The organism is Petroclostridium sp. X23, assembly GCF_030013905.1.
In the GTDB taxonomy this organism is placed as follows: domain Bacteria; phylum Bacillota; class Clostridia; order SK-Y3; family SK-Y3; genus X23.
This window is the reverse complement of record NZ_CP124862.1, coordinates 692,056-749,726: the sequence shown is the minus strand read 5'-3', so window position 1 is coordinate 749,726 and position 57,671 is coordinate 692,056. Positions and strand designations below refer to the sequence as shown.

Sequence of the window (57,671 nt, the reverse complement as noted above, 5' to 3'; positions counted from 1 at the left end):
CCTTGGTGTTGCGATGGGTGCAAAGTTAGAAAGTTTTGCCGGTCTTTCGGGCATTGGAGATTTGATCGTAACCTGTACCAGTATGCACAGCAGAAACCGCAGGGCAGGTATTTTGATCGGGCAGGGTAAGACTTTAGAACAAGCGTTAAAAGAAGTACATATGGTTGTAGAAGGAGTCAATACTACGCGGGCTGCATATAAATTGGCTTTAAAAAATAACGTTGAAATGCCCATTGTGAATGAAGCGTATTGTGTATTATTTGAAAATAAGAATCCTAAAGCCGCAGTTGTGGATTTGATGATGAGAAGTAAGACACATGAGATGGAAGAAGTCGTGATGAATAATTATAATTGGTAAAAATATTTTTAAACTTAGAAGTGGATGTTGCAATTGCAGCGTCCACTTTTTTATGATATATTATTATGATTTTGTTAACATTATTTTTTTTATTTTGTAATAAAGATAGACAAAGAGCAATATATATATATTGATAAACATGTACTAGTACAGTATTATATGTAAATAAATTGTCCACTACCAAAATTTTTTTAGACATTGTAAGAAAAGGGGGCATTCAAAAATGGAAAATTACAATATATATCAGGATATTGCCGAAAGGACAGAAGGTGATATATATATTGGTGTTGTTGGCCCTGTTCGTACGGGAAAATCAACCTTCATTAAAAAATTCATGGATCTTTTGGTGATACCTAATATTGAAAACAGCTACAGAAAAGAAAGAGCTAGAGATGAACTGCCTCAAAGCGCAGCCGGTAAGACCATTATGACTACCGAGCCCAAGTTCATTCCCAATGAAGCTGTTGAAATTGTTTTAGGAGACAATGCAACGTTTAATGTCCGGTTGATAGATTGTGTCGGATATATCGTAAATGGTGCATTAGGGCATATCGAGAATAATGCTCCTAGAATGGTAAGTACGCCGTGGTTTGAAGAACAGATTCCTTTCTACCAAGCCGCAGAAATAGGGACCCGGAAGGTAATTACCGAACATTCAACTATCGGGCTGGTAGTAACCACCGATGGAAGTATTACCGATATACCGAGAGCAGATTACATAGAAGCAGAAGCCAGAGTGGTGAAAGAATTAAAAGAGATCAACAAACCGTTTATCATGCTTCTTAACTCTACAAAGCCTCATGATGCAGAGGTTCAGAAACTGAGAGAAGACCTGGAAACCAAATATGCCGTACCTGTAATAGCTGTTAATTGTGCACAATTAAATATAGATGATATCAATACGGTGATGGAAAAAGCATTGTTCGAATTTCCGGTAAAAGAAATAGGTATCAATTTACCTAAATGGGTAGATGCACTGGACAGTGACCATTGGCTCAGAATGGGAATGATGGACTCAATCAAGCAAGCAGTCAGCAAAGTAACTAAGATTAGAGAAGTGAAGAACTCTATGGCCTCTCTAACTAATTATGAATATATCGAAAAAATCTATTTCGACAAGATTAGTCTTGGAGAAGGGACCGTATTGGTCGATATCGCCACACCCGAAGGATTATTCTATAAGATATTAGGAGAGACATCCGGTTTTGATATCGATGGTGAAGATAAGTTGATTACGCTGATGAAGGAATTGTCTTTTGTTAAAAAAGAGTATGATAAAATCTCTTTTGCATTGCATGAAGTCAAACAAAAAGGCTATGGAATGGTTACGCCTACCATAGACGAGTTAAGTCTTGACGAACCGGAGATTGTAAAACAAGGCGGACGATTTGGAGTAAGACTGCGGGCGAGCGCACCCTCTATACATATGATCAGAGCAGATATTGAGACGGAAGTTTCGCCCATCGTTGGTACTGAAAAGCAGAGTGAAGAACTGGTACATTATTTATTGAAAGAGTTCGAAGTAGACCCGAGAAAGATTTGGGAATCCAATATATTCGGAAAATCACTGCATGAGCTTGTAAATGAAGGATTGCACAACAAGCTGCATAGAATGCCTGAAGATGCGCAGCTTAAGCTGCAGGAAACATTGCAAAAAATTATTAATGAAGGTAGTGGAGGTTTAATCTGTATAATACTTTAGCTAAACCTTTTGAGTGCAATTTTTTATAAATTGCACTTTTTTCTGCCTTCTTTTAGCATCAATTAAAACAACATTCCATTGATAATTTTATAGTGATTTCATAATTGAGTTAATTTCATAATTTCTAATCCTTGAAAACACAAGGTTAGAAAAAAGCATAAAAAATAGTTTACCCCAATCCGATAAATAATTCGTCCAAACAATCCACAGAAAGGAGTAAACGTTGTACGAATTATGAATCGGCAAACAACATTATTTACTTTAGAGCAAATTATAGAAATTCAACCATTAACAAAATTACAAGCTGTTTTAACATTTATTGATTATTCAATTATGCTTGAAACTTTTAAAATTGATGTCAGCAAACGTGGTCCTAAAGGATTTGCGTATACCAGCTTGCTCAATGCTTTACTTGCAATGCAAATAGATCAAATACCTACTATTAAAGCATTAGTTAAAAGGTTGAAAACAGACCCCGTTTTAAGAGTAACCTGCGGGTTTGATACTATTGGCAAAACGCCTAGTGCTTCAACTTTCTCTAGGTTTATAGAAAAGCTCTCTAAAACCGATGTACTTGAAAAAACTTTTCAGAGAATGGTTCGTAGAGCCAAAACCTTGGGACTTATTAATGGTTCCCATGTCTCAATAGATGCATCGAAAATTGATGCCTTTGAGCATGCTGTACCAAAATCAAAAATACCAGAAAACAATCCAGAGTTTCCTCACTGGGGTGCCAAGCAAGATACCAATGGCAATATGATAAAATGGTTTGGTTGGAAGATGCATGCTGTAGTAGATACAACAAGCGGAATCCCATTAGGGTACATCATAACCCCTGCAAATGTTGCAGATATGGTAATGGCAATACCACTAATGAATAAGCTTAAGGCAGATTATGAAGACTTATTCAAACCATCTTACTACATTATGGATACAGGCTATGATATACCATCTATCTATCAACATGCTGTATCATTTGGTGCTCAAGCTATTATGCCAATTAACTGGAGAAATACGAAAACTCCACCTGAAGGCATTAACTGGGAAGGTCAACTTGTTTGCACCATGAATTATCCGTATGTGAATGGTGGAAATGATAATGGAACCATTCGGTTATTATGTCCCCACGCTTGCGGAAAAGCCAATTGTCCTATGGGTTCAAGTTGGTGTACGAGTACAAAATCAGGATACATTGGCAAAGTTAAAATTAAGGATAATCCACGGTTTATATCTTATCCATTACGAGGAACAGAAGCATGGGACAATCTATATGATGAAAGAACATCCGTTGAACGCTTTTTTGGTGATGGAAAAGAAAACTATGCTTTAAACAATCTGCGTGTAGCAGGGCTAAAAAAAGCAAAAGTATTCATGGATTTAGCCTGCATTGCAATTATTGCTACAAGAATTACAAAAGCAGAACAATCAAAAAATATTGCAGCTTAGTATTTTAATTATCAAGGAACAGGAGATGATATTTCTTAATTTCAAAACTATATAGTTGTGGATAACTATCTATTGTAAGGATAGTCTAACCTTTTTTTGCACAATTTCAAAAATATCAGTAGGAATTATCCACATTCTTGATTTTTGAATTATGAAATATCCTCAATTACAATTCGTTTACATTATTCTAAATATGAGTTATAATAAATGGTAGGATTTGTAATATGTAAAATTTTTAATGTACTAAGATAAGAACAAATATACAACGAAATAACCTTAAAAGAGGAAGTGAAAAGTAAATATGGGACAAAAGAACTTTTTAAAGCCAATAGGAAATAAATCCATTGTGGATACGGTGGTTCAGAGAATTACAGACGCTATTACTGGAGGGGAATTAAAGCCGGGAGACAAAATACCTACTGAAATAGAGATGAGTGAAAGCTTTGGCGTTGGCAGAAACTCAATCAGAGAAGCCATCAAAATCCTAACTGCATTAGGTGTGTTGGAAATCATACGGCCTAACGGTACATACGTATCTAGTAAATTTTCAGAAAAAATGATTGATCCATTGGTATATTATCTTATTCTGGAGAAAGATTCGTCGGCTGCCGTAATCGAATTGAGAAGGTTCTTTGAAGTAGGCATATTGGAATTGGCAATACAAAAAGTCGGTGTAGAGGATATAAAAAGACTAGAAGATATTGTTTCAGAATTAATAAAGGAAGTATCCCAAGAAAACAAGGATTATGAAAAAATAGCGGATATTGATCTTGCTTTTCATAAGGAGGTTATTCAAATTACGCGCAATCCTTTAATGAATAAGATCGGTGATATTATTATCAGATTGACAACACCTTCACAGGTAAAGACCGTCAAGCATATTTTAGAGTCGGATAATCCGGGATTTCTTGTTGAAACACATGAGAAAATATTATCCCTTATTAAGCAAAAAGATTATGACAACATAAGAAATGTAATCGAAATGAGTTATACAGTTTGGAAACAAAATGTAGAATGACATGTTAGCTATAATTGTCCTACATTGGATATTGGTTATTATGAATAAATGCTTCCAGCGCTGAAAAGCATTTATTCAAATGAAATGAAGATCAAATCAAATTATTATTGGGGATTTATGATTATTTATTGACATATAATTGAAATTATGTTATATTTTATAAAGGAATAAAAGTACATTGCAGTAATAATTAGGTCTTTTCTAGCATACATATCTTACATAATACATTTTTATAGGATGTATTATATTTTTACCAAGGGATTTACTTCTTTATATTAAAAGATTATATTTTATCAACTTTCTAACTTGATCAAAAAAATATAAACTAAATGATTGTTTAGAAATCAACATCCTACATTGAACATTGGCTGTATCCGTCACTACTTGATTAAGTGGATAGCTTATCATATTTAATAAAAATTACGCTGTAAGTAAGGAGGTTATAAAAGTGTTGAGCAACATAGGAGGTGTTAGCAACAAAGAAGAATATATTTGCAGTAACAGATTGTAATATTAAAAAAGTGAGGTAATGAATAATGAGAGCCGCTGTTATTGAAAGACCATACTTAATAAAGTACATAGAAGATGCGCAAATGCCTGAGATAAAAAAAGAGAATGAAGTATTAATTAAAGTTGGGGTAACAGGCATATGCGGTTCGGAGATACATGCGTATCATGGCACACATCCATTTCGAATCCCTCCTGTGATATCCGGTCATGAATTGGCGGGAACTGTTGTGAAAGTAGGTAAAAGTGTAACGAAAATTGATAATGGGGATAGGGTAACAGTAGAACCTCATTACGGCTGTGGATCTTGCAGAAATTGTGCTGAAGGGCATTACAATATCTGTGTATCTAAAAAAGTATTGGGTACGCCAGAATGGCCGGGTTCTTTTGGGGAATATATTGTCGTACCTGAGAGAACTGTGATAAAGCTGCCGGATAATGTAACTTTCGAGCAAGGGGCATTGATAGAACCGCTAGCCGTAGGTGTTCACGCAGTCAGAAAGGCAAAAGTGGGATTAGGAGATTCTGTGGCGATTATGGGAGCAGGCCCCATCGGTCTTAGTCTTTTATTGGCAGCTAAAGCCGCAGGTGCTGCAAAAATATTTATGAGCGATATTTCTGAATATAATTTGGAGATCGCTAAAAAGCTTGGATGTACATTTGTAATGAACCCAATGAAAATAAACATCACTGATTTTGTTTCAAGTAAAACAGACAAAGAAGGAGTGGATATCGTTTTTACAGCGATCGGGGTAGAATCTGTATTAAATGACTCTTTTAAAATTGCAAAGCGAGGAGGAAAAATATCGCAAATCGCCATTTTCGGAAAAAATCCTCAAACGGAAGTATCATATGTTCAAAGTAAAGAACTTGATATAATTGGTTCCAATATGTATACGAGGTATGATTTTGAAATAGCTGCAAATGCGATAGCTGCAAATATGTTTGACACATCTTTATTTATCTCTAAGATCATTCCAATAAAGGACATAAGCCAAGGTATAGAAACGGTAGATAAAAAGACGGAAAATGTTATCAAAGTACTTATTCGCTACTGATTTTCATTTAATCATCTAAAAAATAAAAAGGTGTATAATTAAAAATTTGATTATACAAAAAATATTTAAGACCAGCTAATTGTTGTCAATAGGTTTTAAGAAATTTTCTTTAAAAATATTTTAAAGCAAGTGCCTTGAATATAGGCATGACAACAAAACCACCTACTTTTGGTAAACATAAAATAGCCGGTCTCTGGACATTGAAAACTAAACATTGAGCATGTATGTATTAAGCCGCTGAATTCTTTGCTATAAGCATTTTTGCATGTTCTTCAGGCATTCTTAAAACAAATGGTTTTCTATCTCTGAGAACAGCAAAGATGATTGAAACCAGCTTATGCATTACTGCACCTAGTGCTACTTTTTTAGGCTTACTTAGGCATTTTTTTCGGTAGTATTCATACAATACCGGATTGTGTTCCTGGCCATTACGTTTCTTACGTACATTAGCCAGAGCGGTCGTGAAAACTACTCGTCTAAGCAATCTAGGACCCCGTTTGGACATCTTGTTTTCAGTACCTTCAAATTGACCTGATTGAGTAACAGAGGGGTCTACACCGAAGTAAGCAACCAGCTTGTCCGGCTTGGAGAAAGCACTAAAATCTCCGATTTCAGCTATAATAGTAGCTGCAGTCAGTAGTCCGATACCGGGGATGGAGCACAGTAGTTCGATCGTCAAAGATAGAACCGGCATATCCTTTGAAGCATCCTTGTCCAAAAGCTCGTGGATAGCTTCAACGGCTGCATCCAGAGATTGCATCAAGGTTTTAATCATGACAATATTGGCTTTAAGCATTGCAGCATTGGCAATGGAATTAATGCTCAAAGGCTTGAAGTTGCTGGCCTTGGAACAAAGTGATTCGTATTTACCTGTAGCCCATTTAATGTTTTTCCTGGCGGTCTTTTGTATAAGAGAAATCAATTTCTGTCTATCGGCTTTGAGGATATCCTCAGGTGTAGGATATTTTTCAAGAATCGCTAGTGCAGTGCAGGAGGAAACATCCTTGAAGACTTCGGTAAAGCTTAAGAAAAGCTGGTCAACAATACCCAAGAGCCTGTTCTTATAGGCAGTAAGCTGGTCAGAAAGCTTGTAGTAGTGGCGGCAAAGGCTTCTTAGGCAATCTATGTCTTCGTGAGGAATATTGGTGGTTTTAAGCTGTCCGAAACGGTACAGTAAGGCAATCCTCTTAGCATCCACTTTATCATTTTTTACTTTCCTAACCCGAATATTTTTGATAGAATCAGATTGGATGGGGTTTATGACGCAAACCTCATATCCATTCTTCGTGAGGGTTTGGAAAAGGATTTTGTGGTAATGGCCGGTGGATTCCATGATGACGACAGGCTTTGCTTCAAACTCCTTTTCTGCTTTTCTAAGGAGCTCAAAGGCTCTGTCAAAGTTGGAATAGGCATCATGGTTAATCCGGATGCGGGCATACACCTGATTTGAAGGTGAGAGAATTGCCATCTCTGAGAACCGCTTACCCACATCGATCCCGGTAACAGGAACCTGGTTCATAAAAAAGCCTCCTTCATTTTTTTGTATTGTGGACAATGGAGCATCCATTCCTACTCCTGTAAGTATGCAACCTAGCATGTGACACGAGGAACCAGCTAAAAAGCCGGCCTCAACCAGCCAAATCATGTAAACTTACCGGAATGGATAGACAGTCTTAATTACGGGTAGTCGTCTCCATGAGGAGCCGTCCCAGGAGGAATTCCATCAACCCTCCGAGTCCGAAAAGCATTATACATGATTGTCAAGGTACAGGCCAGCCAAATACTGGCAGTAGGCTAAGGTGAGAAGCCTATTGATTTGCTTAAGGTTTAGATACGATATGTTCAAAGTTATGTTAAGTATTAAGATTTGGTAATTCCAGCAACTAAAGTGTTGCTGATTGATTACAACTATATTGTACTAGGAGGAATATTTATGAAAAAAATGCTATGCATGGTTTTAGTGCTGGTGTTGGCACTAAGTATGGTGGCTTGCAGCGGAGGCCAAAAAGCAAGCAATGAATCAGGAGATACTAAAAGCGAGGCAGAACAATCCGATAATAAAACGGATGAAAAACCAGAACCGGCTAAAAAAGTAACTATCAAAGTCGGGCATGTTTTGGCGAAAGATCATCCTTATCAATTAGGGTTGGAAAAGTTTGCGGAGTTAGCGAAACAGTATTCAAACGATACGATTGAAGTGAAAGTTTTCCCTTCATCACAATTAGGAAATGAAAGAGACATGTTGGAAGGCTTAAAAATGGGAACACTTGATATGGCTTTAACCGGCACAGGGGTTACGCAAAATTATCAGAAAAAACTGTCTGTTTTTAGTTTCCCATATATTTTTAGGGATGCAGAACATGCATATAAAGTTTTAGATGGAGAAATCGGAAAAGAGCTATTTGGATTGCTGGAAGAAAACGGTATAAAATATCTTGCCGCTTATGAAAACGGCTTTAGACAGGTAACCAATAATAAAAGAGAAATTAATAAACCCGAAGATTTAAAAGGATTAAAGATAAGAACGCCAGAAGCTGAAATCTATCTTGATACGCTAAAAGCGATGGGGGCAGATTCATTCCCGATGGCATGGGGTGAAGTTATCACCGCATTAAAGCAGGATGTAATGGATGGGCAAGAAAATGCGTTAATACATATTTGGTCTGCAAAAACCTATGAAGTTCAGAAATATATCAATTTAACAAGTCACATCTATGATCCGGCTCCGTTGATGATTAGTAAAAAACTGTGGGATAAACTTCCCAAAGAACAGCAAGATGCTATTCAGAAAGCAGCGGAAGAATCAAGAGATTTCCAAAGAAAGACTTTCCAAGAACAAAGTGAAGATGTCAAGCAAAAGTTGAAAGACAATGGCAATATCGTAGTCGAACCGGACTTAACTCCATTTAAAGAAGCCGTTAAACCTGTATGGGAAAAATTTGAGCCTATTGTAGGAAAAGATCTGATTGATAAAGTTGTAAATACAAAGTAACATCATACCTTCTTTATTGCTAAGGAGACGATGGCATTATCGTCTCCTTTCATAAAATACAGGAGCAGGGGGTAGTATCATCTATGAAGAAACTTCAAAAGATTAATGAGATTCTAGTCATTATCTCTATTTTTATTATGGTTGTTGTAGTATTGGCGCAAGTCATAGGCCGGTATGTCTTTAGTCATTCATTAACTTGGGCGGAAGAATTGACAAGATTTTTACTCGTATGGATTTCATTCTTAGGTGCGGCACTTGCGGCAAAAAGAGGAGAGCATATTGGGATAGATGCATTTGTAAATTTATTTCATGGGAAAGCAAAGCTCATTTTAACAATTATTGATGATGTATTAATTTTAGTTTTTTGGATTTATGTTGCGGTCAGCGGTATAAGTATGGTGATACAAAATGGTGATCAGTTTTCACCTGCTATTCAAATTCCTATGAATATTGTCTATCTGGCTATCCCGGCAGGCGGATTTCTATTGGCTATTTATGTCCTGGATGAATACCGCAAGAGATATTTTACAACACATAAGAAAGATAAGGGGGAATAATCATGGTTGCAACATTATTTTTAGTATGGATAGCTCTTGTAATTATAGGGGTTCCCATTGTTGTTGCTTTAGGGTTATCCTCTGTTATTGCACTGGTAACACAAGGTGATATCCCTATCGCACTTATATCCCAAAGAATGTTTACTGCAATGGACTCATTTCCTTTATTAGCGTTACCATTATTTTTGCTTGCCGGTAAATTGATGGAAACAGGAGGGATTTCCATCCGGTTGGTTAATTTCGCAAGTACACTTGTTGGGCATATTCGTGCAGGTTTTGCGATGATCTCGGTTGTAACAAGTATGTTTTTCGCGGGAATTTCAGGCTCTGCCGTTGCGGATACTGCTGCAATAGGGTCTATATTGATTCCAAGTATGGTGAAAGAAGGATATGATAGAGACTATGCCGCCTCTGTTCAAGCTACAGCAGGATCAATAGGGGTTATTATACCGCCTAGTGTACCAATGGTTGTATATAGCCTGGTAGGAGGAGTTTCGGTCAGTAAAATGTTTCTGGGCGGATTTATTCCCGGATTGCTTTCAGGATTATCTCTTATGGTTGTTTCATATATCATAGGTAAGAAAAAAGGGTATGAAGGCGGGCAAAGAGCGACCCTAAAGCAGCAATGGGTTTCTTTTAAAGAAGCATTGCTCGCTTTAATGATGCCTGTAATTATATTAGGTGGAGTTATGTTCGGAATATTTACTCCCACTGAAGCAGCGGTTATAGCGGTTGCATACGCATTTCTTATTGGTGTATTCGTATATAAAGATTTAAAGATAATGGATATTCCTCATATTCTGTTGGACTCGGTAAGGGATTCGGCCGTAATTATGGTAATCATCGGAACAGCTTCTCTTTTTGGCTGGCTGCTGACCAGCGAAGGATTCCCACAAATGCTGGGTGAAATGCTATTCTCTATTTCTAAGAATCCTACTATTATACTATTAATAATTAATGTTATGTTGTTAATAGTCGGTACTTTTATGGAAACAAACGCCGCAATCATCATGTTGGCACCAATCTTTTTGCCGATAATACAAGAGGCAGGGATCGATCCTGTCTTCTTTGGAATTGTGATGGTAGTTAATCTGGCAATCGGTATGTGTACCCCACCGGTTGGCGTGTGTCTATTTGTAACTTCCAAGATCGCACAAAGGTCTATCAAGGATGTAACTAAAACGGTCCTGCCATTCCTGTTGGCGATGATTATTGTTTTGATATTGATTACGGTGTTCCCGCAACTGGTCATGTACTTTCCTAATGCTTTTATGAAATAAAAATTTTTAAAACCACTTGATTTTTTTGTGCGGCTGCTTTATAATAGTTGATGTTCTCAAAAATTATAAAGTAGTCGCATAGACGTTATGAAGTATTTATAATTGGTAGAACGATATATTTATTATATCTGGGTGTGGCGCAGTTTGGTAGCGTGCTTGAATGGGGTTCAAGAGGCCGGGAGTTCAAGTCTCCCCACTCAGACCAAATAAGAACTTAAATTTTAATACAATGCAAAGTCCTTGGTATCAAGGGCTTTTGTTGTATTCTTCGTAAAAATCGTCTCTGAGATTCCAAAGGATATTGGTATAAAAATGGATAAATATTACAGAAATGCACCCAAGGGGTGCATGATGGGGTTGGGGTGTGCACAATTTCGCAAAAATGAACGAGATTTAATTAATTGAAAAAAAGGAGTGTATCAGTGTATGATTAATGGGAAAATGAAAAAAGTATCACCATCCATGGATGAATGGCTCAAAGAAGCGAAGGCTGATCCAACCGCTTTAAAGGTAGGTATGTTTTTGGTCCATAACGGCGTTGTGCGCCAAACGCCTAAAGCCAAGGTCCGTCAAGGACTTGATGACGGTTCATTGGTGAAGGGAATGGAATTTGCTTATGATGCGGCAAAGGTGGATGCAGCAATTGCTCAAACCTATAAGATGGAGGGCATCTTTTATATCAAGGTTTGGCTCAATGAAGGCCGGCTCGAGCTAGGTGATGACATCATGTATGTGCTTATAGGAGGCGATATCAGACCACATGTTGTTGATGCCTTGCAATTCCTTGTTGAGAAGATTAAAAGCGAATGTGTTACCGAAATAGAACAAAAGCAGTAATTAACTTCAGACTGTCAGGCAGAAGGACCACATCGTCCAAATCATGCGTTGCAAGGACGGTGGCACGACTTGAACCAAGCATGAGTATGTGGAGTATGTTTAATCTTATGTACGCCAATAGAAATATGTATTTTTTAGCAACTGCTGTGATATCTGTTATAAGGGTATCACAGCAGTTTATAAGTAATTCTTTTACAATTGAAATGGACATGGGTATGGCTTCTGTGGACGGTGCATGTGGGAGTGTGTGGTACTGCTGGAGCGAAATTAGGGCGTCATGCTTTTTATTATTAGTTTATTAAAACATGAAAAGGAGCTTAATAATCAAAATGACAAATCATAAACATTTTTGTACCTGCAAGGATACAAACTGCAAATTACATCCTTTTAATCATAATTTGGGATGTGATCCATGCATACGAAAAAATTTAAATGCGGGAGAAATTCCAAGTTGCTTTTTCCATTTAATTGATGACGATATATCTCACCTAAGCGAATTTACTATTGAAAGTTTTGTTAAGTTCTACTTAGAAAACAAAAAAACGTGAATCACTTTTCTACGTAGTACATACTCCGTTCAAAAGTGAATGTAAGAAATATAGACTATTATAGCCGACAAGCAACCATCAAGTCCTGACGAAATCATTATTGTCTACTCAAGGCACATGGAGACGGTTTGTTTGCTTGAACGGAAATAGTGATGGTGTAAAAAAGATTTCTAACTGAAAGGCAATTCAAAACTACTTAGGAAGGGAATGTAAATGAAAACAAAACAAAAAACAATATTCTTCAAAATAATAGTCGTTTTTATTCTAATCATTTCCTTTTTTCTTCCCTCAATTAAATCGTTCATAAACCAAGAGATGAATAGAGAATTTATAGAAAAGGTTAACAAATATGCACTCTCAGCAAATATAAAGATTGTTCAACTAAAATACAGGAACGATGGAAGCAGCAGTTCCACATCGGTTTCAGCAGGCGCTAGTGGAGTAATTATCCGTAAGGAAAATAATAAGTACTATGCGCTTACAGCTGAGCATGTAGTTACAGAATATGATAATATTGATAAAACTCAGATTATTGTTATGGGATATGATGATCTAGATTTTAAAGATTATCTAAGCAAAGGAGGAGAATTTCAGGGAATAGTCAATTATTATCAGCAATTTCCCGAAGCGGTAGTCGAATACTCAAATGATAAATATGATTTAGCCATAATTAGTTTTATTACCGATGAAGTCTATACAGTTCTACCAGTTGCAGATGAAATACCTAAGTATGGCGACATAGTCGCATCTATGAGTAATCCGTATGGCAAAAGAAATATTGTTACTGCTGGAAAAATTAGTAGCAGAAAACCAAGACCCTTTGGTGATGAAGCAGGAAAAATGCAATATCCAATTATTAAGCATACATCTGTATTATCAGAAGGAAGCAGTGGCAGTGCTTTACTTAACGAAAGCCTGGAGATCGTGGGGATAAATTTGGGTGGTAGCGAGAACATATTTCGTCAGTATATTTCTGGAATGGCGATGCCAAGCGATCGAATCCGCGCTTTTTTAGAGGAATGGGAAAATTGGTAGTTTCGATTAAAAGGCAACATTCTTCAAATTTAAGTATATAAACAAAAAGGCTTTAGTCATATGATATTGCATCAGTTGAAGGTGGCTGAAACCTTATTTTATGTGGCTTACAGTAGTTTGTGGGAACATATCACGGGGTTTGGCGAGTGGATCCGGTTCCCCTCGCCTCTACCAAATAAGAACTATAATTTTAATACAAAGGGAAATCCTTGATATAAGGGTTTCCCTTTGTATTTGGGGGTAAAATATAAGTTTAAATTCATGGTTTCAGCATTGACCAAATGTAAAAATGAGGGAAAAGTGCAACCGGGGGTGCAAAAGGGTGCATTTTCTTTGAGGCGTGTGCACCTTTTGGCAGTATTAAAACGGTCACAGAGATAAAAATAGCCTACTCATCATTGTTTTTCAAATTTGACTTCTTCATGCTATAATGCGTGTTTTTTCTCCTTACTGTATTGCCATCATTTTGAATATTGCTGCGTCTTAATTTTTCTCTTTGAACTTGCTCAAATTGATCTTTGGTAATGATTGGAGGGTGACTGTCAGTTACTAAATATTTCTGGCGCTCACCTTTATTAATTTTTCGTTGATTGTTAGGGAAATCATTGCTGAAAGTTTTACCGACAATTACATTTCCGATATATTTTTCGTTGCTTAGCATAGTATCAACTGTTCTTTTAGCCCAGTGTTCCTTACCGGTAGGGGATTTGATTCCTTCTTTTTCAAGCTGCCGAATGATGGTAAGGATACTGTAGCCATTCAGATATAAATTAAATATCTTCCTTACAATGTTTGCTTCATATTCGTTTATAATTATATTGCCTTCGCGGTCATGACCGTAACCAAAGCATTTGCGATTAAAAAGTTTGGAAGTTCCGGATTTTAAGCCATGTTGGATTCCCCATTTAATATTTTCACTTCGGGATTCACTTTCAGCCTGCGCTACGGCTTCAATTATTGACAGCAAGAAGGCTTTATTTGTTTCAAAGATCTGTATTTTTTCAACTTCGAATATAATATCAATATTAATTGAGCGCAACTTATTAATAACATCAAGGGTATCAGCAGTATTACGACCAAAACGGCTTATTGATTTTGTAATAATCAAGTCGATTTTCTTATTCCAACAATCTTCCAACATTCTTTGAAACTCGGGTCGGCCGGATGAGTTTTTGCCTGATTGAATATCGGCATAAATATCAATGAGCTCCCAATCCAGATGTTTTCGAACCATTGCCCTATAGTATTCAATTTGATTTGCAAGGCTCACCAGTTGTTCATCATGTGAAGTACTGACCCTGCAATATACTGCAACATTTGTTTTCCACTTTGTATTGTAGTGTTGAACTCTAGAAATTTTTCTTGTTTTGTCCATTTAGCTATGCGCATCCTTTTTAATGGAGTTTTAAGTTGCATTTTAGCCTACATATCTTTGCTCTAAACATATTATAGTTTCTTACGGTATTTAGCGCAAGATTACATTTAATAATATTTGTTTTTATTAATTATGGGCATGAAGTTTAAATAATATTACTAAATATTATAAGTATACTTTAATATATTGTTGATTATAATGAAGATATGGAGTATAATGTTGCTATGGAGGTGTAAAAAATGGCTATAACAACTAAGGAAAGCATTCTTAAGGTGTTAACAGCATTTAATCCATGGTGGAAAACAGGAGCTGTTCATCCGGATTTTACTAAGCAATATCGTAGATTTGCTTATTATGAAGGTATGAAGCGTTTACAGCAAACCGATTTAAGAAGAGCCATTGTTTTGACAGGTGCACGTCGGGTCGGGAAAACTACAATACAATATCAGATGATTGAAACTCTTCTCAAGAATGGTGTTTCTCCACAGAGAATTGTTTTTATATCAATGGACCATCCAATGCTAAAACTAAGTGGATTGAATGAAATACTTGAATGTTATCATGAAAATATATATGCAAATCAAGATGCTTATTACTTTTTTGATGAAATCCAATATGCCGCAGATTGGGACCGTTGGTTAAAAACTATTTATGATATGCAGCCTAAAACTATTATGGTTGCTACAGGCTCTGCCAGTCCTGCTCTAATGAAAGGGAGCTCCGAAAGTGGTGCCGGTCGTTGGAGTGTAATTCAAGTTCCGACGTTATCTTTTTACGAATATTGTGCTTTGATGGGAATTGAAGAATTGAAGTTAGATGCTTCCATTAGGCCTACTGCTTTTGGTTCTATGACTCAGCAAGAACGAGCAGAGATCATGATAAAGCTTTCAGTTGTTCAAAACCATTTTGTTCGTTATCTTCAGGTGGGGGGGTTTCCTGAATTGGCCTTGTCGCATAATGACTTGATGGCTCAGCAAGTAATGCGTGAGGACGTTGTAGATAAAGTGCTGAAAAGAGATTTACCTTCACTTTATAGCATAAGAAATGCCACAGAACTTGAACGAATATTTTTATATCTCTGTAATGTTTCTTCAGATATTATATCTATTGAAGCTATTGCAAAGGAACTCAATGGTGTTTCAAGGCCAACTGTTGAGAATTATATTCAATATCTTGAAAGTGCCAATCTGATATATATTAGTCAACCTGTAGAAATGATAGGACGTAAGGTGCTCAAGGCAAGGCCCAAAATTTATATTGCTGATGCAGCCATTAGAAATGCAGTACTTATGGATGATTCTGTTTTGACTGATCCGACCGAAATGGGTAAGATGGTAGAGACAGCAGTATATAAACATGTGGCGGCATTCTATTATCAGAAGGCGACTCGTGTTGGGTATTATCGTGGAGGTAAAAAAAACAAGGAAATTGACATAGTTGTTGATTATCCAAACACAAATAACATTTTAATAGAAGTAAAATATCGTGAGCATGCGCCCATTGCAGATGATGATGCAATATGCGAACTTGCCGGTGAAGCATCTGCTGCAATAGTTGTCACAAAACGCGCAGATGATTATGGGGTTCATAATGCACCAAACGGTGAGATACTTTTGCGTATACCTGCATATGCATTTCTTTATTTGCTAGGTCACGCAGAGCGCAATGGGTATAAAGGGGCGGAATAGAGATACCTAAACAAGTCGGCGTTAATCTAATACTGTTAAATTGTATCAAAATATTTAGCCTAATCATCTCAAATAAGAACTATAATTTTAATACAAAGGGAAGTCCTTGATATCAAGGGCTTTTGTTGTTTCTAGGGGTAAAAATGAGGCTGGAAATCAGGTTGGATCACCTGCTAAAATGGAAGGAAGATACAAAAATGCACCCGGGGTGTGCAAAGGGTGTGCACATTTACGCAAAATTATAATGGGTGTGCACTTTTTGGCGGTTAATATAATTTTATTAAACTCATTTAAAAGCGAACTTGTAGAAAGGAATGCTTGTAATGAAATATAGTATCAGAACGATTCAGTTACATGAATTTAATGGAAATTTTCAACGAATAGAGCAAGACTTTGTTCCAGGTGAATATGCTCCATACGATATTTTATATCAGCATCTTCAGACAGGTACTCAAAAAGGTCTGATTTTACTTGAAGATGAATGTGAGGTTGCTTATTGTATTTGTGCAGAAGGGTCTGCAAATGACTACGTGCTTATCAGTCTATTTGCAGTTTACAGGGAGTATAGGGGAAGGGGACTTGGGTCAATATTTCTTCAAGAATTAAAAAAGGTCTATTCAGAAAAGAAAGGTATTATCGTGGAAGTTGAAAAGCCTGAAAACGCGAAAACAGATAAAGAGAAAGCCATACGAGAAAAAAGAATTCAATTCTATCAAAAAGCTGGATTTAACTTGATACCTAACATTGATTATTCAATCTGGGATATATCGATGCATCTTATGGCATTACCTCAGAAGGCTTCAACTCAGATCATTAATGAGCAAATTGAACAGATTATGTATGCAATCTATTTCACGCTAATAGGGGAACGGTGTTTCTACCGAAAGAAATCTTCCGAAAGCTACCGGACTTGCCTGTCCATGAATTGACGAGTATAATGACCATAAAAAGAGAAAGAAAAAGCATCCCCTTTAAATGATAACTGTGTTACCAGCACAGCTATCAGGGAATGCCACCAAAAACACTATGGTTATTATACATAATTATTCTTTAGATTACAATAGATCAAATGGTTTTTTTATGTAAGGAGTAAAGAATTTCATGTATGTCCGGTGTGTGAGCATTCTATGGATGTCATTGGTAGTCGCAAGCGTGGCGTAATAGAAAGTGCTGGAGAGAAAAAACATCTTGTGATTAGGCGCTTATGCTGTTCTCACTGCGGGCGTGTACACCATGAACTTCCAGATATTCTTGTACCATATAAAAGGTATTCTTCACAAACAATTGAAGCAGGAATTGGTGATACAAGAAATGATCTGCCTTGTGAAAGAAGTACCATACGGATATGGCAGATATGGTTTGCATTGTTGGAAAAATATTTTGATGCATGCTTGATAGCAATTAAAATGCTGTATCATCATAATGAAATTACCTTTATATATTCTTTACTCCATCCATTAAAGAACAGAAAAAAATATCCTGCTGGCTGGCTATCCTTGTCCGCCTAATTGTAAATTCAAACCGATGGGTACATACCCGTTCTGCATTTATGTCCGTTTCCTAGTCTGTTAGAATCATAAGAAACAGACAAAGGGGGATATTTTTTGTGATGGATGTAAAACGAAGTGAGGAAATAGCGGCCAATCGGCTCAAACTGATTACCCCGCTGCTGGATACTGCCCTTGATAAGGATAAACGGCAGCAGATGAAGGAAGAGTTATGCTTTCAGACAGGATTTTCGGAGAGGACCATACGGCGCTATCTGCAAGATTATAATGAAAAAGGTTTTGAAGGATTAAAGCCAAAGAATGCCGGACGTTCGGGACAGTCTATCATCCCGGAAGAAGTGATCCAAGAGGCTGTTCAGTTAAGGCGAGAAGTTCCTAAACGGAGTATTTCCGAGATCATAAAGATCTTAGAATGGGAAGGCAAAGCAGAACCTGGCATGCTTAAACGAAGTACATTACAGGACCAGCTTACTTACCGTGGATACTCAAGCCGCCAGATGAGAACCTATCATGAAGGTACTACCGGTGCAAGAAGATTTCAAAAACCATGGAGAAACTATCTATGGCAATCTGACATCAAATATGGTGTTTTCATTGATGGTAAACCCACTTATATGGTTTGCTTTTTAGATGATGCAACACGCATGATATTGCACTCGGAATTCTATATGACGTTAGACCAGAAAATCGTACAGGATTGTTTCCGTAAGGCATTGATGAAATATGGAGCGCCAGATTCCGTATACTTTGATAATGGAAAGCAATACCGTACCAACTGGATGCAGCGGGCTTGCGGGAAACTTGGAATCCGTCTGCTCTACTGCCGTCCCTATGCCGCATCGTCAAAGGGCAAGGTAGAACGCTATAACCAGACGGTAGATTCTTTCCTTAGAGAAGTGCAGGTTGCCAAACCAAAATCTTTAGAGGAACTCAATCGTCTTTACAACGTATGGATGGAAGAGTGTTATCTGCATAAAGCGCATTCGGCATTGGATAAGGGTATGAGTCCTTATGAAGATTATCAAAGTGACAGTAAAAAGATACGGCTGCTATCACCGGAAGAAATCGCAGACGCCTTTTTAGACTATGAAAAACGCAAGGTAGATAAATCCGGCTGTATTAATTTCATGGGAATGAAGTATGAAGTGGAATTAGGTATCCATATGGTTGGAAAGACCGTAGATGTCATATTCGATGCTGCTGATGTATCAGCAGTTAGTATAGAATGTCCGGGAATTGCATCCTGTAGTGCAAAACCATTAAAGATCCAAAGCCATTCAGGTCCAAGACCACGGATGCCGGAGCATCTGCAGCCAATAGAAGTAGAAACCTCAAGAATGCTTAATGCCGCACAAAAAAGAAACGTTCAGCGGGAAAAGAACCATAAGATGGCACTTTCCTTTAAAGGCTTGCAGGAACCTTTCTCAAACTCCAACCCCATAGAAAAGACAGGTGATGGTAATGTATGAAGCGTTCTATGAATTTATCTCTACACCATTTACCCGGAGTTTGCCGACAGAATCCCTGTATATGACAGAAGAACTTGAAGAAATCCTGATGCGTCTAAAATATGTAGCAGAACGACAGTTGTTTGCCGTAGTAACCGGTGACTGTGGAACCGGAAAGACAACCCTGTTAAGAAAGTTCAGTGATAGTGTTGATCCTAAACTATACAAATTCTTGTATATATCGGATTCAAAGCTTACGCCCCGGAACTTCTATCGCCACATTTTAGAACAGCTCGGCTTCGAAGCAAAATATTACAGAGGAGAAGCAAAGCGTCAGCTGCACCGCGAAATCGAAATTATGAAAGGTGTACACCATATAGATCCTATTTGTATCTGTGATGAAAGCCATCTATTGAATCGGGAAATGCTGGAGGAAATACGGTTTTTATTAAACGTAAAGCTTGACTCAGTAAGTCCAATGGGATTAATACTTGTAGGTCAGAGTGAACTATGGGAAAAGCTGCAGCTACAATCCTATGCTGCAATTCGTCAAAGAATAGATATACAGAGTAAACTGAATCATTATGATCGCTCACAAACCGGTGCATATATCCGCCATCAATTAAAAAGTGCGGGATGTGAAAGAGAAATATTTACAGACGCAGCAATAGATGAAATCTTTCGTTTCTCCGGCGGCTCAGCCAGATTAATTAACAAAGCATGCACAAGCAGCCTTCTATATGGAAGCCAGTCGAAAAAACGCATCATTGATGATCATGCCGTTAAGCTGATAATTGACTGTGAACTATCCTAGGAGGTGCGGCTTATGGAATTTAAATGCCAGTGCAAACTAGATATGAAGCTGGAAACATGGAAAGGAAAGATCAACCACTTCGTAGATCATGGCGGTTTTTATGAAATGGAAGTCACAGGCCGTGGAAGTTCTCTGAAGGTACTGTTTGGGAAAACGGACTATTATCATTGGATTTGTATTCCTAATTATGATATTGGTTGCGACATGGCAGAATGGAGTAATCATTTCTGGAACTATGAGAAACTATTAGGTCTGATCGGCACAATTGATGCAGTAACTGTAACAGAAGCATTGAAAACGGCACAATATTTAATATGAAAAAATGAAACCATATCGATCACAAGATATGGTTTCATCATACGAAAAAATGGTCTTGATAGTCGGCAAATTTTTGACATTTGAAGCCGTCAGTTTTTGGACAATAGATGCCAGCAATAACAGAACGGTTTATTGATAAAATCAAACTTACAAGGTAATATCATTCATATGCTTTGCCAAGAGTTTAGTTTATTTATAATAAGATGGTATGCTTATGAGAAAAAAATTTTAATAGTAAGAGGCTTAATATATGTTAAAACGTGAACTTTATCAAAAGGCCTATAGTATTTTGGAACAATTGACACCTTTGCAGACAGACTGTGGAGAATTATGTAACCAAGCTTGCTGTGATTCAGATGATGAAGATGCAGGGATGTATCTTTTTCCGGGAGAAGAGTTAATGTATATAGAGAAGCCTGATTGGCTGCGAATTGAAGAGTCGGCTTTTACCTACGGCAATGAAGAAAAACCGGCATTAATTGCTATGTGTACACAACGATGTGATCGTGAATTAAGGCCTTTATCCTGCAGGATTTTCCCGCTGACACCATACATCGGACACGACGGGGTAATAAACATTAAGATAGATCCACGGGCTGTTCCCATGTGCCCTTTAGCAAAACCATATGCGGATAAAAGCTTGGATAAGGAATTTATACTTGCAGTTACTGAAGTTTATAAAATATTGGGTAGAGATAAAGAAATATATTCTTTTATTTTTGATCTGTCTAGATTAATTGATGAGCAATAGAGTCTTTTACTTCGTCTTGCTGCCAGACAAAAGAAGAAAAAACGCTGCAGGGTTGTTCGCAGGTGATAAGTACTTCGTTTATATGTTATTTCAAAGTAAAAGCATTTAATTTCTTACATTCAGCATGAATAAATTACCACTACCCTTTTATGTTGCGTAGCGATATATCAACTTGCTAATGAGCATGATTACGGTCAGAATTAGTGGATTTACCATAGCTTACGTAAAAAAAGCGCACTGAACCAAGGTATACCACTAACTCCGGCAACCCAATATATCCCTTTTATTAATAATACATTTTCGAGATTACTATGGATGTCGTGTTAACTGTCATTCTAAGAATTCTTCAATGTCTATATCTAGCAGTTCCAGCACTGTTGTTACAGTTAATTGTTGGTGTTCGCTATAAAACCCATAACTGTAGGTATCTTCTTGTTCTTTCACAAAGTATGCTTTTTCTAAAGCTTCAAGCACATATTTGATGGTAGGGTTTTCAAGCTTCTTGTTATTCCAGCCAATACGTGGAAGCTCCTCTTCTGATTCATTGATACTTTTACGAATCTTGTACTGAACAATTGCACGAATCAGAAGTGAGATGTTCATGAGCATGACCAAGGCATTAATTCGCTCTGGCGTTTTTAAAAAGATTGAAGCTGCAAGTGCAGGTTCTTTCAACAGTCTAAACTGCGCCTCAACAACAGTTTGTTCTTTGTACTGACGGAGGATCTCCTTGCCATCAAATTCTGTCTCATGAATACTTGTGATCAGCACGAAGCATTCTTCTTCGTGTTTTAGTTTCTCCACAGCTGTAGCATTTTCTGCTTGTATGTGTACAGTTACACGCCAAGATATTACGATAACTGGAGGTTTAGGATTTTTTCCCGGATTACCACGTGGTCTTTTTTCTGTTTTTTCTTCCTTGAAACAGACGTCAAATAGAAAAAGACTCTTCTTGTGAGCTTTTTCAAAGCGAGCCCACTCTTCACGGGCATCCGCTTCACAAACAAATACTTTGCCCGATAATGTCAGGATATCTTTTTTAAGCTCCATACGTTGCTTCTCCAGCTTATGCTCAAAACGATCTTTTCCCGCACTACTGCGGACAACAATAAACCGGGTATCACAATTTTCAACAGCCTCCATAAACTCCTGCATTTCATAGGTACATGCGTTCTTGCCAGAACCTATCTGACCGATATCAGTCCATTGATCAAATTTATAAGCTTTCTCGATCAGTCTTCCGGCAACCTTGCCGTAAAAATTTGCAGGACACCGCGATATGAACCGTATCCTGTTGTCTGGATCGGTAAGCTGCTTGAACGTTGGCAGATTAATAAGCTTAGAGTCAGCAATATAAGTTACTTCATTCAAACAATCTCCGAATATTTGCTTTGTAAGGGCTAAGGCTTTTTGATTCCATTCAATATCGGAAGTATTTCCATCCATAGTTGAACTGGCTACGGCAATACCATGTTCATTGACAATCTTACCTACTACGGCCTGTTTGCAATGCGGAAGGTGATCCTTGTTATATCCTTTGGTGATGTTCAAAGCACCCTCCGGCGCATCGTCGCACATATATTGCCCATAAAAGGACAATGTTGTTGTATCAGAATGCAGCCGATTGAAAGCAATATGAAACACGCTGTACATAGACAAACAGATAGATGAAAACAATCCTTCAGGTTTAGCTTCACTGATTCGGTCTAATGCACGTGCGATGGAATAGTCATTTAAGTGTTCTGGCATAACCCCTTTGCCAAACAATGCTTCAGTATCATAACCGGCAAATGCCCGCTTGATCCTGTAAAGTGGGGCTCGTACCTGCATAAATGTTGCCAATATCACGGCCTTAGCTAAATTACCGGGAGACACTTTCCAATGACTTTCATCCCATTCAACACTACCATCTATGAATTCAACAAAACCAATGAGTTTTAAAAACTTGTTTGCAAGCAGTAAAGCAAAAGGAAGGATCAAAGGTTGCTCTACTTTTGCCGGATGCAGTATAGTAATTTTACGCTTTTTATTTCTTTTGTGTTTATGTGACTTCTTTGAAGCTTTTGCCATACGAATCACTCCTATAATTTTGTATATAAAAGAGATTCGCCAAAAGTTCTAAATTCCATTCAAGTTTACATAAATAATGCATGGTAATTTATTCATGCTGAATGTGAGTTAATTTATTGATGGTATGTTTCAGCATACGGCGCACGTTGAGACGGTAGTATTGCTATCAAGGGTTAAGGTAAATACGATGTTTTAGGGATAAAAAACTTTATAAATAAAGGGTTTCCGTGATTTGAGATCTGGTTTCAAGCCGGCAGGATGATCACGGATATTTGTTTTGCGGAAACTTATCCAAGATAGGCAGGCTAGATGATTAAGAAGATGATATGGATATTGATGTGGTGAGTTGACACGATTGCTGGCAAAAACGTGGTGAGTTGACAAGTTTACTATAAAAATTCAATTAGCAAACAAATGTTTGAAAAAGTATTCGAAATTAGGCGTCAAATACTTGACGCCTAAAATGGAAATGTGGTATACTTAGAAAACACTATCTTTTTGATGAAATGGGGATGTAATATGATTGATTTAAGCAATTTTAAGCTGTGGCTTACAGAAAATAAAGATTATTCTAGCAGAACTATTAGCAACTATGTTTCAAGATTTAAGAGAGCTGATCATATACTTCCTTGGTTCAATGATACGGTATACCAATTCCGTTTAGAGCAGACTAAGGCCTACCAAGAACTCTCTGGCGATATCCGTTCTCAAATAAAGAAAGCTGTAAAGTTATATTTTGAGTTTATAAATTCCGATGAAACACTTCCCAACAGAATTGGAAGCGGAATGAATGTATTGTCTCTATTCGCCAATATAGGGGTTGCTGAAGCTTACCTGAAAGAAATAGGAGTTAATATTGTTATAGCCAATGAACTTATAGAAAGACGAGCTATATTATATTCGAAGATTTACCCTGAAACTCATATGATTTGCGGCGATATTACAAACAAGGAAATATTTCAGAAAATTGTCAGTGAATCTATCGACAAAGGTGTAAATGTTATTATGGCTACACCACCCTGCCAAGGGATGAGTACCGTAGGTCAAAAGCTTGTAGATGATGAAAGAAATAGACTTGTCTGTCAAGTTATTGATGCTATAAAGGCAATTGAGCCGAAATATGCACTGATTGAAAATGTGCCCATGTTTTTTAACACTAAAATTATGGTTGATGACAAGGGAATTCTAATACCTGATCTTTTGGAAAAAGAGCTAGGCAACAAATACACAATCAATAATTATGTTATAGATACTAAAGACTATTCCGTTCCGCAATCAAGAGAACGTGCAATTGTGTTAATAACACGGAAAGGTCAAAAGAAAGAATGGGTTATCCCTCAAAGAGATGCAACAGTAAAGACGATGAGAGATGCGATAGGAGATTTACCCAAATTAGATCCCTATATTACAGATATCGATGAAAAAGAGCTTTTGGAGATATTTCCACATTTTTATGAGCGTAAAGAGAGAGCATTGCAAATTTCTAAATGGCACAACCCACCACATCATGTAAAACGTCAAGTCGTAGCAATGCAGCATACACCTACTGGAAAGACAGCGTTTGACAATTCTAAATATTATCCAGTGAAAGAAAATGGAGAGGCAGTAAAAGGTTTTCGCAATACATATAAGCGTCAAAACTGGGATACACCTGCCTATACCGTGACTATGGATAATAGGAAGATTTCTTCTCAAGACAACGTTCATCCTGGAAGAAAAGAATACATTGATGAAAATGGTGAAGAAATCTATTCTGATGCAAGAGCATTAACATTGTATGAACTTATGAAAATAATGAGCATTCCACAGGATTGGCCTGTGCCAGAAAATACTTCGGAAGCCTTTTTAAGAAGGATTATCGGAGAAGGAATACCTCCATTATTCGTTAAAAAAGTCTTTGAAAAATTACTATAGGAGGTTGTTTATGGGAGAATTAAAAGGGCTTTCTCTTTTTGCCAATGTAGGTATTGCTGAAGCATATTTTGAAGATTTAGGGATAGATATTTGTGTGGCAAATGAGATAGATATTGACAGGGCCCGTTTTTACCAAGAAATCTATAAAAACACAAACATGATTTGTGGGGATATAACTGTCGATACCATACGAGATACAATTGTAAAAGAATCAATCAAGCAAAACGTGGATTTTATTATCGCCACCCCTCCATGCCAAGGTATGAGTGAAGCGGGATTGAGATTAGAATTTGATCCGAGAAATCAGCTTATTTCATATGCTATTGATGTAATCAAACGCATAAAACCAAAATTTGTATTATTAGAAAATGTACCTAAACAACTTACAACTAAAATACAATATGGAGACAAGATTGTTTTAATCCCTGAGTACATCAAGTCAGAATTAGGTAATGATTATAACTTTAACAAAGAAGATCTTGTAATGGCTAAAGACTATGGTGTCCCACAATTAAGGGAGCGTAACATATTTCTTTTAGTACGAAAAGATCAACCTTATGTATGGGAGTTCCCAGAGAAACAACAAGAAATAACATTAAAAGAAGCAATAGGTGATTTGCCTCCAGTAGATCCGTATTTAAGAGAAGGTTTAACAGAAACACTTACTAGATTTCCTCAATACGAAGAAAAAAGGATAAAAGCGTTGGCTGTATCAAAGTGGCATTATCCGCCAACCCATTCTTGGAAACAGGTTGAATGGATGATGCATACACCTTCTGGAAAATCGGCTATTTATAATGAAAAGTTCTATCCACAGAAGGCTGATGGAACTCCTGTAAAGGCACATCATAATCACTATAGGCGTCTGAAGTGGGATATGCCATGTAGAACAATAACACAAAACAATGGTGTTATTTCCTCTTTGGCTTGTGTTCATCCAGGTAAACCATACAAGGATGATAATGGAGAAGTTATTTACTCAGATGCTAGAGTATTGACAATATACGAATTGCTAATTGTAATGTCGCTGCCATTGAACTGGCCTATACCGGAATGGGCGAAAGAAACTTTTATACGTAAGGTTATTGGCGAAGGTATTCCTTCTCGACTTGTTCGAGAAATCATGAAAGCCTTACTTGTACAAATATAAGGAGGAGAGCAATATGGGAAAGATAGTAATGCCTAAAAATAGTGCCTTGTTAAACGAAATAGAATCAGTACTACAAATATATTATGAGGCAGATGGATGGTTAAGTAATGACATCTATAAGGCAAGATTAAAGGATATGATAGGAGATGACCAGTACTCTTCTTCCTATACAAAGAAAGCGCAAATAACATCTTATTTCGGATTTACTGAGTGGGAAGATATCAACAACACTCAATCTATGAGACGAATCACGGATTCAGGCAAAGAGATGTATATAGCGATAAAATCAGAGGATACTGATAAAATTCAATCAGTTTTAATGAATGCGCTTGAAACTACTAAGTTTGGTAGAAATAATTTCGGGTGTCCCGAAAGCAATTCTGATGTAGAGCCACCGGCACTTTTTATTAGAGCCAGTATGGATCTAGGATATTTAACTTATAAAGAGTTCGCCTATCTGTTATGGAAACTTGAAGATATAGGTGGAAATTATACAGACTCATTATCTGAATTAAAGCAATTTAGAAGTAGTGGTAGCCTTACTCTCGGTGAAGAAGCAAATAAATATGTAGATTGTAAACCGATTATGATTTTGGTACGATGGGGATTTTTGGCTGAGAATGGTGACACAACAGGTGGTAAACATATAGTTGTTGCACCTGAGGTGCTTCATAAGTATGAGTCTCGTCTGAGAAATTTAAAAATATATAATATCGATATGGATTATGATGAACCTATTATAGACAATGATAAAAAGGAAATTATAGATTTTGACAAGATAGAGCGTGTAGGAGGCGGGACAAATACATTATTGTATGGTGTTCCTGGTTCTGGTAAAAGTTGGACGATTGATAAGGAATACTGTGACGATGAAAGCAGAATGGAGCGTCTCGTATTTCATCCAGACTACACATACTCAGATTTTATTGGTCAGATTCTTCCCAATGTATCTGATGGTATTGTTAGTTATAAGTTTACTGAAGGACCGTTTACAAGCTTACTGAAAAAAGCATATACTCATCCTGATAAGATGTTCTTCCTTGTAATTGAAGAAATTAATAGAGGTAATGCCCCGGCAATTTTCGGTGAAGTATTTCAGTTGTTAGATAGAAATGAAGAAGGCACAAGTGAATATGGAATCTCAAACGTAGATATTGCAAGGATTGTTTATGGTAATACAAATCACAAGGTGCGGATACCTTCTAATATGTCTATTATTGGGACAATGAATACATCTGATCAGAATGTATTTACTCTTGATACTGCTTTTCAACGTCGCTGGAATATGCGTATGATAGAGAATACATTTGAGGGGCATGATTATGCAACAGCTACTATCCTGGACACTGATGTTACTTGGCAACGGTTCTGTGAAGTTATAAATAATGAAATTGTCACAAAGAATATTCGCATGACATCATCTGAAGATAAGAGACTCGGTACATATTTTGTTCGTGCTGCAGACTTGGAATATCATGAAGAAGCAGACAATCTAGATCTTCCGGAAAGAGAGCGCATTTCAGCAAAGTTACTTAACTATAGATTTGCAGAGAAAGTTCTCAAATATCTATGGGATGACGCTTTTAAATTTTCTCGTGAAGATATTTTCAAGAATACAATATACAAAAGTCTAGAAGAAGTTGTTAATCATTTTAATTCCAGGAGTTCTGCAAAAGCAGTAGGCAATGCTAGACTTGATGTTTTTAAAGAAGAGGTAATTGATGCTTTTCTAGCTCAGGATGTTAGTAATAATACTGTTGAGTAAGGTGGTGATAATCTATGGAAATGAGCGCTGAATTGCTGAAGAGCAAGTGCCATGTTAATACAAATGAAGAAGGCGATCGATTTGTGGGTATTAAGGCTGATTCTGAAAATGCGATGGTCTATTTTCCCATGGGTTATCAATTGCCAGATACAGAGCATGAACGAAGAAGAGATATTTTACATTTGATATCCGTACTTTCAGAATTCACGGCTAGAAAAGATAGAGTTTTACATATGAAGAAGTTTGAGGCTCCTCAATCAGTTGACTTTCCTGTTAATGCATATATGGAAGTGATAAATTACTATCTGGAGCAGCGTTCTTACTATACGGAAAAAGAACCTATCTATAAGACTAGTGACCGTGGCAACACCGACTGGGCAAAAACAATTCGCCAGCAAAAACCTTTGTTGCAAGCTAATAATTCCCCAATTTATTTGAAACAGACTGTAAGGGACTCAACACCTAATGATCGTAATTTGATTACACAAATTCATAAGTATTGTGTATATGAAAGTTTTCAAAAATTAGGGTGGTTGTTCACTCCGAATCTTCCACCAAAGCCAGATTTTCCAGTTGACATAAAGCGTTTTCTTATTGAATTAAATGATAAGTTAGGTAAAACGAATAACGATAAGGATAAACGTCTTTTTGCATCTATGATTGCAATGCTCAAATATATCGATGAAGAGACGAATAAACGCCAATTCTATTTTGGGACAGATAGTTTTGAATATGTATGGGAAAAGCTCATAGATAGGGTATTCGGGGTTCGCAATAAAGATGCTTATTTTCCGAAGGCAACATGGCATCTTAAAAAGGGTAAGACAAGATCATTCGAAGCTCTTAGACCAGATACAATCATGGTTCACAATAACAAGATTTTTGTTTTAGATGCCAAGTACTATAGATATGGAATAACAGGCGAACCACTTCATTTGCCAGAAGGTAGATCCATTCACAAGCAGATAACGTATGGTGAGTATATTAGTACCAATGATAAATTCAAAAATGAAAATGGTAATAATCCTATGGTTTATAATGCGTTTTTGATGCCATATAATTCGCGGGATAATATTTTTGATTTATCCGGCATATTTGAGAACTGCGGAGAGAGTACTGGTGAGTGGAAAGGTCAAGACTATACTTACGAACACGTTCAAGGAATTTTAGTTGATATTAATTACTTGATGCACCATTATACTGGCAATCACTTAAAAAAGATTATGGCTTTAGCCGAATCAATAGAGAATGCTCTAGCTGAAAATGGTGGTCATTTGCCGAATGAATCTGGTACTAGTGTATCTGTAAGCTAATTATCCTGCAATTAATAATTTTATACCGCAAAAGAACTGGAATGATTAGAAGACTAATAACAAAAACATAAAATCACCGCTACCATAATAGGCACTGACCTAACCCATGAGTAGTAGCGGTGATTTTTTATTTTATTGACATTTTCTTTATTTTTTTCCGGTGGTTGCGTTGTGCTGTTGCATTTCTGCAACTAGGACAACAGTACCTTTTACGCCCATTAGAAGTCTTAACTAAAAAGTGATTGTTGCAAGCTGGATTAGCGCATTCCCGGTATATTTCGGAACCAGGTCTCATATAGAAAATTGAAAAATACATCGCTGAGAGCAGGTTTGATGCTTTCCATGATGGTTCCATTTTACTTGCTATAAAACGAGGTACAATCCCAGAAAGATTAGAATTAATTTCCTCATTCAAAACAATTTTTGCAACAGTTATAAGAGCTTGCTTTAAATTATCATCAAATTTCTCTAATGCTGGTTTATCATAAAACTCGATACCATCTTCAAAGGATACTTTATTTACTATACCAATTTCCTTCATAAGATGAAAAAGGAAATCGATGGTGATTCGTGCAGCAGGTGTTTCATTTGGTGCATTGCGATAAAGATAAACAATATCCTTATATCGAAGGTCGCTCATCCCAGGGTAATTGTGAGTTAGAGAACTCCCAGATATTATATCCTGGCACTCTTCAATGTTCAGTGCATAGTTAGGTTTATACACTAAATCCTTAATTAAATATGTATCACTTTCAAAGCCTTCTTTGGTGCCATCAATTGCTGGTACAGAGGAGGCTTTTTCTAATATCTTAATAAATCCGTGATGACAAGTTGAATAAGCCTTATTCATCGAACTTAGCTTAATGCTGACTTGTTCTGAAAGAAGAAGATAAAGAGTCAAATATAGAATTTTTTCATAATTGCGTTGCGGCTCTTCAATTTCACTCATTAGAAGAACAGTGGCTTTGATGTGATTGACAATTTCTGTTAAAGAATAGATATCAATTTCTTCGTATTCGGTCTCGCTTATTGGGAACAGAAATCCATTTTCCTCAAAAAAGCATCTTAAACTATCTATATCATTTGGTAAAGATATCAGCTCACTCAATAAATTTTCTTTACGAACTGACCCCATAGGTGTAGTGCGACAGAGCCCATTTGAACCACTGAAGGCATAATGCAATTCATTTTGCTTATCTGCCTGTATTTTTAAAGTTTGTCTCATTTCACCAGGAGTAAGGTTAACAACATCAACACCGGTAAAACACCTATATCCTTTCAGAGAAAAATAATCATTCCCTAAATTAAAAAAATTCTCGTTTTCTAATGCAATATTTTCTATCTCCGACATAAATATTTCTCCTTTCTTTAATGAAACAGCTTAAAAATCAACAGCCTAAGTAATCAAAAACATAATTATAAATAAATAATACACTATTTTTGTAACTAAAACAATAATCTCATATACAGATATTTCGAAAATAGTAAGCGATAAATACAGAAATTTACTTACTATTTTAGGTTGATTACAATTATTCATATAGAGGGACAACCTCTAAATATATCAATCTCAAAGTCCTAGTGCGCATACGGACGGCGGGATGCATAAGAGTTCAGAACACAGTGATAAAGACTGTGTTTGGAATGAAGATGCACCCACCGTAATTTCGTGTGCCCTTTTTTAGGACAAGCGGAGTCTGTGGTCATCTTCATCACAGGCTCTTTTTGTATTCCGCCGCCCAATGTCAGGACGGAAAGGAATACTTTATGAAGATTCGAGTTTTATATGAAGACAACATCAAAAACGGTCACAAGAACTACACCACAATTGAAATTCCAGATGGAGATTACAGCGTTATGCTGGACATCGACTATGAGCAGCGTCTTGCAGAGGCAAAGCCTGAAAAGAAAGCAGAAGTTAAGCGTTGTGAGACTTTGCAGGAAATGTTCGATCTTATGAATGCCAAAGAATACAACCACTGGCGCCGCTATCATAGGCATCTTGGCAATCCGAAGACTCCATATCGTAAAGATGATCAGGCTGAAGATGAAACAGATGTTATGGATACATTTGCAGATAACTCTCAAGAAATAGAGCGTTCTAACCAATACGAGTACGAGGATGTTTGTAAATGGATACGCAAGGTACTTGGTAAAAAAGAAGATTGGGCGGATATGTTTATCGCCGTTCGCATAGACGGTATGTCAATCCGTGAATATGCCAGCTCCATAGGTGCTGATGAAAACAACATTACTCAGAAGTTAAAACGAGCAACAAAAAAATTGGAACAAGAATATAAAAATCGTCAGATTTGACCTTCTCCCAAGGCTACCAGGTAGGAGGTCAAGACCTCCAAAAAAATTTAAGGAGGTAATTCTGATGAGAGAATTAATACCTAAAGATCAATATGGTGTGTTTGCCGACACCAAAGATACGGCAAGAGTGGATAGTTTGTTTGTAGCAGAGTTCTTTGAGAAGGAACATAAAAATGTTCTGCGTGACATTGCTAAAATCACTGACCCCAAATCTGGGTTAAGCACAGAATTTGCTCAGCTCAATTTTGAGCCGACCTCATACACGGATGGTTGGAACAGAAAGCAAAAGGCTTATGCCATGACTCGTGATGGATTCACTATGTTGGTTATGGGATATACAGGGCAGAAAGCAATGAAGTTCAAAGAGTTATACATCAAACGCTTTAATGAAATGGAGCAGTTCATTAAAACCCTTGTTTCGGCTCGTAAGGAGTTCCCTTTGCTGACAGACAACATTAAGTTACTTCATGAAAATCCAAAGCCATACCACTTCAGTAATGAATGCGATATGTTAAATCGCATCGTTATTGGAATGACGGCAAAGCAGTTTAGATTAGCAAATGGAATTGCAAAAGGAAAAAGCATTCGACCTTACTTATCTGATGAGCAGATTACGATGCTAGACACATTACAAAAAGTAGATGTTGGTTTGTTAGTAGCTGTCCCAGATTATGGGCAGCGCAAGCGTTACTTGGAATGGTACAAAGCCAAGATAGAAAAAAATTAAGGAGGTCCATAACTATGTTTTATGTGAAAGAAAGATTGAATGATTCCTTGGAGATATCCATTGAAATAACAGATGAGAATGTATTTTGCCATTGCCCGATGTGTGGTGTTGAAGTAATGGTGGATATTGCAGAAATCCTAGGTGATGGTGAAAGTGATTTATTTGGTACTGCAATATATTGTAGCGAATGTAGTAAAAAAATTAGAGCCGGAGGTAGCTGTGATGAGCATAAATAAATTCAATGCTGAAGGATACTATGACCCTACTCCCCATGAAGCACTAACCAATATAGTAAAAAAGGAAAAGGTAGCGTCAAAACCTGCCTTTCGTCCTTTGGTATATATATGCGCCCCTTTTCACGGGGCTGTTAAGGAAAATGTATTAAAAGCCACTCAGTTTGCAGAATTTGCTTTCAATCGTGGATGTATCCCACTGACCCCGCACCTTCTATTCCCTTTCATGGATGACAGTAATGAGAAAGAACGTGATCTCGCTATTTTCATGGACATCATCCTTATGGGCAAATGTCAGGAAGTATGGGTACTCGGTGATGTTATCTCAAAAGGCATGAGTATTGAAATAGAAAAGGCAAAGAAACGTAGACAACCGGTCAGATATTTCAATAAGGATTTTGAGGAGGTAGAGACTTTATGAAAAAAATAAAGGCAATACAGGCAAGATTTGAACATGGACAAAGACCTCGTTTGAAAGGAGGTTATTAAGTTGAGAAAACTAGCCATTGCCTATGGGAACAGCCGACAGGCAAAGAAGTGGGTCAACAAAGAAATCACATTTGATGCGCTAAAAGATAGATTGAAGACTCCAATCAGAACCACGGAATCAGCTGAAGAATACGCCAAGTTCAGTAAAGGTCAAAAGGATAATGCAAAAGACCATGGTGGCTTTGTTGCAGGTGTATTAAAAGGTGGTCGCAGAAAAAATGATACTGTGGAACTTCGATCAATGATTGCTTTAGATGGTGACAGAATTACTAAAGAATTTCTTGAAAACTATGAATCCAATGCTGCATATACCTCTGTTCTTTATTCAACCCATAGTAGCACAGAAGAAAATCCACGGGTGCGTCTTATTTTTCCCCTAACAAGAGATGTAACCTCAGAGGAATTTGTAGCAGTTTCAAGATATTTAGCACAGATGCTTGGCATGGATTATTTCGATGAATGCTCCTATCTACCAAACCAGCTGATGTACTGGCCAAGCACTCCATCTAACGGAAAATTTGTATATAAGGAAGTAGACAAAACTTGGCTTAATCCAGATGATATTTTAATAGCCCATCCCGAATGGACTGATCCTACAAGACTTCCGACTTCATCTAGGGAGAGCAAGGCAAATACAGTTTCGCATGAGAAGGTACAGGACCCTCTTGAAAAGGAGGGTGTTGTGGGTCTTTTCAATAGAGTTTATTTCCCTGTTACAAAAGCAATCGATGCATTTTTATCAGACGTCTACGAGCCTACAGAAAATGAGGACCGCTACCATTTTATAGAGTCAAGCAGTATGGCCGGAGTTGAAATCAAAGAAGGTGGCAAGTTCGTGTATAGCCATCATGCCAAGGACCCGGCATACCTTAAATTATGTAATGCCTTTGATATCGTTCGTATCCATAAGTTTGGTGATGACGATGCGAAGAAGTCCTTTAAGAATATGTGTGATTTTGTCATGAAAATTGATGAGGTAAAAGTCTTTGCTACCAATGAAAAACTTGCAGAAGCTGAAGTGGATTTCACTGACAGTGGAGATGATTGGAAGTCAAGACTTAGGTATCAGCCTCGAAGTCAAGTGCTCGAAAACAGCGTATACAACTTAAACCTTATTCTTAATCATGACCCCGATTTCAAGAACTTTGCATATAACGAGCTGTCGAACCGTATCCAGGTCACGGGATCACTACCATGGGAAAGACCAGAAGGTAACGTATTTTGGAGAGATGCCGACACAGCCCAGCTTAAGTCCATTATGGATATTCGCTACCTTCCGTTCTCAAGCAGAAACCACGATGTTGCATTTACTAAGGTTGCTGATGATAGAAGATTCCATCCTATAAGGGATTATCTTGATTCCCTTCCTGCGTGGGATGGAGTAAAACGTGTAGAAGATATTTTTATCAAATATCTCCAGGCAGATGATACCGAGTATATACGCACAGTGACCAGAAAGACCTTTGTAGCGGCTGTTGCACGTATATATGTTCCTGGAATTAAGTTTGACTGTGTTCCTGTGCTTGATGGTGATCAGGGTATTGGGAAAAGCACCATCATTAAAGACCTTGTAACAGCAGAATTCTACTCTGAAACATTATCTCTTACTGATATGGATGATAAGTCTGGTGCTGAAAAACTGCAGGGATTCTGGGTGGTTGAAATCGGTGAACTTGCTGGAATGAAGAAAGCTGATATTGAAAAAGTAAAAGCGTTCCTCTCTACATCAGATGATAAATACAGACCGTCCTATGGAAGAGTTGTAGAAAGTCATCCTAGACAGTGCATCGTCATTGCAACGGTAAATGGAGAGCGAGGATATTTACGTGACATCACAGGAAACCGCCGCTTTTGGATTATTAAGGTACATCAGAAAAAGCAGAAGAAGACCTGGAATTTTACTGAAGCATATAGGCAGCAGTTCTGGGCCGAAGCTAAAGAAATATGGAAATCGGGTGAAAAACTGTACCTCGAGGGTGATGTTTTAGAGGAGGCTGAAAAAGCACAGAAAGGTGCGATGGAGGCTGATGAGCGTGTTGGCATGGTTGAAGAATACCTAAATACTCTACTTCCAGATGATTGGGATAGTATGGACTTATTTGCCCGTAGGAATTACCTAAGCGGTAGCGAATTTGGTGGAGCCAAGCATACAGGTACTGTTGCACGAACATCTGTAAGCAATGCGGAAATTTGGTGTGAATGCTTTAATCGTAGTCTCCCAGAATTAAAGACTACCGACAGTTATCAGATTGCAGCACTTATGTCTCAGATTGCCGGTTGGGAACGAACCAGTAGTATTAAGCGTTTGCCGATTTATGGTAGGCAGCGACTATATCATTATGGTGGATAGAGAACACAAGAATGCGACACAACACAACTTTTTACCTTATATTCAAAATGCTTTTTCTTAAAAGTAGATAGAAAATAACTGTGAGCGTATACGCGCGTTAGTAAATATAGGGGAATGGTTGTGATTTTGTGTTTCTTGTGTCAGATGGGAGGAAAAAATGACTGAAAAATATATAGAGAAAAAACTTGTAGCAGCAGTTAAAGACATGGGAGGTATTGCACTAAAGTTTGTAAGTCCTGGAGTTGATGGTGTGCCAGACCGCATTGTACTACTTCCTATGGGGAAAATGGCATTTGTTGAGTGCAAAGCAACGGGAAAAAAGATGCGCCCTATACAAGAAAAAAGAAAGAAACAACTGGAGGCATTAGGTTTTTCGGTTTATTGCTTGGACAGTGTAGGGCAGATTGGAGGGATACTGTATGCCATTGAAAATCAACTGTGATTGGTGTGGGAAAACAATCAAAAGAAAGCCTTCAACTGTAAAAGAGCACAACTATTGTTCAAGAATATGCTTAGGAAAAGCAAATGCAGAACGATTCAGATTAAAAAGGTTAAAAATTTGTGATTATTGTGGTAGTGAATTTGAATACCTGGGGCATCACAAGAAACGAAATACCCACTTCTTCTGTTCAACAGGATGTGCCAACAAATATAAAACAAAACGCATGACGGTAAGGTGTGACTGGTGTGATAAAAAATTTGAGAAAAAACGATCTGATGTTAATCGATCAAACCGTAATTTTTGCAGACCAGAATGTGGACAAAACTTTAAGCGATGGACAGGAGTTTGTGGCTATAGTCCACTTGTTGAAGGTGTTCCTATTCATAGAAGAATTATGGAAGAGACTTTAGGGCGAGTATTAACTATGGATGAAGAAGTTCATCATATTGATTTTAATCATCATAATAATCGCATTGAAAATTTGGTAGTTCTCAGCAAATCAGAGCATTCAAAAATTCATGCGGCAAAAAAGGAGCGTGACAACTATGGAAAGTTTATTAAATCGAAGTAAGTTACATCATTATCAAACATACTGTATTGATTTTATCAAAAATAAACCAGTATCAGCCGTTTTTTTAGATTGCGGTTTAGGAAAAACAATTATTTCTCTTACAGCGATATATGATCTTGCTCTTGATAAGTTTGAAGTTGGAAGAATACTTGTTGTTGCTCCTTTAAGAGTAACTATGGTTTGGCCTTCTGAAATTAAAAAGTGGGAGCATCTGAAAGGTCTATCCTATTCTGTAGCCGTTGGAACAGAAAGAGAAAGAATCGATGCTCTTATGACAAGATCAACAATGTATATCATCAATCGTGAAAATGTAGATTGGCTTGTTAACAAAAGCGGCATTCCCTTTGATTTTGATATGGTGGTCATTGATGAGTTGTCATCATTTAAATCCTATGGAGCAAAGCGGTTTAAAAGTCTGCTAAAAGTAAGACCATCTGTTAATAGAATTGTAGGTCTTACAGGAACTCCATCGAGTAATGGCTTAATGGACTTATGGGCAGAGTTTCGCATTCTAGACTTAGGTCAAAGACTTGGCAGATATATCACTCACTACCGCAATACTTACTTCACTCCGGATAAACGTAATGCACAGGTTATATTTTCATATAAACCACTGCCTGGTGCTGAGGACAAAATTTATAAGCAGATATCTGATATTACGATTTCCATGAAATCCATAGACTATCTTAAAATGCCTGAATGCATCGTAAATGAAGTGTCTGTTTATCTGAATGAAAAAGAATGGAACATATACTCTAAATTTAAAAATGATATGGTCACGAAATTAGGTGATGAGGAGATTGATGCAGTTAATGCTGCTGTGCTTTCAGGAAAACTTCTACAGATGGCAAACGGTGCTGTCTATGATAGTGAAAACAAGACACATATCATCCATGACAAAAAACTTGATGCACTGGAAGATTTAATTGAAGGCGCAAATGGCAAACCTGTCCTTGTTGCATATTGGTTCAAACACGATTTAGAGAGAATTAAGAATAGATTTTCGGTGAGGCAAATAAAAGCATCGAAGGATATTGAAGATTGGAACGACGGAAATATCCCTATCGCTGTGATCCATCCAGCAAGTGCAGGACATGGTCTTAATCTTCAAAGCGGTGGTTCGACACTTATTTGGTTCGGACTTACCTGGTCTTTAGAATTATATCAGCAAACCAATGCCAGACTTTACAGGCAAGGTCAAAATGAGACAGTTATTATCCATCACATAATTACCAAGGGTACTATTGATGAAGATGTAATGACTGCTCTTACAAAAAAAGAAGAAACACAAGCCTCTCTTATTGATGCTGTAAAGGCAAAGTTGGAGGTGATGCGATGACCACACCTTATGAAAACTTAGCCAATGCTATCATTTTAATGGCAGTTAAGGATTATAGGTCTGCGTTAAAGAAACTTAAAAAGCGTCCAAACTATGAGCCGGCTAAAATAATGAAAAACGAGGTGGAGAGGTTCTTCCGCTCTGATTGGTATAGAGAACTTACCTCTGTTGATGGGAACATCCTAATCAAAAAATTAAAATCGGAGGTAAGAGAGATATGAAAGTAAAGGAATATTTACACCAAGCTTACAGGCTTGATAAAAGAATACAATCAGACATCGAAGAAATGGAATCCTTAAGAGAAATGGCAACAAGTGTATCATCACCAAGTTGGGATGAAAAAGTTCAAACCTCACAAAATGCCGATGCCAGGTTTGTAAGGTGTTTGGAGCGGATTATGGATTTGGAAAGAAAAATAAACACGGAAGTAGATAATCTTGTAGCACTCAAGGAGCAGATAAGGCGTGTTATAAACGAAGTTCCAGACACTGATGAGCGCATGGTATTACGGTATCGGTATGTTCATAACCTAACCTGGGAGCAAATTGGCGATGAACTTAATGCCGATAGAACAACAGTCTACAGATGGCATAATGCAGCTCTTAACCATGTAACTCTTCCTAAAGATCCTATTAAAATATAGCTTGCACAACTTGCAACACTTTGCAACAAGATACCACTATTGCATTTGTGTTAGTATATAATCAGCAAAATAGAATATTTACCAAGCCTTGTGGGAATTCCTCGCAGGGCTTTTTCTATGCCCGGAAAGCGAGGTGAAATGATGCCCAAAAGACCAAAGCGACCGTGCAGTACCCCAGGTTGTCCTAACCTAACCGATGGAAGGTACTGTGAGGAACATAGAGTAGTAGAGCGCAGGCGCTACGATAAATTTGAACGTTCACCGGATGTCAATAAAAAGTACGGTAGAGCCTGGAAGAGAATCCGTGACAGATATGCCAGGGAACATCCTTTGTGTGAGATGTGCGAGGAAAACGGACGGCTTACCTCAGCTGAAGAAGTACATCACATCCTCCCCATTTCTTTAGGCGGTACGCATGACAAAAGTAATTTGATGTCTTTATGTAAGTCCTGCCACAACAAGATACATTTAGAACTTGGTGATAGACAGATTCGTAAGTGAGCCAGGGGCGGGTCAAATCTCTACACCTTTTATAGCGGACAACGGCCTGGGGTCTTGCGTGTAAAAATCAGAAATCAAAGGGGGTATTAAAGACTTTTAGAAAAGTGAGGTGGAAAAATGGCAAAGGACGGTACAGCAAGAGGCGGCCAGCGTGTTGGCGCAGGAAGAAAATCAAAAGCTCTAACAGACAAAATTGCTGATGGCAGATTAAACGGGGCGGGGGTACTGCCGGAGCCAGCAGAAATGGAAGGCACGGATGTTCCTGCTGTAAAAGATTATCTAAAGGCAGCTCAGAAAAACGGTAAAGACCTCTGTGCAGAAGATATTTATATAGAAACCTATAAATGGTTAAAGGATCGTAGCTGCGAAATGTTAGTAAACAACCAGCTGATCGAGCAATATGCCATGAGTGTTTCTCGTTGGATTCAGTGCGAGGAGTGTATTTCAGAATATGGATTTCTTGCAAAGCATCCTACTACATCAGCAGCCATAGCATCACCGTATGTTGCTATGAGCCGTGAATACATGAAACAAGTAAATCAGTGTTGGTATCAGATATACCAGATTGTAAAAGAAAACTGCTCTGTAGAGTTTGGCGGCAGAAGTCCACAAGATGATCTAATGGAGCGGTTACTATCTGCTAGGAAAGGAAAATGATAATGGAAAAATATAGAACTTGTGAAAGTGTATGTAAAGGTCATCCCGATAAATTGTGTGACCTAATCTCTGACAGCATCTTAGATGCGTGTTTGAGAAAAGATAAATCCTCTCGTGTGGCCTGCGAGGTGTTGGCAACCAAAGGACGTATCATTGTTGCCGGTGAGATTACCTGTTCAAAGAAAATTGATATCAAACGAGTAGTTCGTAATGTACTGGCTGATGTAGGCTACAATCCAAGAAAGTTTCTCGTGTTTGTCCATGTTCATCAGCAAAGCAAAGATATCGCAGGTGGTGTTGATAGAGCCTTGGAATCCCGTGAAGGCGATACTTCCTGGTATTCCATGCTAGGTGCAGGAGATCAAGGAACAGTTTATGGTTATGCCACCAATGAAACAAGTGAGAAGTTGCCGTTACCCCTTATTCTATCTCATGCTATCTGTGAAAAGCTGGATAAAGTTATGAAGAGCGGTGTTATTAAAAACATCGGTCCAGATGGTAAGGCACAAGTTACAGTAGAGTATAAAGATGATAAGCCAAAGCGAATCAAGACCATTGTTGTTTCCGTTCAGCACGGTGCTGATAAAGACTTAAATGATTTAAGAAATGAAATCATCTCTCAGGTGCTTTGGCCTGTCTTTGAAAAATATCCATTTGATGATGAAACGGAGATACTCATTAATCCAAGCGGGCGCTTTGTGGAAGGTGGACCTGCCGCTGATACGGGGTTAACCGGAAGAAAAATAATGGTGGACACATACGGCGGCATTGCATCCCACGGTGGTGGTGCTTTTTCCGGTAAAGACCCGACAAAAGTGGATCGCAGTGGTGCTTATATGGCAAGAGCCATCGCAAAGAACATTATTTGGTGTGGGTATGCAGAACGATGCCAGGTTGCCATTTCTTATGCGATTGGAAAAGCAGATCCAGTTGCTGTGGAGATTGATACATTTGGAACAGGCAAAGTTGCTGAAAGTATCCTTTGTAGTGCGGTTCAAGAAGTATTTAATCTTAGACCTGCAGCAATTATCGAAAAGTTAAGGTTGACTGATGTCATTTATGCGGATACTGCTACCTACGGTCATTTCAGATATGGATTGCATTCTTGGGAGTTTTTAGATTGCTATAAAGAGCTAAGGGAGGCGGTAAAAAGGTATGTTGATTGAAAAAAAGAATACAAAAGACCTGCTTCCTGCTAAATACAATCCTCGTAAAGATTTAAAGCCAGGTGATGCAGAGTATGAAAAGCTGAAACGCTCGATTGAGCAGTTTGGATATGTGGAGCCGGTTATCTGGAATAAGGCGACAGGCAATGTTGTAGGTGGCCATCAAAGACTTAAGGTACTCATTGATATGGGTATATCAGAAGTCGAATGCGTCATCATTGAGATGGATGAGGAAAAGGAAAAAGCCCTCAATATCGCTCTAAATAAAATTAGCGGTGATTGGGATAAGGATAAGCTTGCCCTCTTGATTGCTGATTTACAAGGTGCAGATTTTGATGTCTCGCTTACTGGATTTGATCCTAAAGAACTGGATGACTTATTTAAAGATACCATTAAGGATGGAATTCACGATGATGACTTTGATGTGGATGAAGAATTAAAAAAGCCCTCAATCAGCAAGTTTGGTGACATATGGACATTAGGTAGGCACAGGCTGGTATGTGGTGACTCCACAAAAAAAGAAACCTATGATGTGCTGATGAATAAAAACAAGGCAAATTTGTGTGTAACAGACCCTCCCTACAACGTAAATTATGAAGGCTCTGCAGGGAAAATCAAAAATGATCATATGGCAAATGATGCCTTTTATCAATTCCTCTTAGATGCCTTTATCAATATTGAAGAAGCATTAGCAGACGATGCCTCCATCTATGTATTTCATGCCGACACCGAAGGGTTTAATTTTAGAAAAGCCTTCTCGGATGCCGGTTTTTATTTATCCGGTTGCTGTATATGGAAAAAGGACTCCCTTGTACTTGGACGTTCACCATATCAATGGCAACACGAACCAGTGCTTTATGGTTGGAAGAAGAAAGGAAGACATCAGTGGTATACGGGAAGAAAAGAAACTACTATATGGGAGTTTGATAAACCAAAGAGAAATGGTGATCATCCTACGATGAAGCCGATTCCTCTTCTTGCCTATCCTATTTTGAATTCCTCTATGAGTAACACAATTGTACTCGATCCCTTTGGTGGAAGTGGAAGTACATTAATTGCTTGTGAGCAGTCAGAGCGTATTTGCTACACAGTGGAACTGGATGAGAAATTCTGTGATGTTATTGTAAAACGCTATATTGAGCAAGTCGGTACTTCAAAAGAAGTAAGTGTTCAAAGGGATGGACTCAGTTATAAATACGATGAATTGGAGGTAGCCAATGAATAAACTGACCCTAGGTAGTCTTTTTGACGGCTCGGGCGGTTTTCCTTTAGGCGGTTTAATTTCCGGTATTACCCCAGTATGGGCATCGGAGATTGAACCGTTTCCTATTAGGGTGACAACCAAAAGGCTGCCTTTTATCAAACATTATGGAGATATTTCTTGCATGGATGGCAGCAAGATAGAACCAGTAGATATTATTACCTTTGGCTCCCCTTGCCAAGATTTATCCATAGCAGGTAAGCGTGATGGCTTGGATGGGAAACGTTCAAGTCTTTTTTATGAAGCCATCCGAATTGTAAAAGAAATGAGGTGTGCTACAGATGGCAAAAAGCCAAGATATATCGTCTGGGAAAACGTGCCTGGAGCGTTCTCATCAAACAAAGGGGAAGATTTCAGATGTGTCCTTGAAGGCATCTGCCACATCGAAGATGAAACCATATCAATTCCTAAAACTGATAAATGGAAACAAGCAGGAGGTATCGTGGGAGATCATTTCTCCCTTGCCTGGCGAGTGCTGGATGCTCAATACTGGGGAGTTCCCCAACGAAGAAAACGAATCTTCCTTGTCGCAGATTTTGCAGGTGGGAGTGCCGGAGAAATACTATTTAAGTCAGAAGGCTTGTCTGGGTATTCTAAGGAGAGCATCCGCTCGTGGCAAGGTACTGCCAGCTATATTGCAGACAGCGCTGGAGAGACAGGCACAATCTGCTTAAATGACCAGGGCGGTAATCGTATGGATGTGACAAAGGATATCACTTGTACTCTTCGTGCTAAGTCAAATCATCCACCTTGTGTTATGGACACAGCTGTTTTTGATAATCACGGAAAGGATACTCGTTTTAGTGGACCGATTGATGTTGCACCAACTATTTCTGCTACTTATGGAACAGGCGGCAACAATCAGCCATTTGTTGTGGAAAATCCTAAGACCTACGATGTGCGATTTACCTCAGAAGGAACAATCAATGCACGTTCAAATGTCTATGAAAGTGATACGGCAAGAACCATTGATACGTCCGGCAATGCTCCGGATAGCAATCAAGGTGGTATTGCTGTGGTAGAAAGTTATGCCTTGCAAGGATCTATGATAGGCAGAGATGACAAGAATGGACCACGAGGTGATGGTGTTAATGAGGAAGTCAGCTTTACTCTAAATACGGTGGATAAGCACGCTGTCGTTTATGCGATTGATAGGGAGTCTTTCAACTGTGGTCAAAATTATGCTAGAAATCTTGGAATTACAGAAGATGGCATAAATTCAACACTAAATGCACAGGGTCCTAGTGCGGTGGCAACCCCTACCTACTCATCAAGTAAGGCATCATTTTTTACAAATGCCGAGAAAGAACTTGCTAATACTTTAGTTGCCACAGATTACAAAGACCCTCCACTTATTAATGGTAATGACGGTATAGAATACACAGTCAGAAGGCTGACACCAACAGAGTGTGCAAGGCTGCAGGGTTTCCCCGATTGGTGGTGTAGTGGCTTAGGGATAGAAAACCCTACGATGGATGACCTTCGCACCTGGTATGACATATTTGAAACACACCGTAAAGTGACCGGCAGTTATTCAAAAGCCAAGACACTAAAGCAAATATCTAAGTGGCTAAAGAATCCGCATTCTGATTCTGCTGAATATAAGATGTGGGGTAATGGAGTAGCCCTTCCAAATGTATGTTTTGTGCTGTCTGGCATTGTCTGGTATACACAATTAGAAGGAAATACTTAATCCATATTTCTATTCTAAATTAGCGATAAAAAGCTTGATAAATAAGTGTTTTAGAGTGATATATGTACATACCAAAACAAAGGAGGTTTTGTACATGATCATTAATTATAACGTAACAGGGTCAGAGCGAAAGAGGTTAGTCACAGCACTTAGCGACATCACAGGTGTTAAAGCAAAGTACCTTGGAATGCCAAGCATGGCTTATGAGGTGGATGCCATTATCATCGACAAAAATGGGAGCCTTGAATTTAGTGATAAGGCAGACAGCGAAGAAATCGAAAACGTGGCCCAGTGTTTGGCAAGGGAGGGTTTTATCGCAGAGGAGCAAATTGATGCCACTGAGGGCAAACAAACCGCAGACAGTGAGGCTTTAAGCCTTTGCGTATCAATGCCAAAGAGTAGCTTTACAGAAAAGGCACTTGAAAACCTAAAAGCGATTGTTGAGGCAAAAGGCGATCTTATCCGTCATGCACTTGAGGCAGAAGACTTGCCGATTGAAATTTCTGAAGATGAAGTTTCATTCCCATGGTTTAAAGAAATACCAACACCAGAAGAGGTTAAGGCTTACAACCATTTTATTTCTGCACTTTGCGAGATGGCGCAAAACCAGAAACGCATTACTGTAAAAGAAAAGGAAACCCCAAATGAAAAGTACGCATTTAGATGCTTTTTGCTCCGCCTTGGCTTTATTGGCAAAGCGTATAAAGAAGAACGAAAAATATTGCTCAGAAATCTAACCGGTTCTGCGGCATTCAAAGGAGGAGTAAAAAATGAGGAAAATCAGTAAAGAACAACTGCTAAACCTTCGTGAGAAGTACCCTGCTGGATGTCGAGTAGAACTATTAAAGATGGATGATATTCAAGCACCAAAGATTGGCACAAAAGGAACAGTTGTAGGAGTTGACGATATTGGTTCTATTATGGTGCGTTGGGATTCAGGCTCCAGCCTCTCAGTAGCTTTTGGCGAAGACCTGTGCAGGAGGATTCACGATGACAGATAAGATAAAACAACAGATTCTTGCTATTCGTGACACAGGTGAAACCAATATGTTTGATGTGCGAAAAGTACAGGAAATCGCTCTAAAGGAAGGATATGACGAGTTGATTCTTTACCTTGCAGATAACATTGGGGCTTATTCCCGTTTCATTCTGACCGGTAAGGAGGAATAAAGCCATGTGGAGAGAAGGTAGCATCAAAGTTCATGACAGTATCATCCGGTATTGGGTAAAGTGCTATGAGAAAGGCTCGGTATTTGGAATTGACCAAGGACGCATCTCTAAGCTGATGCTTAAGCGTAAAGGAAAGATTATTGCAAATTATGACCGAGGCTGGGACATTGAACCTGTGGATGAGGATGCAGAAATTGCGCTTGCAATCCTATTGCTAGAACACAACTAAATAGTAACAGAGGACAGTGCCAAAATTGGCTCTGTTTCTCGTATGGATAGAATGATAAGGCTTGCTTGATGCAGGTCTATTTTTATGCTTGTTGGGAGGTGACCGCATATTAGAAAGTTGAAGAAATATAAACCGACAGCGTTTATGGCAAAGGACTCTTATTACGATAAAGATGCTGCAGACTATGCGGTCAACTTTATTGAGTGCTTAAGCCATACCAAAGGTAAATGGTCAGGAAAGCCTTTTGAACTCATAGATTGGCAAGAGCAAATCATCAGAGATATTTTTGGAACACTTAAACCAAATGGATATAGACAGTTTAATACAGCTTATATTGAGATACCAAAGAAAATGGGTAAATCAGAACTTGCGGCTGCTGTTGCCCTACTTCTTTGTTGTGGCGATGGTGAAGAAAGAGCGGAAGTTTATGGTTGTGCTGCAGATCGTCAGCAAGCATCGATAGTATTTGAAGTTGCAGCTGATATGGTGCGTATGAGCCAAGCACTTAGTAAACGAGTTAAGATCCTGTCGGCAACAAAGCGTATTGTTTTTCAGCCGACAAATAGTTTTTATCAAGTGCTTTCAGCTGAAGCCTATTCAAAACATGGTTTTAATATACACGGTGTTGTTTTTGATGAACTTCATACCCAGCCCAATAGAAAACTCTTTGATGTTATGACCAAGGGTTCTGGTGATGCAAGAACCCAACCGCTGTATTTTCTTATTACCACTGCAGGGTCAGACACCAAATCTATCTGCTATGAGACACATCAAAAAGCGAAAGACCTCTTGGAAGGGCGAAAGGTTGACCCTACATTTTATCCAGTTATTTATGGAGCAGACGAATCTGATGATTGGACTGATCCAAAAGTATGGAAAAAAGCAAATCCAAGCCTAGGGATTACAGTGGGAATCGACAAGGTAAAAGCCGCTTGTGAATCTGCAAAGCAAAATCCTGCAGAAGAGAATACATTTAGGCAGTTAAGACTTAATCAATGGGTCAAACAAGCAGTTAGATGGATGCCAATGGATAAGTGGGATAAATGTGCTTTTGCCGTAAATGAAGAAGACTTACTTGGAAGAGTTTGCTATGGCGGTCTAGACCTTTCAAGTTCCATAGATATAACAGCCTTTGTACTCGTGTTTCCACCGGAAGATGAAGATGACAAATATGTTGTTCTTCCCTATTTTTGGTTACCGGAAGAAACCCTTAATCTCAGAGTAAATCGTGACCATGTTCCCTATGATGTATGGGAAAAGCAAGAACATCTTAAGACTACAGAAGGCAATGTGGTGCATTATGGTTTCATTGAGAAGTTTATTGAAAGTCTTGGTGAAAAGTACAACATTCGAGAAATTGCCTTTGACCGCTGGGGTGCAGTCCAGATGGTACAAAACCTTGAAGGCATGGGATTTACCGTTGTTCCATTTGGACAGGGATTTAAAGATATGAGTCCACCAACCAAGGAACTTATGAAACTAACCTTGGAGGAAAAGGTCGCACATGGTGGACATCCTGTTCTTAGATGGATGATGGATAATATTTTTATTCGTACTGATCCGGCGGGCAACATTAAACCGGATAAAGAGAAGTCAACAGAAAAAATAGATGGTGCTGTAGCCACTATTATGGCTCTAGATAGAGCAATTCGCTGTGGCAATGATACGAGTGCTTCGGTTTATGACGGTCGGGGATTACTCGTGTTTTAGGAGAGGAGAGTGATGCAGATGGGGCTATTTACAAATATTTTTAAAGCACGTGACAAACCACAAAATCGAACTGCAGGGAGCAACTATAGTTTCCTTTTTGGCGGCTCGACAAGCGGCAAGCCTGTTAATGAGCATACAGCCATGCAAATGACTGCAGTGTATTCCTGCGTGAGGATATTAGCAGAGGCTGTGGCAGGGCTTCCCCTTCATCTATATAAATACACCGATAGCGGTGGTAAGGAGAAAGCACTTTCTCATCCGCTATATTTTTTATTACATGATGAGCCAAATCCAGAGATGAGTTCTTTCGTTTTCCGCGAGACGATGATGACTCATCTTTTATTATGGGGCAATGCCTATGCTCAGATTATTCGAAACGGCAAAGGTGAAGTCATAGCACTGTATCCACTAATGCCAAATCGAATGTCTGTGGATAGAGATTCCAGTGGCAATCTCTATTATTCCTACACCAGGTATTCCGATGATGCACCAACGATGAACGGTGTGGCGGTTACATTAAGACCAAGCGATGTACTTCATATTCCAGGTTTAGGCTTTGATGGTCTTGTGGGTTACTCGCCGATTGCTATGGCTAAGAATGCTATAGGTATGGCAATAGCATGTGAGGAATATGGAGCTAAGTTCTTTGCTAATGGGGCAGCACCAGGAGGGGTACTTGAACATCCTGGCACCATTAAAGACCCTCAGAAAGTAAGGGAAAGTTGGAATGCAGCCTATCAAGGGAGTAGCAACTCTCATCGCGTAGCAGTACTTGAAGAAGGCATGAAATACCAGCCAATTGGTATCTCGCCGGAGCAAGCTCAGTTTTTAGAAACAAGGAAATTTCAAATCAATGAAATCGCTCGAATTTTCCGCGTACCTCCACATATGGTTGGGGACTTGGAAAAGTCGAGTTTTTCTAATATTGAACAGCAATCACTGGAGTTTGTGAAATACACTTTGGACCCTTGGGTTATTCGCTGGGAACAGGCCATAAGCAGGGCGCTTTTAAGATCAGATGAAAAGAAACAGTATTTTTCCAAGTTTAACGTAGATGGTTTACTTCGTGGAGATTATGTTTCTCGAATGAGCGGCTATGCAACCGCCAGACAAAACGGATGGATGAGCGCCAATGATATTAGGGAGCTTGAGAACCTAGACCGAATTCCACCTGAGCTTGGAGGAGATTTATACCTAATTAACGGCAATATGACCAAACTTGCGGATGCGGGCATATTTGCAAATAAAGAAGGATTGGAGGAAATAGCCAAATGAAAAAGTTTTGGAACTGGGTGCGTGATTCAGATACACAAACACGAACCCTCTACCTTAACGGTGCAATTGCAGAGGAGAGTTGGTTTGAAGATGATGTTACTCCTGCAGCTTTTAAAGCAGAGCTTATGAGTGGCGAAGGAGACATTGTTGTTTGGATCAACTCTCCCGGTGGCGATTGTATCGCAGCATCACAGATTTACAACATGCTGATGGATTACAAAGGCAATGTCACTGTAAAGATTGACGGTATTGCAGCTTCAGCCGCATCGGTCATTGCAATGGCAGGAACAGAAGTCTTAATGTCACCAACCTCACTCATGATGATCCATAACCCATTCACCATAGCCATTGGTGATAGTGAGGAGATGCAAAAGGCAATGCAAATGTTAGATGAAGTAAAGGAAAGTATCATCAATGCTTATGAACTGAAAACCGGTTTATCACGAACAAGGCTATCTCATCTTATGGATGCAGAAACATGGCTTAATGCCAATAAAGCGATTGAGCTTGGTTTTGCTGATGACATCATGTTTAGGACTGGAGAAAGTACTGTACAAGACAGTTTTGTGTTTAGCCGAAGAGCAGTGACCAATTCATTAATGAATAAGCTTAAAAAACCAGTTGTTAAACAATCAACCGAGCCGCTTTACGAGCGGCTTAATTTATTAAAATATTAGGAGGAAATCAAAATGAGTAAAATTCTTGAACTGCGTGAAAAACGCGCAAAAGCATGGGAAGCGGCAAAGACATTTCTTGATTCAAAACGTGGCAGTGACGGGCTTGTTTCTGCAGAGGATGCGGTAACCTACGACAGGATGGAAGAGGACATTGTTAATCTTGGTAAGGAAATCGCAAGACTGGAACGCCAAGAGGCACTTGAAGCAGAACTTAACAAACCTGTGAATATGCCTCTTACTGGAAAACCAAATATTCCAGGGATGGAAACAAAGACTGGAAGAGCAAGTGATGATTATAAGAAGGCATTCTGGAATGTCATGCGAAGCAAAAATCCTAGACATGATGTACTCAATTCCCTCTCTGTAGGAACTGATTCTGAGGGTGGATATCTTGTTCCAGATGAATTTGAACGTACCCTAATTCAAACCCTTGAGGAAGAAAATGTGTTCCGAAAGCTGGCAAAAATTATTCAGACTTCAAGCGGTGACAGAAAAATTCCTGTTGTAGTGACTAAAGGTACTGCGGCTTGGCTTGATGAAGGCGAGGAATTTGATGAGAGTGATTCTGTATTTGGTCAGACTTCCATTGGTGCATATAAGTTGGGTACGATGATTAAAGTCTCGGATGAACTTTTAAACGATAGTGTATTTAATCTTGAAAGCTATATTTCCACTGAGTTTGCCAGAAGAATTGGAGCAAAGGAAGAGGAAGCATTTCTTGTTGGAGATGCTGATGGAAAACCTACAGGCATTTTCAATGCGACTGGTGGAGCACAGCTTGGGATTACTGCAGGATCGGCTACAGCAATTACAGCAGATGAGATTATCGATCTTGTCTACTCATTAAAAGCACCATACAGAAAAAATGCAGTGTTCTTAATGAATGATGCAACGGTGAAAGCAATCCGTAAACTAAAAGACGGACAGGGCCAATATCTATGGCAGCCTTCGCTGACTGCGGGTACTCCAGATACATTGCTAAACCGTCCAGTATATACTTCAGCCTATGCGCCAATTATTGAGGCTGGGGCAAAGACCATCGCATTTGGTGACTTTGGTTACTACTGGATTGCGGACAGACAAGGACGTTCTTTCAAGCGTTTAAATGAGCTATTTGCAACCACTGGTCAAGTTGGTTTCCTTGCAAGTCAACGTGTAGACGGTAAACTGATCCTTCCTGAGGCTGTTAAAATCCTACAGCAAAAGGCTTAATGGGAGGTGTACATGATGAGTTATAACACGAAGAATTATACAGAGCAAGGTGGAGAAAAGACCGTAATCGGTGGTGAGCTTGTCATAGAAGAGGGGGCCAAAGTAACCGGCCTCCCTGTTCTTGAGAATCAACCAGCAAGCACTGCGGCTACTGTAGAGGACTTGGTAACGGACTTTAATGCCCTTTTAACCAAGTTAAAAGCCACTGGACTAATGGTAGAGGATACTCCGTAGAGAAAGGAAGGTGACGGTGATGACACTGTTTGAAAAGGTAAAGGCAAATCTAATTCTTGAGCATGATCGTGATGATGAACTTCTTCAGACATACATCACCACTGCAACCTCCTATGCGGAGAGTTACCAGCATCTGCCGGAAGGTCATTATAGCGAAAATGCAATGCCGCCAACTACGGAGCAAGCCATCATCATGCTGTCATCCCACTTCTATGAAAGTCGGGATGGCAGTACGGGTGGCTTTTTTGCTGATAATGTGCAGGCAGGCCAGCAGGTTTGGAATACGGTAAATTTACTGCTTAGGCTTGATCGGGATTGGAAGGTGTAGCGTATGAGCTTTGGAAAAATGAATACCTTTATAGATATTATTTCTGTTGAAACAGCAAAAGACAGTGAGGGTTTTAGTAAACCCACTGACACCATTGTTGCGTCTGTTCGTGCCTATAAGGAAGACCGTCACGGGAATGAAAAATGGGCCAATAGAGCAACCTTCTCTGAAGCCACCGCACTGTTTTGCTTTCGTAAGATACCAGATATTCCGGTGTCTACCAAGATGGTCATTGCGTGCAGTGATGGACGATACGAAATTACAAGTGTGGAAGATGTGAAAGGAAAAGGTATGTATATTGAAGTTTTGGCGAAAAAGGTGGTGGCATCAAGTGGCTAAAGCAGATGTTAAAATGCCGGAGGATTTTCTTCTAAAACTTTCAAAGCTGGGTGATAAGACAGATGAAATTATACCGAAGGTGCTGGAATCAGGAGGGGAAGTAGTTCTAGAAAGAGTAAAGTCAAATTTACAAGGGACTATTGGTAGTGGAACAAAAGAAAAAAGCCGGTCTACGGGTGAACTAGTCGATTCCCTTGGTGTCTCCCCTGCTAAGCTAGATCGAAACGGTAATTTTAATGTAAAAGTGGGTTTTAAAGAACCAAGAAGAAATGGTGAAAGCAATGCCAAGATAGCCAATATCATAGAGTATGGGAAATCCGGTCAACCGCCCAAACCATTTTTAAAGCCAGCAAGAAGGACTTCAAGAAAAGCCTGTATAGAAGCAATGAAACAGCGATTTGATGAAGAGGTGGATAAGATATGAGCATCTTAAAAGAATTAAATCTCATCGCAGATATGTGTAGCATTCCAGTAGAGACAGGTGTTTTTTCTGGTGTGCCTCCTGATGTTTATCTTGTAATCACACCTCTTGTCGATTTGTTTGAGGTTCATGCTGATAACAATCCTGAATATGAAGTGCAGGAAGTTAGACTTTCCCTATTTGTAAAAGGTAACTATATAGGCATTAAAAATAATTTAGTCCGCACTCTTTTGGGTGCGGATTTTACAATAACAGACCGTAGGTATATCGGGCATGAAGATGATACTGGCTACCACCACTATGCCATTGATGTGGCAAAACCTTATGAATTTAAATTAGAAATGGAGGAATAAAATATGGCTACAATTGGTCTTGATAGACTTTATTATGCAAAAATCACCGAGGATGCAAGCGGTGATGAGACTTATGAAACCCCTGTGCCCTTGGCAAAAGCCATCAGTGCAGAACTGTCGGTGGAACTTGCTGAGGCAACGCTTTATGCCGATGATGGTGCGGCTGAAATCATTAAAGAGTTCAGAAGTGGCACATTAGCGCTTGGCATTGATGATATTGGTGTGACTGCCGCAGGAGATCTCACAGGAGCAACCATTGATGACAATCATGTGCTCATTTCAACCAGTGAAGATGGTGGTGACCCTGTTGCGGTAGGCTTTAGAGCTAAAAAAGCAAACGGAAAGTATCGTTATTTTTGGCTGTATCGTGTCAAGTTTGGTATCCCGGCCACTAATCTGGCTACCAAAGGCGATAGCATTACCTTCTCAACGCCAACCATTGAAGGGACAGTGCTACGCAGGAATAAATTGGATGGTCAGGGCAGGCATCCTTGGAAAGCAGAAGTTAACGAGGGTGATGAAGGAGTCACACAATCAATTATTACCGGATGGTACAACGAAGTATATGAACCTACATTTGCTGCCTCTGGTGGCACTGAAGAATAGGAGGATGTTCCATGGATAACGAACGCAGCGCAAAGATTACTATTAGTGGTCAAGAGTATGAACTTATTTTAACGACTAAGGCAACAAAAGAAATTGCAGGAAGATATGGTGGGCTTGAAAACCTGGGTGAAAAGCTTATGAAATCAGAAAACTTCGAGATGGCACTGGATGAGATTGTCTGGTTGATTACATTAATGGCCAATCAAAGTTTGCTTATTTATAACCTGCGAAATCCGAATGATAAGAAGAATCTTCTCACGCAAGAGGAGATTGAACTTCTTACTTCACCTTTGGAGTTAGCCACATATAAAAACGCACTGATGGAAGCGATGTTTAAAGGGACGAAACGAAATATTGCATCGGAAGATGACTCAAAAAACGCACAAACCGGGTAAATGAGGAGGAGCTCTTTACCCGGCTTTTATATTACGGAACAGTCCATTTAAATCGTACTGAAGAGGAAACCTGGCTTACACCAATTGGGCTTTTGATGGATTTATGGGAATGTCACAAACAGTTCCTTGGACTGAGCAAGCAAAAAAGGGAGATTTCCATAGATGATGTTATTCCCTATGGTATTTGATTTTTAAAGGAAGGAGGCGGTGATTTTGGCAGATAACTTTGGGCTCAAAATTGGTGTTGAGGGCGAGAAGGAATTTAAAAGTGCACTTCGTGACATCAATCAGACATTTAAGGTTCTGGGATCTGAGATGAAACTGGTATCCTCACAGTTTGATAAGCAGGATAAATCTGTCCAGGCCTTAACGGCAAGAAACGAAGTTTTAAATAAGGAAATAGATGCACAAAAGAATAAAATCGGCACTTTGGAAGCTGCCCTTAAAAATGCCGCTGAATCCTTTGGTGAAAATGATAAGAGAACACAGGCTTGGCAAATCCAGCTTAATAATGCCAACGCTGATTTAAATAAGATGGAACGGGAGCTTGGTGAAAATAACAAAGCACTAAATGAAGCCAGTGAAGGTTTTGATGAAGCGGGAAATGAAGCGGACGATTTTGGTGATGAGATAAAAAAGAGTGCCAACGTTGCAGATGATGCGGGAGGAAAATTTGAGAAACTAGGCAGTATTGTCAAAGGAATCGGTGTGGCAATCGGAGCGGCTATGGCTGCCATTGGAACTGCTGCAGTTGCCGCCGGTAAAAAGCTTTATGACATGGCTAATGATGCGGCTGCAGCTGGAGATGAGATTGATAAAGCAAGTCAACGCATAGGACTTTCCAGAAAAGGCTATCAAGAGTGGGACTATGTGCTTTCGCAAAATGGTGCAAGCATATCTACTTTAGAAAATGGCATGAAAAAACTAAATAACACGGTTGATGATGCCATCAATGGTAGTACTTCTGCCACTGATAAATTCAGGCGATTAGGCATCTCAATGGAAGATCTCCAAGGGAAATCAAGAGAAGAAATCTTTGAGATGACGGTGAGAGGGCTGCAGGGGATTGCTGATGAAGGCGAAAAAGCGGCCATTGCCAATGATCTCCTTGGAAACTCATCAGTGGAACTAGCAGCCCTTTTAAACCAAACTGCAGAAAGCACAGAAGACTTAAAGAACAAAGCCAGCGAGCTAGGGCTTGTGATGAGTGATAAATCCATCGATGCTGCAGTCGAGTATACCGATGCTATGGATAATCTTACCCGTTCTTTTACCGGTGTGAAAAATAACATCACTTCCCAACTCCTCCCCGGCTTTACCATGATCCTTGATGGTCTTACAGGTCTAATCACAGGACAAGAAGGTGCAGCGGAACAGTTAAAAGCTGGAGCCAAAGAAACGGTAGACCAGATAGCAGTAATTCTTCCTCAAATCTTAGATGTGGTCACTGGACTGATAGCTGCCATTGCAGAAGTTGCTCCTGAGCTAGTCATTGCTCTTGTTAACGGTATTTTGGATAATTTACCAACACTGATTGATGCAGCGACAAATATTATTATGACCATAGTGGGCGGTCTTATTGAGGCATTGCCACAGATAACTCAAGGGGCGCTTCAGTTGGTACTAACTTTAGTGGATGGAATCATTGCCAATCTCCCTGCCCTTGTTGAAGCGGCACTTGTGATGATTGTTACCCTTGCCACTGGCATTGGTGAAGCACTGCCGGAACTAATTCCGTCCATCGTAGAAGCCGTGATTTTGATTGTAGAAACATTGATTAATAATCTGGATTTGGTCCTAGAAGCGGCTTTTCAAATTATCAGTGGTTTGGCACAAGGTATCTTAAATGCACTGCCTACATTAATTCAGGCTTTACCGCAAATTATAAGTAGCATTATTACTTTTATAACCACAAATCTACCTAAGATTATTGAGATGGGTGTTCAGCTGACTATTCAGCTTGCGGCAGGATTAATTCGGGCTATTCCTCAGTTAGTGGCACAAATTCCTCAGATTATTACAGCAATAGTGACTGGTTTAGGTAAAGCCATACCGGCCATTATTGATGTGGGTAAAAACATCGCCAGAGGACTCTGGGATGGTATTGCCTCCATGGTGACTTGGCTTAAAAACAAAGTCAGTGACATGGTTGGTGGAATTGTCAAAGGAGTTAAGGGACTTTTAGGCATCCGATCTCCATCTCAAGTTTTCGCAGGTATTGGTGAAAACATGGGTGAAGGTATCGGTGTAGGCTTTGAGAAGGCCATGGATGATGTTAGTGAAGATATGCAAAAGGTCATCCCCACAGATTTTAATTTAGACTCCGATGTAAATGTAAATGGTGGTGCAGGTGGCGGATATGGAATGCTTGGTGGCTCTTTAATTACCATTCAGCAGATGATTGTACGAAGTGAAGATGATATTAGAAAGATATCACAAGAACTCTACAATTTAATGCAGACCGGTTCTCGAGCGCAGGGGCGCTTTATTACAACGTAAAGGAGGGCGATGTATGGGATTTATTTATAACGGCATTAGTTCAAAGGACATGAAGATAAAAGCAAGACTCACAAGCTGGCAGGCATCGCCCGCTCTTAGAAACTCTTATGAAATGGTGCCGGGTAAAGCGGGTGTTGCTGATTTTGGTTGTGATAGCTCAGAGCGAATCATTATCGTTAATTGTAATGTATACCCACAAAAAAGTTTTGCTGATCTAGTAGATGTATTGGATGGGTTAGCTGAATGGTTAAACCCCATGAATGGTTTGAAACAACTTGTATTGGATGATATTCCAGATCGTTACTTTTATGCCCGTCTTACTGAGCAGGTGGATTGTGAGAGGCTACTTAGAACGGCAGGGGCATTTGATCTTAAGTTTATCTGCCCAGACCCTCATGCTTATGCTTTGACAGATGAGCAATTTACAATTTCCAGTGAAGGCAACCATGTGATTGAAAGATTAACCGGAAATGCTGACTCAGAACCCGTTTATCAAATTAAGGGGACAATTAGCAGTTCATCCTCCACCTATATCTCGATTACAACCAATGGAGAAGAATTACGAGTTGTTGGAGCTTTAACCGCAGATGAAGTTCTTGTCATTGACAGTGGGCTAGTGACCGCCAAAATAACGGATATAAACGGAAACACATTGAGAAATGGTTTACCAGGCTTGGATGAGCTGAATTTTCCTGTTCTTCATAAGGGAGATAATGAAATAGCAATCACTGTGGCGGGAGCAACATTTTCTGAATTAAGGATTCTGGCTAAGAGCAGATGGAGGTGATAAGGTGGCCATTAAGTCGATTTTAACAGTGCAAACAGATTTCACAGGCGAGTATCCAGTAAGTGATCAAACCGTTGGACTTTGGAGATTTAATGAATCAGCGCCAGATGGAAACACCATGCTTTTAGATGCATCGGGCAATAACAGAAACTTCTTTGTTTCCGGATGGTCAGGAACTTCAGCTAGTTTGGTTTTAGGTAGACTCGGGAGATTTTTCAGGCAAAACATTGTCAATCCTACAAGTGAAAGAACCCATTTAGTGGCTACCAATGACGGTAGCTTTTTTAGTGATTTAGGAGAAAAAATCGTAGTGGGTGGATGGATTAACCCGACAACTTATTCTATTGGTCAAAATTTTATTCCCATCTTTAATACCAGACATGGACCAGGACAACCGATTTTCTATGTTTCCTTATACCAAGGCAGATTAAGATTAATGCTTTATAATGCGTCGGGTTCGCTGATTTATGATCAAACGGAAACACCAAGTATTACCCTTAGGAATAATGGTTGGTATTTTATAGCGTCCATTATTGAAGTAAATAGCAAAAGAGTACAAAATTTGGTCTGTGACCGAAGTGATGGTGCTATTTGGCAATCGCCCATTAGAACTTTTACAGGAGATTTGAATCAAAACTGTGTTGCCAATATTGTCATGGGAATGCTGGCTGATACTTATTATTATGCGGGCGGATTTGATGATTGGTTTTATGAAAAGAATTCTGAGCTTACCATGGAGGAGCTTATTTCCTACTTCAAATCTTCTATCTTGGCAAACGGTGGTGACAGTACCGCTGATGTAGATGCTCTAACGGAGCCGGGTACTGTTATGCTGAAGGCAACAAGTGGTGTTTATGCTCAAAATGGTCAGCTTTATACAACCGCAGCTGCCTGTGGTCTTGCAGGAACAGGACGAGTATCCGTAACCAGCGAATACACAGCAGGGGTAACTGCTATCTCCCTTGTTGAAACCTCTACCTCTGATGATTTAGTCAGTTGGACACAGTGGCAGTCAGTGGGACCCAGCGGAGAACTTCAGTCACCGAATAGAGCTTATATTCGTTATCGAATTACTTTGACCACTCAAGATACAACAAGAACACCTAAGCTTATAGAAATACAGCTTCATGATATTCCGAAACCACCTTATGAGAGGCTTGGATTTGCAAGACCCGTTGTCTTGGATACCAACGGTGCGTGGGAAGCGGTGTTAGAAAATGCCTTTGACATCATTGTAACCAGTGAGGTAAATGGTGCTGATGTCTTGGAATTTAAATTGCCATTTCATGATCCCAAGCGAGAGGCTTTGGATAATGAGAAACAGGTGCAGATTGTAAATGATGTGTACCGAATTCGAACCACGACAGATGAGAAAACTTCTGATGGACGAGTGATTACACAAGTGTATGCGGAAGCTGCCTTTTATGATCTTTCATTCAGCGCGGCAAAAGAGCCGATGGATTTTGTCGCTGAAACACCAGAGGCTCCTATGCATTATGCCCTGCTTGGTACAGGTTGGGCTTTAGGGAACGTAACGGTAAGTACAAGGAGAACATGGCAATCTACCGAGAAAAACGCGCTATCAATTCTTCGAGC

At 38.9% G+C, this 57,671-nt stretch carries 60 protein-coding genes, 1 tRNA gene and 1 pseudogene (2 of these 62 only partly in view); 58 read left to right on the top strand and 4 right to left on the bottom strand.

Features of this window, described 5'->3' with window-relative positions:
- The 5 genes from QKW49_RS03715 to QKW49_RS03695 all read left to right on the top strand — a co-directional run.
- On the top strand, nucleotides 1-358 hold the final stretch of the coding sequence (locus tag QKW49_RS03715) for an NAD(P)H-dependent glycerol-3-phosphate dehydrogenase (RefSeq protein WP_282866222.1). The gene continues 668 nt to the left of window position 1, outside the view; only the last 358 of its 1,026 coding nucleotides appear in the window; its start codon lies beyond the left edge, outside the window; the stop codon is at nucleotides 356-358.
- Between the two features lie 223 nt (nucleotides 359-581).
- Nucleotides 582-2,060: a stage IV sporulation protein A gene (gene spoIVA, locus QKW49_RS03710; protein ID WP_282866221.1), complete on the top strand. Its 1,479-nt coding sequence runs from the start codon at nucleotides 582-584 to the stop codon at nucleotides 2,058-2,060.
- Nucleotides 2,061-2,294: 234 nt separating this feature from the next.
- Nucleotides 2,295-3,506: a transposase gene (locus QKW49_RS03705; protein ID WP_282863267.1), complete on the top strand. Its 1,212-nt coding sequence runs from the start codon at nucleotides 2,295-2,297 to the stop codon at nucleotides 3,504-3,506.
- 301 nt (nucleotides 3,507-3,807) lie between these two features.
- Nucleotides 3,808-4,524, top strand: a complete 717-nt coding sequence (locus tag QKW49_RS03700) for a FadR/GntR family transcriptional regulator (protein WP_282866220.1) — start codon at nucleotides 3,808-3,810, stop codon at nucleotides 4,522-4,524.
- 536 nt (nucleotides 4,525-5,060) lie between these two features.
- Nucleotides 5,061-6,089: an alcohol dehydrogenase catalytic domain-containing protein gene (locus QKW49_RS03695; protein WP_282866219.1), complete on the top strand. Its 1,029-nt coding sequence runs from the start codon at nucleotides 5,061-5,063 to the stop codon at nucleotides 6,087-6,089.
- Between the two features lie 229 nt (nucleotides 6,090-6,318).
- On the opposite strand, the gene QKW49_RS03690 is transcribed toward QKW49_RS03695, so the two are convergent.
- Nucleotides 6,319-7,608: an IS110 family transposase gene (locus tag QKW49_RS03690; RefSeq protein ID WP_282866218.1), complete on the bottom strand. Its 1,290-nt coding sequence runs from the start codon at nucleotides 7,606-7,608 to the stop codon at nucleotides 6,319-6,321.
- A 414-nt stretch (nucleotides 7,609-8,022) separates the two neighbouring features.
- Here QKW49_RS03690 and QKW49_RS03685 point away from each other — a divergent pair, with 414 nt between their 5' ends.
- The 8 genes from QKW49_RS03685 (at nucleotide 8,023) to QKW49_RS03650 (ending at nucleotide 13,338) form a co-directional block, all read left to right on the top strand.
- Nucleotides 8,023-9,081, top strand: a complete 1,059-nt coding sequence (locus QKW49_RS03685) for a TRAP transporter substrate-binding protein (RefSeq protein ID WP_282866217.1) — start codon at nucleotides 8,023-8,025, stop codon at nucleotides 9,079-9,081.
- A gap of 83 nt (nucleotides 9,082-9,164) precedes the next feature.
- Complete coding sequence (locus QKW49_RS03680) at nucleotides 9,165-9,638, top strand: TRAP transporter small permease (RefSeq protein ID WP_282866216.1); 474 nt, start codon at nucleotides 9,165-9,167, stop codon at nucleotides 9,636-9,638.
- Between the two features lie 2 nt (nucleotides 9,639-9,640).
- Nucleotides 9,641-10,918, top strand: a complete 1,278-nt coding sequence (locus QKW49_RS03675; protein ID WP_282866215.1) for a TRAP transporter large permease — start codon at nucleotides 9,641-9,643, stop codon at nucleotides 10,916-10,918.
- Nucleotides 10,919-11,046: 128 nt separating this feature from the next.
- Nucleotides 11,047-11,123: transfer RNA gene (locus QKW49_RS03670), tRNA-Pro, on the top strand.
- 221 nt (nucleotides 11,124-11,344) lie between these two features.
- Complete coding sequence (locus QKW49_RS03665) at nucleotides 11,345-11,755, top strand: molybdenum cofactor biosynthesis protein MoaE (protein WP_282866214.1); 411 nt, start codon at nucleotides 11,345-11,347, stop codon at nucleotides 11,753-11,755.
- Nucleotides 11,725-12,057: a hypothetical protein gene (locus tag QKW49_RS03660; protein ID WP_282868242.1), complete on the top strand. Its 333-nt coding sequence runs from the start codon at nucleotides 11,725-11,727 to the stop codon at nucleotides 12,055-12,057. The genes QKW49_RS03665 and QKW49_RS03660 overlap by 31 nt, the downstream gene beginning before the upstream one ends.
- Before the next feature lie 3 nt (nucleotides 12,058-12,060).
- Nucleotides 12,061-12,303 (top strand): DUF6485 family protein, encoded by a 243-nt coding sequence (locus tag QKW49_RS03655; protein ID WP_349239071.1) that lies wholly within the window; start codon nucleotides 12,061-12,063, stop codon nucleotides 12,301-12,303.
- Between the two features lie 213 nt (nucleotides 12,304-12,516).
- A complete protein-coding gene (locus QKW49_RS03650) occupies nucleotides 12,517-13,338 on the top strand; it encodes a serine protease (RefSeq protein WP_282866212.1) in 822 nt (273 codons plus the stop codon).
- Between the two features lie 388 nt (nucleotides 13,339-13,726).
- Here the strand turns inward: QKW49_RS03650 and QKW49_RS03645 are convergent, their stop codons facing one another.
- The gene (locus tag QKW49_RS03645; RefSeq protein WP_282866211.1) at nucleotides 13,727-14,713 is read right to left on the bottom strand and encodes a recombinase family protein; all 987 of its coding nucleotides are present in this window, start codon (nucleotides 14,711-14,713) and stop codon (nucleotides 13,727-13,729) included.
- Between the two features lie 239 nt (nucleotides 14,714-14,952).
- On the opposite strand from QKW49_RS03645, the gene QKW49_RS03640 reads away from it, so the two are divergent.
- The 7 genes from QKW49_RS03640 to QKW49_RS03610 all read left to right on the top strand — a co-directional run bounded on the left by QKW49_RS03640 (nucleotide 14,953) and on the right by QKW49_RS03610 (nucleotide 21,240).
- Nucleotides 14,953-16,401 (top strand): ATP-binding protein, encoded by a 1,449-nt coding sequence (locus tag QKW49_RS03640; protein ID WP_282866209.1) that lies wholly within the window; start codon nucleotides 14,953-14,955, stop codon nucleotides 16,399-16,401.
- A 323-nt stretch (nucleotides 16,402-16,724) separates the two neighbouring features.
- Complete coding sequence (locus tag QKW49_RS03635; protein WP_282866208.1) at nucleotides 16,725-17,330, top strand: GNAT family N-acetyltransferase; 606 nt, start codon at nucleotides 16,725-16,727, stop codon at nucleotides 17,328-17,330.
- Between the two features lie 183 nt (nucleotides 17,331-17,513).
- The gene (locus QKW49_RS03630; protein WP_282866207.1) at nucleotides 17,514-17,909 is read left to right on the top strand and encodes a DUF6431 domain-containing protein; all 396 of its coding nucleotides are present in this window, start codon (nucleotides 17,514-17,516) and stop codon (nucleotides 17,907-17,909) included.
- Between the two features lie 101 nt (nucleotides 17,910-18,010).
- On the top strand, nucleotides 18,011-19,378 hold the full coding sequence (locus QKW49_RS03625) for a DDE-type integrase/transposase/recombinase (protein WP_282868057.1): 1,368 nt from the start codon (nucleotides 18,011-18,013) through the stop codon (nucleotides 19,376-19,378).
- Nucleotides 19,371-20,171 carry an AAA family ATPase gene (locus QKW49_RS03620; protein ID WP_282866206.1) on the top strand — a complete coding sequence of 267 codons (801 nt, stop codon included), beginning with the start codon at nucleotides 19,371-19,373 and terminating at the stop codon, nucleotides 20,169-20,171. Before QKW49_RS03625 ends, QKW49_RS03620 begins: the two co-directional genes overlap by 8 nt.
- 12 nt (nucleotides 20,172-20,183) lie before the next feature.
- Nucleotides 20,184-20,489 carry a hypothetical protein gene (locus QKW49_RS03615; RefSeq protein WP_282866205.1) on the top strand — a complete coding sequence of 102 codons (306 nt, stop codon included), beginning with the start codon at nucleotides 20,184-20,186 and terminating at the stop codon, nucleotides 20,487-20,489.
- 250 nt (nucleotides 20,490-20,739) lie between these two features.
- Nucleotides 20,740-21,240 (top strand): hypothetical protein, encoded by a 501-nt coding sequence (locus QKW49_RS03610; RefSeq protein WP_282866204.1) that lies wholly within the window; start codon nucleotides 20,740-20,742, stop codon nucleotides 21,238-21,240.
- Between the two features lie 330 nt (nucleotides 21,241-21,570).
- Here the strand turns inward: QKW49_RS03610 and QKW49_RS03605 are convergent, their stop codons facing one another.
- Complete coding sequence (locus QKW49_RS03605; protein WP_282863996.1) at nucleotides 21,571-23,310, bottom strand: IS1634 family transposase; 1,740 nt, start codon at nucleotides 23,308-23,310, stop codon at nucleotides 21,571-21,573.
- Between the two features lie 519 nt (nucleotides 23,311-23,829).
- Here QKW49_RS03605 and QKW49_RS03600 point away from each other — a divergent pair.
- From QKW49_RS03600 to QKW49_RS03585, 4 genes are read left to right on the top strand one after another with little or no spacing between them, the layout of a single operon-like run.
- Entirely contained in the window at nucleotides 23,830-25,224 is a 1,395-nt protein-coding gene (locus QKW49_RS03600) for a DNA cytosine methyltransferase (RefSeq protein ID WP_282866203.1), read from the top strand.
- Nucleotides 25,225-25,234: 10 nt separating this feature from the next.
- Complete coding sequence (locus tag QKW49_RS03595; RefSeq protein WP_282866202.1) at nucleotides 25,235-26,374, top strand: DNA cytosine methyltransferase; 1,140 nt, start codon at nucleotides 25,235-25,237, stop codon at nucleotides 26,372-26,374.
- A 13-nt stretch (nucleotides 26,375-26,387) separates the two neighbouring features.
- The gene (locus tag QKW49_RS03590; protein ID WP_282866201.1) at nucleotides 26,388-28,139 is read left to right on the top strand and encodes an AAA family ATPase; all 1,752 of its coding nucleotides are present in this window, start codon (nucleotides 26,388-26,390) and stop codon (nucleotides 28,137-28,139) included.
- 14 nt (nucleotides 28,140-28,153) lie between these two features.
- Nucleotides 28,154-29,452 carry an LlaJI family restriction endonuclease gene (locus QKW49_RS03585; RefSeq protein ID WP_282866200.1) on the top strand — a complete coding sequence of 433 codons (1,299 nt, stop codon included), beginning with the start codon at nucleotides 28,154-28,156 and terminating at the stop codon, nucleotides 29,450-29,452.
- A gap of 127 nt (nucleotides 29,453-29,579) precedes the next feature.
- Here QKW49_RS03585 and QKW49_RS03580 read toward each other — a convergent pair whose 3' ends face one another.
- Nucleotides 29,580-30,803: a CGNR zinc finger domain-containing protein gene (locus tag QKW49_RS03580; RefSeq protein ID WP_282866199.1), complete on the bottom strand. Its 1,224-nt coding sequence runs from the start codon at nucleotides 30,801-30,803 to the stop codon at nucleotides 29,580-29,582.
- A 416-nt stretch (nucleotides 30,804-31,219) separates the two neighbouring features.
- On the opposite strand from QKW49_RS03580, the gene QKW49_RS03575 reads away from it, so the two are divergent.
- From QKW49_RS03575 to QKW49_RS03415, 34 genes and pseudogenes are all read left to right on the top strand, one after another.
- Nucleotides 31,220-31,768, top strand: a complete 549-nt coding sequence (locus QKW49_RS03575) for a sigma-70 family RNA polymerase sigma factor (RefSeq protein ID WP_282866198.1) — start codon at nucleotides 31,220-31,222, stop codon at nucleotides 31,766-31,768.
- A gap of 64 nt (nucleotides 31,769-31,832) precedes the next feature.
- Complete coding sequence (locus tag QKW49_RS03570) at nucleotides 31,833-32,495, top strand: Rha family transcriptional regulator (protein ID WP_282866197.1); 663 nt, start codon at nucleotides 31,833-31,835, stop codon at nucleotides 32,493-32,495.
- A 14-nt stretch (nucleotides 32,496-32,509) separates the two neighbouring features.
- Nucleotides 32,510-32,731, top strand: a complete 222-nt coding sequence (locus QKW49_RS03565; protein WP_282866196.1) for a hypothetical protein — start codon at nucleotides 32,510-32,512, stop codon at nucleotides 32,729-32,731.
- Nucleotides 32,718-33,149, top strand: a complete 432-nt coding sequence (locus tag QKW49_RS03560) for a DUF4406 domain-containing protein (RefSeq protein WP_282866195.1) — start codon at nucleotides 32,718-32,720, stop codon at nucleotides 33,147-33,149. The genes QKW49_RS03565 and QKW49_RS03560 overlap by 14 nt, the downstream gene beginning before the upstream one ends.
- A 69-nt stretch (nucleotides 33,150-33,218) precedes the next feature.
- On the top strand, nucleotides 33,219-35,567 hold the full coding sequence (locus QKW49_RS03555) for a virulence-associated E family protein (RefSeq protein WP_282866194.1): 2,349 nt from the start codon (nucleotides 33,219-33,221) through the stop codon (nucleotides 35,565-35,567).
- A 157-nt stretch (nucleotides 35,568-35,724) separates the two neighbouring features.
- Nucleotides 35,725-36,009: a VRR-NUC domain-containing protein gene (locus QKW49_RS03550; protein ID WP_282866193.1), complete on the top strand. Its 285-nt coding sequence runs from the start codon at nucleotides 35,725-35,727 to the stop codon at nucleotides 36,007-36,009.
- Nucleotides 35,987-36,580, top strand: coding sequence for an HNH endonuclease (locus QKW49_RS03545; protein WP_282866192.1), 594 nt, complete (start codon nucleotides 35,987-35,989; stop codon nucleotides 36,578-36,580). The genes QKW49_RS03550 and QKW49_RS03545 overlap by 23 nt, the downstream gene beginning before the upstream one ends.
- Nucleotides 36,555-37,919 (top strand): DEAD/DEAH box helicase, encoded by a 1,365-nt coding sequence (locus QKW49_RS03540; RefSeq protein ID WP_282866191.1) that lies wholly within the window; start codon nucleotides 36,555-36,557, stop codon nucleotides 37,917-37,919. The genes QKW49_RS03545 and QKW49_RS03540 overlap by 26 nt, the downstream gene beginning before the upstream one ends.
- A complete protein-coding gene (locus QKW49_RS03535) occupies nucleotides 37,916-38,140 on the top strand; it encodes a hypothetical protein (protein WP_069980566.1) in 225 nt (74 codons plus the stop codon). Before QKW49_RS03540 ends, QKW49_RS03535 begins: the two co-directional genes overlap by 4 nt.
- Entirely contained in the window at nucleotides 38,137-38,562 is a 426-nt protein-coding gene (locus QKW49_RS03530; RefSeq protein WP_069980567.1) for a DUF1492 domain-containing protein, read from the top strand. The genes QKW49_RS03535 and QKW49_RS03530 overlap by 4 nt, the downstream gene beginning before the upstream one ends.
- Nucleotides 38,563-38,703: 141 nt before the next feature.
- Nucleotides 38,704-39,063 carry an HNH endonuclease signature motif containing protein gene (locus QKW49_RS03525; protein ID WP_083273884.1) on the top strand — a complete coding sequence of 120 codons (360 nt, stop codon included), beginning with the start codon at nucleotides 38,704-38,706 and terminating at the stop codon, nucleotides 39,061-39,063.
- A gap of 117 nt (nucleotides 39,064-39,180) precedes the next feature.
- Nucleotides 39,181-39,720 (top strand): P27 family phage terminase small subunit, encoded by a 540-nt coding sequence (locus QKW49_RS03520; protein ID WP_282866190.1) that lies wholly within the window; start codon nucleotides 39,181-39,183, stop codon nucleotides 39,718-39,720.
- 2 nt (nucleotides 39,721-39,722) lie between these two features.
- On the top strand, nucleotides 39,723-40,886 hold the full coding sequence (gene metK / locus QKW49_RS03515) for a methionine adenosyltransferase (protein WP_282866189.1): 1,164 nt from the start codon (nucleotides 39,723-39,725) through the stop codon (nucleotides 40,884-40,886).
- Complete coding sequence (locus QKW49_RS03510) at nucleotides 40,876-42,111, top strand: site-specific DNA-methyltransferase (RefSeq protein WP_282866188.1); 1,236 nt, start codon at nucleotides 40,876-40,878, stop codon at nucleotides 42,109-42,111. The genes metK and QKW49_RS03510 overlap by 11 nt, the downstream gene beginning before the upstream one ends.
- Complete coding sequence (gene dcm, locus QKW49_RS03505) at nucleotides 42,104-43,840, top strand: DNA (cytosine-5-)-methyltransferase (RefSeq protein WP_282866187.1); 1,737 nt, start codon at nucleotides 42,104-42,106, stop codon at nucleotides 43,838-43,840. Before QKW49_RS03510 ends, dcm begins: the two co-directional genes overlap by 8 nt.
- A 94-nt stretch (nucleotides 43,841-43,934) precedes the next feature.
- Nucleotides 43,935-44,627: a virulence protein gene (locus QKW49_RS03500; protein WP_282866186.1), complete on the top strand. Its 693-nt coding sequence runs from the start codon at nucleotides 43,935-43,937 to the stop codon at nucleotides 44,625-44,627.
- Nucleotides 44,611-44,841 (top strand): DUF4314 domain-containing protein, encoded by a 231-nt coding sequence (locus tag QKW49_RS03495; protein WP_282866185.1) that lies wholly within the window; start codon nucleotides 44,611-44,613, stop codon nucleotides 44,839-44,841. The genes QKW49_RS03500 and QKW49_RS03495 overlap by 17 nt, the downstream gene beginning before the upstream one ends.
- Nucleotides 44,831-45,010 carry a DUF5049 domain-containing protein gene (locus tag QKW49_RS03490; RefSeq protein ID WP_282866184.1) on the top strand — a complete coding sequence of 60 codons (180 nt, stop codon included), beginning with the start codon at nucleotides 44,831-44,833 and terminating at the stop codon, nucleotides 45,008-45,010. Before QKW49_RS03495 ends, QKW49_RS03490 begins: the two co-directional genes overlap by 11 nt.
- Nucleotides 45,011-45,014: 4 nt before the next feature.
- Nucleotides 45,015-45,239, top strand: coding sequence for a hypothetical protein (locus QKW49_RS03485; RefSeq protein ID WP_282866183.1), 225 nt, complete (start codon nucleotides 45,015-45,017; stop codon nucleotides 45,237-45,239).
- Nucleotides 45,240-45,347: 108 nt separating this feature from the next.
- Nucleotides 45,348-46,949 (top strand): terminase TerL endonuclease subunit, encoded by a 1,602-nt coding sequence (locus QKW49_RS03480; protein ID WP_282868055.1) that lies wholly within the window; start codon nucleotides 45,348-45,350, stop codon nucleotides 46,947-46,949.
- Nucleotides 46,950-46,967: 18 nt separating this feature from the next.
- Nucleotides 46,968-48,224 (top strand): phage portal protein, encoded by a 1,257-nt coding sequence (locus tag QKW49_RS03475; RefSeq protein ID WP_282868054.1) that lies wholly within the window; start codon nucleotides 46,968-46,970, stop codon nucleotides 48,222-48,224.
- On the top strand, nucleotides 48,221-48,901 hold the full coding sequence (locus QKW49_RS03470; protein WP_282866182.1) for a head maturation protease, ClpP-related: 681 nt from the start codon (nucleotides 48,221-48,223) through the stop codon (nucleotides 48,899-48,901). Before QKW49_RS03475 ends, QKW49_RS03470 begins: the two co-directional genes overlap by 4 nt.
- Nucleotides 48,902-48,913: 12 nt before the next feature.
- Entirely contained in the window at nucleotides 48,914-50,113 is a 1,200-nt protein-coding gene (locus QKW49_RS03465; protein ID WP_069980578.1) for a phage major capsid protein, read from the top strand.
- Between the two features lie 15 nt (nucleotides 50,114-50,128).
- Nucleotides 50,129-50,347, top strand: coding sequence for a Head fiber protein (locus tag QKW49_RS03460; protein ID WP_282868053.1), 219 nt, complete (start codon nucleotides 50,129-50,131; stop codon nucleotides 50,345-50,347).
- Between the two features lie 19 nt (nucleotides 50,348-50,366).
- Nucleotides 50,367-50,675 (top strand): head-tail connector protein, encoded by a 309-nt coding sequence (locus QKW49_RS03455; RefSeq protein ID WP_184308332.1) that lies wholly within the window; start codon nucleotides 50,367-50,369, stop codon nucleotides 50,673-50,675.
- Between the two features lie 3 nt (nucleotides 50,676-50,678).
- Entirely contained in the window at nucleotides 50,679-51,014 is a 336-nt protein-coding gene (locus QKW49_RS03450) for a phage head closure protein (protein WP_184308330.1), read from the top strand.
- A complete protein-coding gene (locus tag QKW49_RS03445; RefSeq protein ID WP_282866181.1) occupies nucleotides 51,007-51,438 on the top strand; it encodes an HK97-gp10 family putative phage morphogenesis protein in 432 nt (143 codons plus the stop codon). The genes QKW49_RS03450 and QKW49_RS03445 overlap by 8 nt, the downstream gene beginning before the upstream one ends.
- A complete protein-coding gene (locus QKW49_RS03440; RefSeq protein ID WP_282866180.1) occupies nucleotides 51,435-51,788 on the top strand; it encodes a hypothetical protein in 354 nt (117 codons plus the stop codon). Before QKW49_RS03445 ends, QKW49_RS03440 begins: the two co-directional genes overlap by 4 nt.
- A gap of 3 nt (nucleotides 51,789-51,791) precedes the next feature.
- A complete protein-coding gene (locus QKW49_RS03435) occupies nucleotides 51,792-52,394 on the top strand; it encodes a major tail protein (protein WP_184308326.1) in 603 nt (200 codons plus the stop codon).
- A gap of 11 nt (nucleotides 52,395-52,405) precedes the next feature.
- The gene (locus tag QKW49_RS03430; protein ID WP_184308324.1) at nucleotides 52,406-52,789 is read left to right on the top strand and encodes a hypothetical protein; all 384 of its coding nucleotides are present in this window, start codon (nucleotides 52,406-52,408) and stop codon (nucleotides 52,787-52,789) included.
- Nucleotides 52,786-52,977 (top strand): annotated as a pseudogene (locus QKW49_RS25955) (hypothetical protein); the annotation flags it as partial. The gene QKW49_RS03430 and the pseudogene QKW49_RS25955, both read left to right, overlap by 4 nt.
- A gap of 25 nt (nucleotides 52,978-53,002) precedes the next feature.
- The gene (locus tag QKW49_RS03425; protein ID WP_282866179.1) at nucleotides 53,003-55,288 is read left to right on the top strand and encodes a phage tail protein; all 2,286 of its coding nucleotides are present in this window, start codon (nucleotides 53,003-53,005) and stop codon (nucleotides 55,286-55,288) included.
- 13 nt (nucleotides 55,289-55,301) lie between these two features.
- Nucleotides 55,302-56,075: a distal tail protein Dit gene (locus tag QKW49_RS03420; protein WP_282866178.1), complete on the top strand. Its 774-nt coding sequence runs from the start codon at nucleotides 55,302-55,304 to the stop codon at nucleotides 56,073-56,075.
- Nucleotides 56,076-56,079: 4 nt separating this feature from the next.
- On the top strand, nucleotides 56,080-57,671 hold the 5' portion of the coding sequence (locus QKW49_RS03415; protein ID WP_282866177.1) for a phage tail protein. It continues 931 nt past the right edge of the window; only the first 1,592 of its 2,523 coding nucleotides appear in the window; the start codon lies at nucleotides 56,080-56,082; its stop codon lies off the right edge, out of view.

What these genes read in the sequence shown, in the direction of transcription:
- QKW49_RS03485 (WP_282866183.1), top strand. Translation starts at nt 45,015, where the DNA reads ATGTGGAGAGAAGGTAGCATCAAAGTTCATGACAGTATCATCCGGTAT.
- QKW49_RS03540 (WP_282866191.1), top strand. Translation starts at nt 36,555, where the DNA reads ATGGAAAGTTTATTAAATCGAAGTAAGTTACATCATTATCAAACATAC.
- QKW49_RS03420 (WP_282866178.1), top strand. Translation starts at nt 55,302, where the DNA reads ATGGGATTTATTTATAACGGCATTAGTTCAAAGGACATGAAGATAAAA.
- QKW49_RS03700 (WP_282866220.1), top strand. Translation starts at nt 3,808, where the DNA reads ATGGGACAAAAGAACTTTTTAAAGCCAATAGGAAATAAATCCATTGTG.
- QKW49_RS03470 (WP_282866182.1), top strand. Translation starts at nt 48,221, where the DNA reads ATGAAAAAGTTTTGGAACTGGGTGCGTGATTCAGATACACAAACACGA.
- QKW49_RS03685 (WP_282866217.1), top strand. Translation starts at nt 8,023, where the DNA reads ATGAAAAAAATGCTATGCATGGTTTTAGTGCTGGTGTTGGCACTAAGT.
- QKW49_RS03455 (WP_184308332.1), top strand. Translation starts at nt 50,367, where the DNA reads ATGACACTGTTTGAAAAGGTAAAGGCAAATCTAATTCTTGAGCATGAT.
- QKW49_RS03435 (WP_184308326.1), top strand. Translation starts at nt 51,792, where the DNA reads ATGGCTACAATTGGTCTTGATAGACTTTATTATGCAAAAATCACCGAG.
- QKW49_RS03610 (WP_282866204.1), top strand. Translation starts at nt 20,740, where the DNA reads ATGTTAAAACGTGAACTTTATCAAAAGGCCTATAGTATTTTGGAACAA.
- QKW49_RS03600 (WP_282866203.1), top strand. Translation starts at nt 23,830, where the DNA reads ATGATTGATTTAAGCAATTTTAAGCTGTGGCTTACAGAAAATAAAGAT.
- QKW49_RS03495 (WP_282866185.1), top strand. Translation starts at nt 44,611, where the DNA reads ATGAGGAAAATCAGTAAAGAACAACTGCTAAACCTTCGTGAGAAGTAC.
- metK (WP_282866189.1), top strand. Translation starts at nt 39,723, where the DNA reads ATGGAAAAATATAGAACTTGTGAAAGTGTATGTAAAGGTCATCCCGAT.
- QKW49_RS03430 (WP_184308324.1), top strand. Translation starts at nt 52,406, where the DNA reads ATGGATAACGAACGCAGCGCAAAGATTACTATTAGTGGTCAAGAGTAT.
- QKW49_RS03560 (WP_282866195.1), top strand. Translation starts at nt 32,718, where the DNA reads ATGAGCATAAATAAATTCAATGCTGAAGGATACTATGACCCTACTCCC.
- QKW49_RS03525 (WP_083273884.1), top strand. Translation starts at nt 38,704, where the DNA reads ATGCCCAAAAGACCAAAGCGACCGTGCAGTACCCCAGGTTGTCCTAAC.
- QKW49_RS03545 (WP_282866192.1), top strand. Translation starts at nt 35,987, where the DNA reads ATGCCATTGAAAATCAACTGTGATTGGTGTGGGAAAACAATCAAAAGA.
- spoIVA (WP_282866221.1), top strand. Translation starts at nt 582, where the DNA reads ATGGAAAATTACAATATATATCAGGATATTGCCGAAAGGACAGAAGGT.
- QKW49_RS03460 (WP_282868053.1), top strand. Translation starts at nt 50,129, where the DNA reads ATGAGTTATAACACGAAGAATTATACAGAGCAAGGTGGAGAAAAGACC.
- QKW49_RS03635 (WP_282866208.1), top strand. Translation starts at nt 16,725, where the DNA reads ATGAAATATAGTATCAGAACGATTCAGTTACATGAATTTAATGGAAAT.
- QKW49_RS03650 (WP_282866212.1), top strand. Translation starts at nt 12,517, where the DNA reads ATGAAAACAAAACAAAAAACAATATTCTTCAAAATAATAGTCGTTTTT.
- QKW49_RS03530 (WP_069980567.1), top strand. Translation starts at nt 38,137, where the DNA reads ATGAAAGTAAAGGAATATTTACACCAAGCTTACAGGCTTGATAAAAGA.
- QKW49_RS03595 (WP_282866202.1), top strand. Translation starts at nt 25,235, where the DNA reads ATGGGAGAATTAAAAGGGCTTTCTCTTTTTGCCAATGTAGGTATTGCT.
- QKW49_RS03620 (WP_282866206.1), top strand. Translation starts at nt 19,371, where the DNA reads ATGTATGAAGCGTTCTATGAATTTATCTCTACACCATTTACCCGGAGT.
- QKW49_RS03625 (WP_282868057.1), top strand. Translation starts at nt 18,011, where the DNA reads ATGGATGTAAAACGAAGTGAGGAAATAGCGGCCAATCGGCTCAAACTG.
- QKW49_RS03535 (WP_069980566.1), top strand. Translation starts at nt 37,916, where the DNA reads ATGACCACACCTTATGAAAACTTAGCCAATGCTATCATTTTAATGGCA.
- QKW49_RS03580 (WP_282866199.1), bottom strand. Translation starts at nt 30,803, where the DNA reads ATGTCGGAGATAGAAAATATTGCATTAGAAAACGAGAATTTTTTTAAT.
- QKW49_RS03520 (WP_282866190.1), top strand. Translation starts at nt 39,181, where the DNA reads ATGGCAAAGGACGGTACAGCAAGAGGCGGCCAGCGTGTTGGCGCAGGA.
- QKW49_RS03680 (WP_282866216.1), top strand. Translation starts at nt 9,165, where the DNA reads ATGAAGAAACTTCAAAAGATTAATGAGATTCTAGTCATTATCTCTATT.
- QKW49_RS03640 (WP_282866209.1), top strand. Translation starts at nt 14,953, where the DNA reads ATGGCTATAACAACTAAGGAAAGCATTCTTAAGGTGTTAACAGCATTT.
- QKW49_RS03690 (WP_282866218.1), bottom strand. Translation starts at nt 7,608, where the DNA reads ATGAACCAGGTTCCTGTTACCGGGATCGATGTGGGTAAGCGGTTCTCA.
- QKW49_RS03570 (WP_282866197.1), top strand. Translation starts at nt 31,833, where the DNA reads ATGAGAGAATTAATACCTAAAGATCAATATGGTGTGTTTGCCGACACC.
- QKW49_RS03660 (WP_282868242.1), top strand. Translation starts at nt 11,725, where the DNA reads ATGTGTTACCGAAATAGAACAAAAGCAGTAATTAACTTCAGACTGTCA.
- QKW49_RS03585 (WP_282866200.1), top strand. Translation starts at nt 28,154, where the DNA reads ATGGAAATGAGCGCTGAATTGCTGAAGAGCAAGTGCCATGTTAATACA.
- QKW49_RS03465 (WP_069980578.1), top strand. Translation starts at nt 48,914, where the DNA reads ATGAGTAAAATTCTTGAACTGCGTGAAAAACGCGCAAAAGCATGGGAA.
- QKW49_RS03510 (WP_282866188.1), top strand. Translation starts at nt 40,876, where the DNA reads ATGTTGATTGAAAAAAAGAATACAAAAGACCTGCTTCCTGCTAAATAC.
- QKW49_RS03695 (WP_282866219.1), top strand. Translation starts at nt 5,061, where the DNA reads ATGAGAGCCGCTGTTATTGAAAGACCATACTTAATAAAGTACATAGAA.
- QKW49_RS03565 (WP_282866196.1), top strand. Translation starts at nt 32,510, where the DNA reads ATGTTTTATGTGAAAGAAAGATTGAATGATTCCTTGGAGATATCCATT.
- QKW49_RS03615 (WP_282866205.1), top strand. Translation starts at nt 20,184, where the DNA reads ATGGAATTTAAATGCCAGTGCAAACTAGATATGAAGCTGGAAACATGG.
- QKW49_RS03645 (WP_282866211.1), bottom strand. Translation starts at nt 14,713, where the DNA reads ATGGACAAAACAAGAAAAATTTCTAGAGTTCAACACTACAATACAAAG.
- dcm (WP_282866187.1), top strand. Translation starts at nt 42,104, where the DNA reads ATGAATAAACTGACCCTAGGTAGTCTTTTTGACGGCTCGGGCGGTTTT.
- QKW49_RS03605 (WP_282863996.1), bottom strand. Translation starts at nt 23,310, where the DNA reads ATGGCAAAAGCTTCAAAGAAGTCACATAAACACAAAAGAAATAAAAAG.
- QKW49_RS03500 (WP_282866186.1), top strand. Translation starts at nt 43,935, where the DNA reads ATGATCATTAATTATAACGTAACAGGGTCAGAGCGAAAGAGGTTAGTC.
- QKW49_RS03675 (WP_282866215.1), top strand. Translation starts at nt 9,641, where the DNA reads ATGGTTGCAACATTATTTTTAGTATGGATAGCTCTTGTAATTATAGGG.
- QKW49_RS03440 (WP_282866180.1), top strand. Translation starts at nt 51,435, where the DNA reads ATGAGCATCTTAAAAGAATTAAATCTCATCGCAGATATGTGTAGCATT.
- QKW49_RS03550 (WP_282866193.1), top strand. Translation starts at nt 35,725, where the DNA reads ATGACTGAAAAATATATAGAGAAAAAACTTGTAGCAGCAGTTAAAGAC.
- QKW49_RS03705 (WP_282863267.1), top strand. Translation starts at nt 2,295, where the DNA reads ATGAATCGGCAAACAACATTATTTACTTTAGAGCAAATTATAGAAATT.
- QKW49_RS03450 (WP_184308330.1), top strand. Translation starts at nt 50,679, where the DNA reads ATGAGCTTTGGAAAAATGAATACCTTTATAGATATTATTTCTGTTGAA.
- QKW49_RS03490 (WP_282866184.1), top strand. Translation starts at nt 44,831, where the DNA reads ATGACAGATAAGATAAAACAACAGATTCTTGCTATTCGTGACACAGGT.
- QKW49_RS03575 (WP_282866198.1), top strand. Translation starts at nt 31,220, where the DNA reads ATGAAGATTCGAGTTTTATATGAAGACAACATCAAAAACGGTCACAAG.
- QKW49_RS03665 (WP_282866214.1), top strand. Translation starts at nt 11,345, where the DNA reads ATGATTAATGGGAAAATGAAAAAAGTATCACCATCCATGGATGAATGG.
- QKW49_RS03475 (WP_282868054.1), top strand. Translation starts at nt 46,968, where the DNA reads ATGGGGCTATTTACAAATATTTTTAAAGCACGTGACAAACCACAAAAT.
- QKW49_RS03655 (WP_349239071.1), top strand. Translation starts at nt 12,061, where the DNA reads ATGAAAAGGAGCTTAATAATCAAAATGACAAATCATAAACATTTTTGT.
- QKW49_RS03590 (WP_282866201.1), top strand. Translation starts at nt 26,388, where the DNA reads ATGGGAAAGATAGTAATGCCTAAAAATAGTGCCTTGTTAAACGAAATA.